54 protein-coding genes, 4 pseudogenes and 2 riboswitches are annotated in these 56,897 nt (G+C 36.9%); of the genes and pseudogenes, 48 read left to right on the forward strand and 10 right to left on the reverse strand.

What is annotated here, in order from left to right; all coding sequences use genetic code 11:
- From BLT_RS0118550 to tnpA (BLT_RS22370), 10 genes and pseudogenes are all read left to right on the forward strand, one after another.
- On the forward strand, positions 1 to 206 hold a 206-nt coding region (locus BLT_RS0118550; RefSeq protein WP_017729226.1), incomplete at its 5' end, for a sigma-70 family RNA polymerase sigma factor.
- A 15-nt stretch (positions 207 to 221) separates the two neighbouring features.
- Positions 222 to 854: an anti-sigma-W factor RsiW gene (rsiW, locus tag BLT_RS0118555; protein WP_017729225.1), complete on the forward strand. Its 633-nt coding sequence runs from the start codon at positions 222 to 224 to the stop codon at positions 852 to 854.
- 406 nt (positions 855 to 1,260) lie between these two features.
- Positions 1,261 to 2,085: a diadenylate cyclase CdaA gene (gene cdaA, locus BLT_RS0118560; protein ID WP_017729227.1), complete on the forward strand. Its 825-nt coding sequence runs from the start codon at positions 1,261 to 1,263 to the stop codon at positions 2,083 to 2,085.
- Entirely contained in the window at positions 2,078 to 3,319 is a 1,242-nt protein-coding gene (locus BLT_RS0118565) for a CdaR family protein (protein ID WP_017729228.1), read from the forward strand. Before cdaA ends, BLT_RS0118565 begins: the two co-directional genes overlap by 8 nt.
- A gap of 28 nt (positions 3,320 to 3,347) precedes the next feature.
- Positions 3,348 to 4,697 carry a phosphoglucosamine mutase gene (gene glmM / locus BLT_RS0118570; protein ID WP_017729229.1) on the forward strand — a complete coding sequence of 450 codons (1,350 nt, stop codon included), beginning with the start codon at positions 3,348 to 3,350 and terminating at the stop codon, positions 4,695 to 4,697.
- A gap of 461 nt (positions 4,698 to 5,158) precedes the next feature.
- On the forward strand, positions 5,159 to 6,961 hold the full coding sequence (gene glmS / locus BLT_RS0118580) for a glutamine--fructose-6-phosphate transaminase (isomerizing) (protein ID WP_017729231.1): 1,803 nt from the start codon (positions 5,159 to 5,161) through the stop codon (positions 6,959 to 6,961).
- 421 nt (positions 6,962 to 7,382) lie between these two features.
- Positions 7,383 to 7,688: a hypothetical protein gene (locus BLT_RS0118585; protein ID WP_152414409.1), complete on the forward strand. Its 306-nt coding sequence runs from the start codon at positions 7,383 to 7,385 to the stop codon at positions 7,686 to 7,688.
- Positions 7,689 to 7,954: 266 nt separating this feature from the next.
- Positions 7,955 to 8,275: a hypothetical protein gene (locus BLT_RS0118590; RefSeq protein ID WP_017729233.1), complete on the forward strand. Its 321-nt coding sequence runs from the start codon at positions 7,955 to 7,957 to the stop codon at positions 8,273 to 8,275.
- Positions 8,276 to 9,496 (forward strand): ATP-grasp domain-containing protein, encoded by a 1,221-nt coding sequence (locus BLT_RS0118595; RefSeq protein WP_017729234.1) that lies wholly within the window; start codon positions 8,276 to 8,278, stop codon positions 9,494 to 9,496.
- A 216-nt stretch (positions 9,497 to 9,712) separates the two neighbouring features.
- Positions 9,713 to 10,123: pseudogene (gene tnpA / locus BLT_RS22370) on the forward strand (IS200/IS605 family transposase); the annotation flags it as partial.
- 322 nt (positions 10,124 to 10,445) lie between these two features.
- Here tnpA (BLT_RS22370) and BLT_RS22375 read toward each other — a convergent pair.
- Positions 10,446 to 11,417 (reverse strand): annotated as a pseudogene (locus BLT_RS22375) (IS110 family transposase).
- 312 nt (positions 11,418 to 11,729) lie between these two features.
- Between BLT_RS22375 and BLT_RS0118615 the strand changes: the two are divergent.
- The 8 genes and pseudogenes from BLT_RS0118615 to BLT_RS0118640 all read left to right on the forward strand — a co-directional run bounded on the left by BLT_RS0118615 (position 11,730) and on the right by BLT_RS0118640 (position 17,400).
- Positions 11,730 to 12,116, forward strand: coding sequence for an ACT domain-containing protein (locus tag BLT_RS0118615; RefSeq protein ID WP_017729236.1), 387 nt, complete (start codon positions 11,730 to 11,732; stop codon positions 12,114 to 12,116).
- 468 nt (positions 12,117 to 12,584) lie between these two features.
- A complete protein-coding gene (locus BLT_RS0118620; protein WP_017729237.1) occupies positions 12,585 to 13,049 on the forward strand; it encodes a hypothetical protein in 465 nt (154 codons plus the stop codon).
- A gap of 59 nt (positions 13,050 to 13,108) precedes the next feature.
- The gene (locus BLT_RS0118625) at positions 13,109 to 14,044 is read left to right on the forward strand and encodes a hypothetical protein (RefSeq protein ID WP_017729238.1); all 936 of its coding nucleotides are present in this window, start codon (positions 13,109 to 13,111) and stop codon (positions 14,042 to 14,044) included.
- 22 nt (positions 14,045 to 14,066) lie between these two features.
- Positions 14,067 to 14,417 (forward strand): annotated as a pseudogene (gene tnpA / locus BLT_RS23420) (IS200/IS605 family transposase); the annotation flags it as partial.
- Positions 14,418 to 14,933: 516 nt separating this feature from the next.
- Positions 14,934 to 15,206: an MBL fold metallo-hydrolase gene (locus tag BLT_RS25040; RefSeq protein WP_394295523.1), complete on the forward strand. Its 273-nt coding sequence runs from the start codon at positions 14,934 to 14,936 to the stop codon at positions 15,204 to 15,206.
- Positions 15,145 to 15,477, forward strand: coding sequence for a hypothetical protein (locus BLT_RS0118630; RefSeq protein ID WP_017729239.1), 333 nt, complete (start codon positions 15,145 to 15,147; stop codon positions 15,475 to 15,477). Before BLT_RS25040 ends, BLT_RS0118630 begins: the two co-directional genes overlap by 62 nt.
- Before the next feature lie 584 nt (positions 15,478 to 16,061).
- Positions 16,062 to 16,571 (forward strand): YfiT family bacillithiol transferase, encoded by a 510-nt coding sequence (locus tag BLT_RS0118635; RefSeq protein ID WP_017729240.1) that lies wholly within the window; start codon positions 16,062 to 16,064, stop codon positions 16,569 to 16,571.
- 205 nt (positions 16,572 to 16,776) lie between these two features.
- Positions 16,777 to 17,400: a class I SAM-dependent methyltransferase gene (locus BLT_RS0118640; RefSeq protein WP_017729241.1), complete on the forward strand. Its 624-nt coding sequence runs from the start codon at positions 16,777 to 16,779 to the stop codon at positions 17,398 to 17,400.
- Positions 17,401 to 17,493: 93 nt separating this feature from the next.
- Here the strand turns inward: BLT_RS0118640 and istB are convergent, their stop codons facing one another.
- Positions 17,494 to 18,261, reverse strand: coding sequence for an IS21-like element helper ATPase IstB (istB, locus tag BLT_RS0118645; protein WP_017728973.1), 768 nt, complete (start codon positions 18,259 to 18,261; stop codon positions 17,494 to 17,496).
- A gap of 1 nt (position 18,262) precedes the next feature.
- Positions 18,263 to 19,837: an IS21 family transposase gene (gene istA / locus BLT_RS0118650; RefSeq protein WP_152414397.1), complete on the reverse strand. Its 1,575-nt coding sequence runs from the start codon at positions 19,835 to 19,837 to the stop codon at positions 18,263 to 18,265.
- A gap of 605 nt (positions 19,838 to 20,442) precedes the next feature.
- Between istA and BLT_RS22795 the strand changes: the two genes are divergently transcribed.
- From BLT_RS22795 to BLT_RS0118740, 19 genes are all read left to right on the forward strand, one after another.
- Positions 20,443 to 20,775 (forward strand): hypothetical protein, encoded by a 333-nt coding sequence (locus BLT_RS22795; RefSeq protein ID WP_017729242.1) that lies wholly within the window; start codon positions 20,443 to 20,445, stop codon positions 20,773 to 20,775.
- Between the two features lie 164 nt (positions 20,776 to 20,939).
- Positions 20,940 to 21,125, forward strand: a complete 186-nt coding sequence (locus tag BLT_RS24600) for a hypothetical protein (protein ID WP_236611120.1) — start codon at positions 20,940 to 20,942, stop codon at positions 21,123 to 21,125.
- A 406-nt stretch (positions 21,126 to 21,531) separates the two neighbouring features.
- Positions 21,532 to 21,897 carry a hypothetical protein gene (locus tag BLT_RS22800; RefSeq protein WP_017729244.1) on the forward strand — a complete coding sequence of 122 codons (366 nt, stop codon included), beginning with the start codon at positions 21,532 to 21,534 and terminating at the stop codon, positions 21,895 to 21,897.
- Positions 21,898 to 22,204: 307 nt separating this feature from the next.
- Entirely contained in the window at positions 22,205 to 22,366 is a 162-nt protein-coding gene (locus BLT_RS23435; protein ID WP_017729245.1) for a YezD family protein, read from the forward strand.
- A 72-nt stretch (positions 22,367 to 22,438) separates the two neighbouring features.
- Positions 22,439 to 23,239, forward strand: coding sequence for a sulfate ABC transporter permease subunit CysT (gene cysT, locus BLT_RS0118675; protein ID WP_017729246.1), 801 nt, complete (start codon positions 22,439 to 22,441; stop codon positions 23,237 to 23,239).
- Positions 23,240 to 24,055 (forward strand): sulfate ABC transporter permease subunit, encoded by an 816-nt coding sequence (locus tag BLT_RS0118680; protein WP_017729247.1) that lies wholly within the window; start codon positions 23,240 to 23,242, stop codon positions 24,053 to 24,055.
- A complete protein-coding gene (locus BLT_RS0118685) occupies positions 24,039 to 25,124 on the forward strand; it encodes a sulfate/molybdate ABC transporter ATP-binding protein (RefSeq protein ID WP_017729248.1) in 1,086 nt (361 codons plus the stop codon). Before BLT_RS0118680 ends, BLT_RS0118685 begins: the two co-directional genes overlap by 17 nt.
- Positions 25,125 to 25,148: 24 nt before the next feature.
- Positions 25,149 to 26,234, forward strand: coding sequence for a sulfate ABC transporter substrate-binding protein (locus tag BLT_RS0118690; RefSeq protein ID WP_017729249.1), 1,086 nt, complete (start codon positions 25,149 to 25,151; stop codon positions 26,232 to 26,234).
- An 85-nt stretch (positions 26,235 to 26,319) separates the two neighbouring features.
- Positions 26,320 to 26,643, forward strand: a complete 324-nt coding sequence (locus BLT_RS0118695; protein WP_017729250.1) for a hypothetical protein — start codon at positions 26,320 to 26,322, stop codon at positions 26,641 to 26,643.
- A gap of 7 nt (positions 26,644 to 26,650) precedes the next feature.
- Positions 26,651 to 26,995, forward strand: coding sequence for an SLC13 family permease (locus BLT_RS23440; RefSeq protein WP_081599699.1), 345 nt, complete (start codon positions 26,651 to 26,653; stop codon positions 26,993 to 26,995).
- Between the two features lie 241 nt (positions 26,996 to 27,236).
- Positions 27,237 to 27,431 (forward strand): hypothetical protein, encoded by a 195-nt coding sequence (locus BLT_RS0118700; protein ID WP_017729251.1) that lies wholly within the window; start codon positions 27,237 to 27,239, stop codon positions 27,429 to 27,431.
- Positions 27,432 to 27,529: 98 nt separating this feature from the next.
- Positions 27,530 to 28,087, forward strand: a complete 558-nt coding sequence (gene ssuE / locus BLT_RS0118705) for an NADPH-dependent FMN reductase (RefSeq protein WP_017729252.1) — start codon at positions 27,530 to 27,532, stop codon at positions 28,085 to 28,087.
- A 44-nt stretch (positions 28,088 to 28,131) separates the two neighbouring features.
- Positions 28,132 to 29,139: a sulfonate ABC transporter substrate-binding protein gene (locus BLT_RS0118710; RefSeq protein ID WP_017729253.1), complete on the forward strand. Its 1,008-nt coding sequence runs from the start codon at positions 28,132 to 28,134 to the stop codon at positions 29,137 to 29,139.
- A complete protein-coding gene (gene ssuD, locus BLT_RS0118715; RefSeq protein ID WP_017729254.1) occupies positions 29,136 to 30,245 on the forward strand; it encodes an FMNH2-dependent alkanesulfonate monooxygenase in 1,110 nt (369 codons plus the stop codon). Before BLT_RS0118710 ends, ssuD begins: the two co-directional genes overlap by 4 nt.
- A 21-nt stretch (positions 30,246 to 30,266) precedes the next feature.
- Positions 30,267 to 31,034: an ABC transporter permease subunit gene (locus BLT_RS0118720; RefSeq protein WP_017729255.1), complete on the forward strand. Its 768-nt coding sequence runs from the start codon at positions 30,267 to 30,269 to the stop codon at positions 31,032 to 31,034.
- Between the two features lie 12 nt (positions 31,035 to 31,046).
- The gene (locus tag BLT_RS0118725) at positions 31,047 to 31,805 is read left to right on the forward strand and encodes an ATP-binding cassette domain-containing protein (protein WP_017729256.1); all 759 of its coding nucleotides are present in this window, start codon (positions 31,047 to 31,049) and stop codon (positions 31,803 to 31,805) included.
- The gene (locus BLT_RS0118730; RefSeq protein ID WP_017729257.1) at positions 31,792 to 32,013 is read left to right on the forward strand and encodes a hypothetical protein; all 222 of its coding nucleotides are present in this window, start codon (positions 31,792 to 31,794) and stop codon (positions 32,011 to 32,013) included. The genes BLT_RS0118725 and BLT_RS0118730 overlap by 14 nt, the downstream gene beginning before the upstream one ends.
- A 209-nt stretch (positions 32,014 to 32,222) precedes the next feature.
- Positions 32,223 to 32,975 carry a MerR family transcriptional regulator gene (locus BLT_RS0118735; protein WP_017729258.1) on the forward strand — a complete coding sequence of 251 codons (753 nt, stop codon included), beginning with the start codon at positions 32,223 to 32,225 and terminating at the stop codon, positions 32,973 to 32,975.
- Between the two features lie 30 nt (positions 32,976 to 33,005).
- Positions 33,006 to 34,088, forward strand: a complete 1,083-nt coding sequence (locus BLT_RS0118740) for a serine hydrolase domain-containing protein (RefSeq protein ID WP_017729259.1) — start codon at positions 33,006 to 33,008, stop codon at positions 34,086 to 34,088.
- Positions 34,089 to 34,137: 49 nt separating this feature from the next.
- Here BLT_RS0118740 and BLT_RS25045 read toward each other — a convergent pair whose 3' ends face one another.
- Positions 34,138 to 34,380 carry a GTPase gene (locus BLT_RS25045; protein WP_201764279.1) on the reverse strand — a complete coding sequence of 81 codons (243 nt, stop codon included), beginning with the start codon at positions 34,378 to 34,380 and terminating at the stop codon, positions 34,138 to 34,140.
- Between the two features lie 501 nt (positions 34,381 to 34,881).
- Between BLT_RS25045 and BLT_RS0118750 the strand changes: the two genes are divergently transcribed.
- Together BLT_RS0118750 and BLT_RS0118760 are read left to right on the forward strand one after the other, a co-directional pair.
- Entirely contained in the window at positions 34,882 to 35,379 is a 498-nt protein-coding gene (locus tag BLT_RS0118750) for a hypothetical protein (RefSeq protein WP_017729261.1), read from the forward strand.
- A gap of 256 nt (positions 35,380 to 35,635) precedes the next feature.
- Positions 35,636 to 36,820 (forward strand): PD-(D/E)XK nuclease family protein, encoded by a 1,185-nt coding sequence (locus BLT_RS0118760; RefSeq protein ID WP_017729263.1) that lies wholly within the window; start codon positions 35,636 to 35,638, stop codon positions 36,818 to 36,820.
- Between the two features lie 444 nt (positions 36,821 to 37,264).
- Here the strand turns inward: BLT_RS0118760 and BLT_RS0118765 are convergent, their stop codons facing one another.
- Positions 37,265 to 37,474 (reverse strand): 2-hydroxymuconate tautomerase family protein, encoded by a 210-nt coding sequence (locus BLT_RS0118765; protein WP_017729264.1) that lies wholly within the window; start codon positions 37,472 to 37,474, stop codon positions 37,265 to 37,267.
- Entirely contained in the window at positions 37,446 to 38,648 is a 1,203-nt protein-coding gene (locus tag BLT_RS0118770; RefSeq protein WP_017729265.1) for a YbfB/YjiJ family MFS transporter, read from the reverse strand. Before BLT_RS0118770 ends, BLT_RS0118765 begins: the two co-directional genes overlap by 29 nt.
- A gap of 476 nt (positions 38,649 to 39,124) precedes the next feature.
- Between BLT_RS0118770 and BLT_RS24780 the strand changes: the two are divergent.
- Positions 39,125 to 39,664: pseudogene (locus tag BLT_RS24780) on the forward strand (family 1 glycosylhydrolase); the annotation flags it as partial.
- A gap of 394 nt (positions 39,665 to 40,058) precedes the next feature.
- Here the strand turns inward: BLT_RS24780 and BLT_RS0118785 are convergent.
- Positions 40,059 to 41,381 (reverse strand): hemolysin family protein, encoded by a 1,323-nt coding sequence (locus BLT_RS0118785; RefSeq protein ID WP_017729268.1) that lies wholly within the window; start codon positions 41,379 to 41,381, stop codon positions 40,059 to 40,061.
- 627 nt (positions 41,382 to 42,008) lie between these two features.
- Positions 42,009 to 42,094, forward strand: a riboswitch (cyclic di-GMP riboswitch).
- 95 nt (positions 42,095 to 42,189) lie between these two features.
- Here BLT_RS0118785 and BLT_RS22805 point away from each other — a divergent pair.
- Both BLT_RS22805 and BLT_RS22810 read left to right on the forward strand, forming a co-directional pair.
- Positions 42,190 to 44,793 carry an EAL domain-containing protein gene (locus BLT_RS22805; RefSeq protein WP_017729269.1) on the forward strand — a complete coding sequence of 868 codons (2,604 nt, stop codon included), beginning with the start codon at positions 42,190 to 42,192 and terminating at the stop codon, positions 44,791 to 44,793.
- A gap of 272 nt (positions 44,794 to 45,065) precedes the next feature.
- Positions 45,066 to 45,147, forward strand: a riboswitch (cyclic di-GMP riboswitch).
- A gap of 13 nt (positions 45,148 to 45,160) precedes the next feature.
- A complete protein-coding gene (locus tag BLT_RS22810) occupies positions 45,161 to 47,539 on the forward strand; it encodes a PAS domain S-box protein (RefSeq protein WP_017729270.1) in 2,379 nt (792 codons plus the stop codon).
- Positions 47,540 to 47,844: 305 nt separating this feature from the next.
- Here the strand turns inward: BLT_RS22810 and BLT_RS0118800 are convergent, their stop codons facing one another.
- Both BLT_RS0118800 and BLT_RS24285 read right to left on the reverse strand, forming a co-directional pair.
- Positions 47,845 to 48,357, reverse strand: coding sequence for an undecaprenyl-diphosphatase (locus BLT_RS0118800; RefSeq protein WP_017729271.1), 513 nt, complete (start codon positions 48,355 to 48,357; stop codon positions 47,845 to 47,847).
- 31 nt (positions 48,358 to 48,388) lie between these two features.
- Positions 48,389 to 48,559 carry a hypothetical protein gene (locus tag BLT_RS24285; protein WP_017729272.1) on the reverse strand — a complete coding sequence of 57 codons (171 nt, stop codon included), beginning with the start codon at positions 48,557 to 48,559 and terminating at the stop codon, positions 48,389 to 48,391.
- A gap of 505 nt (positions 48,560 to 49,064) precedes the next feature.
- Between BLT_RS24285 and BLT_RS0118815 the strand changes: the two genes are divergently transcribed.
- The 6 genes from BLT_RS0118815 (at position 49,065) to BLT_RS24135 (ending at position 56,218) form a co-directional block, all read left to right on the forward strand.
- Positions 49,065 to 49,481 (forward strand): universal stress protein, encoded by a 417-nt coding sequence (locus BLT_RS0118815; protein WP_017729273.1) that lies wholly within the window; start codon positions 49,065 to 49,067, stop codon positions 49,479 to 49,481.
- Between the two features lie 469 nt (positions 49,482 to 49,950).
- Positions 49,951 to 51,144 (forward strand): sensor domain-containing protein, encoded by a 1,194-nt coding sequence (locus BLT_RS0118820; RefSeq protein ID WP_017729274.1) that lies wholly within the window; start codon positions 49,951 to 49,953, stop codon positions 51,142 to 51,144.
- Positions 51,145 to 51,437: 293 nt separating this feature from the next.
- Entirely contained in the window at positions 51,438 to 52,007 is a 570-nt protein-coding gene (locus tag BLT_RS0118825) for a TetR/AcrR family transcriptional regulator (protein WP_017729275.1), read from the forward strand.
- 121 nt (positions 52,008 to 52,128) lie between these two features.
- A complete protein-coding gene (locus BLT_RS0118830; protein ID WP_017729276.1) occupies positions 52,129 to 55,230 on the forward strand; it encodes an MMPL family transporter in 3,102 nt (1,033 codons plus the stop codon).
- Between the two features lie 562 nt (positions 55,231 to 55,792).
- Positions 55,793 to 56,050, forward strand: a complete 258-nt coding sequence (locus BLT_RS22815; protein WP_017729277.1) for a hypothetical protein — start codon at positions 55,793 to 55,795, stop codon at positions 56,048 to 56,050.
- Positions 56,051 to 56,077: 27 nt separating this feature from the next.
- Positions 56,078 to 56,218, forward strand: a complete 141-nt coding sequence (locus BLT_RS24135; protein ID WP_017729278.1) for a hypothetical protein — start codon at positions 56,078 to 56,080, stop codon at positions 56,216 to 56,218.
- A 308-nt stretch (positions 56,219 to 56,526) separates the two neighbouring features.
- Here the strand turns inward: BLT_RS24135 and BLT_RS0118840 are convergent.
- On the reverse strand, positions 56,527 to 56,897 hold a 371-nt coding region (locus BLT_RS0118840), incomplete at its 5' end, for a chromate transporter (RefSeq protein WP_017729279.1).

Raw genomic sequence — 56,897 nt, forward strand, 5'->3', positions numbered from 1 at the left:
AAGTGGTTACGATGGAAACCCAAGATTGGATACAGGCTGAAATTGCTGAGCTTCCACCGAAATACCGGACAGCGATTATTTTGAAATATATGGAAGATTTGTCGTTGAAAGAAATTAGTGATGTATTAGATTTACCGGTTTCAACGGTCAAAACGAGGATTCATCGAGGACGAGAAGCGCTGCGAAAGCGCATGCGTCATGTGTAGAAAGGGTGAGACAGGATGAGTTGTGAACATCACTATGATGAGATCATCAATAAATATATCGATGGAGAAGCGACCGATCAAGAAAAGCAGATGCTTGAAAGTCATATGACTTCCTGCCCCCATTGTCAAAGGTATGTGCTAGAGCTTCAAAAGACGATCGCATTTATTCAAAGTGCTTCACATATCCAAGCTCCCTCTGATTTTACAATGGGTGTGATGGCAAAATTACCGAAGCGGAAAAAGACAGCGACCTGGAAAAAATGGGTCCGAAAACATCCGCTTGCTGTTGCAGCAGCCGTTTTTATTATTTTGATGTCCTCGAGCGTCTTTTCGCTATGGATGACAGAAGGGGAGCAGGTAACGGTTGCTGGTTCTGGTAACTTGCAGATTGATCGAGAGAGTGGAAGAGTAGTGGTCCCAGAGGGTGAAGTCATTGAGGGCAATCTAGTGGTCCGTAACGGAGAACTTCATGTAGAAGGCGAAGTAAAAGGCAATGTATTACTCGTTAACAGTGAGCCGTATATGGCCTCTGCAGGGCACGTTTCTGGAGAAATAGATGAAGTCAACCAAATACTCGACTGGATTTGGTACCACATGAAGCAGTTCTTTTCCGATGTTGTCGCGGTCTTTGATACAGACGAACAGTAAAGGTCCTCTTTTGAGGGCTTTTTCTTTGCAGAATGTAGAGAAAATGTATCGATCGTTTATCCGTACACAGAATAGAAACTGTATGTTATGAAAGGATAATACTAGAACAAGAACCAAGCAAACGTTGAATTGCCTATTTTATGATATAATAAAAGCCGTTGATAACATGTAGATTTAGTTGATATACTGTCAGAATGGTTGCAGTGTAGGTATACATAGAAACATGTATAAGCAGTTGCTCTTTCTACATGGAAGGGAAACACGTTCGCAAGGAAAGTCTGTACGATGAAGAAAGATGGTGTGAGCGGGACATCTTCTTATCTGCTTCATCCAGTTATCGAGCTTCACCTCTTTTTCCAAGTATGTTTAATTTTTTGTTTAATGTGAATGATTTGGAGGAACGACCATGTTTTTTGGAGAAGACGTTCTATGGCTCAATTACCTTGGGCAAATTGTGGATATTTTGCTCGTAACCTATGTCATTTACAAGCTTATTATGGTTATTCGTGGCACACGAGCAGTACAGCTATTAAAAGGAATTACAGTTATTTTGGCTATATGGTTTATTAGCACCATCTTTGGGCTTCGAACGCTTAACTGGATTGTTATGCAAGCACTCACCTACGGGTTACTTGCGATTATTATTATTTTCCAGCCTGAATTGCGACGTGCTTTGGAACAGCTTGGACGTGGACGCTTTTTCTCAAGCCGAAACGCTCCTCAGGATGAAGCCATGCAAAAATCCATCGATGCCATTGTTAAAGCATCTCTCTATATGGGAAAACGTCGAATTGGAGCCCTTATGTCTATAGAACGGGAAACGGGGATGAGTGACTACGTAGAAACGGGGATTCAAATGAATGCCAATTTAACGTCAGAGTTGCTGATTAACACGTTTATCCCGAATACGCCCCTCCATGATGGAGCGGTCATAATGAAAGGGGATACGATTCTTGCAGCTGCTTGTTATCTTCCTCTTTCTGAGAACCCATTCATTTCTAAGGAACTTGGAACCCGTCACCGGGCCGCACTAGGTGTTAGTGAAGTAACTGACTCACTAACGGTCGTTGTATCAGAGGAGACCGGGAGCATTTCCTTAACGAAAAACGGGGAGCTTCACCGAGATCTTGATGAAGAGCAGCTACGGACGCTCTTAGAAGGGGAGCTTTTAGCCGAAACAAAACAAATCACAACTTCTCGCTGGCAGTGGGGAGGGAAGAAGAATGGATAAATTGTTTAACAGCCATTGGTTTGTTAAAATTATTTCGTTTTTTCTCGCTTTGATGCTTTTTACAATGGTCAATTTGGATAATATTAGCAATCAGGCAGGGATTTTACCGCAGGTGAGTACCACGACCTATACCCTTGAAGATGTAGAATTAACGGTCCTATATGATCAAGAACGATTTGAAATTGTCGACCAAACGGAAGCCGTGCAAGTGAGCTTACGGGGACCACGAAGTGATTTAACCGTTTTTCAAGTAACAAGGCCTTCCTATGAAGTGTACGTCGATTTAACGGAGAGAGAAGAAGGAACCCATACGGTTCAAGTGCAGCATCGCGGGTTTCCGAGCGATTTAGCTGTCACAATTGTCCCAGAAGTTGCAAGAGTGGAATTGCAAGAAAAGCAGACGGTTTCCCTACCTGTAACAGTGGACATTATAAATGAAGATAAGGTTCAAGCTGGCTATTCAGTTGGTACACCGATTGTAACACCTGTGAACATCGAGGTCACAGCCGCACGTGACTTTGTGAATCAAGTGTCTATGGCGAAGGTTTATATTGATGTGACAGACGCTAGTGGTCCCCTAGAAGAAGCGGCACCTGTGAAGTTATATGACCACCAAGGAAATGAGCTCCACCTAGATGATATTGAGCCTTCTGTTGTTGATGTACGAGTGCCGATTACAAGCCCAAATAAGGAGGTACCTGTTCGGATAACAAGACAAAGAGAACTCCCTGAGGGACTAAGTATTGATTCTTTGACGGTTGAGCCGAGAGAGGTCAAAGTGTACGGACCTCAAAATGTTCTCGATGACCTTAGCGTCATTGAAGGAATTCAGTTAGATTTAAGCAAGCTGACAGAAAGCCAGACGATTGAGCTTGCTGTTCCGCTGCCAAGAGGCGCTGAGCGGGTGGAACCAGAGCGTGTGAGTGTGACCGTGGAGCTTGCAGAACAAGAAGAGCTTGAAATGAATAATGTACCGATCGATGTCATAGGAGCAGCCGAGGATCTTAAGGTATCGTTTTCTGAGGGAAGTACCGATTCAGTTGATCTGGTCCTCTTAGGCACAGAAGAAATTCTTAATCGCCTTACGCGGGAGGACATTCAAGTTTACATTGATGTAAATGACCTTTCTGAAGGAACGCATACCGTACCGTTGCAGTTTAACGGTCCACAGAATGTAGAATTTCAATCTAATGTGAAAGAAATAGACGTAACCATTGCTGCGAGAGATGACTAATTGACGATCGTTGAAGGAGAGATAATAAATGGGTAAGTATTTTGGAACAGATGGCGTGAGAGGTGTGGCGAACACGGAGCTAACACCTGAGCTCGCTTTTAAGCTTGGTCGAACGGGCGGGTACGTCCTAACAAAAAACGTTGATAATCCAAAGGTTGTTATTGGAAGAGATACGCGAATTTCTGGAGAGATGCTGGAAGGCGCTCTTGTTGCAGGTTTACTTTCAATGGGGATTGAAGTGATGCGCTTAGGCGTCATCTCAACTCCAGGTGTTGCTTTTTTAACAAAAGCACTCAGTGCAAGCGCAGGGGTCATGATCTCTGCTTCCCATAATCCAGTTGCAGATAACGGAATTAAATTTTTCGGCCCAGATGGTTTTAAACTGTTAGATGAGCAAGAAAATGAAATTGAAGAATTGCTTGACGGAGAGGATAACCTTCCTCGTCCGACTGGTGCAGAACTTGGCCAGGTGAATGATTACTTTGAAGGTGGTCAAAAATATTTGCAGTTTTTAAAGCAGACGGTGCAGGAAGATTTCTCAGGGATTCATATTGCCCTTGACTGTGCTCATGGTGCAGCTTCTTCCCTAGCTGCCCATCTTTTCGCAGATTTGGAAGCAGACATCTCTACAATGGGAACGTCACCGAATGGCATCAATATTAACGAGGGCTGTGGCTCAACTCATCCAGAGAAGCTTGCAGAATTTGTGAAGACAAAGGGTGCTCATGTAGGATTAGCATTTGACGGAGATGCGGATCGACTAATTGCAATTGACGAAAAAGGGAACATCGTTGATGGAGACCAAATTATGTTTATCTGTGCGAAGTATATGAAGGAGCAGGGCTGGCTTAAGCATCAGACCGTGGTGTCAACGGTCATGAGCAACCTTGGCTTTTACAAAGCATTAGAAGAGCTTGGGATCGAGGCGAAACAGACAGCAGTTGGTGACAGGTATGTGATGGAAGAGATGCGAAAAGGCGGGTACAACCTAGGTGGTGAGCAGTCTGGACATATTATTTTCCTTGATTACATTTCTACCGGCGATGGGATGCTGTCAGCACTTCAGCTTGTGAACATTATGAAGCAAACAGGGAAGCCGTTATCGGAGCTAGCAGGTGAAATGGAAAAATTCCCTCAATTGCTAGTAAATGTACAAGTGACAGACAAAAATGCAGTAATGATTAACGCTAAGGTGCTTGAAGCGATTGAAAAAGTAGAAGCGGATATGCAAGGGGATGGACGTGTGCTTGTTCGTCCTTCTGGAACAGAGCCCCTTGTTCGTGTCATGGTGGAAGCAAAGACAGAAGAGCTTTGCACAAGATATGTCGAGGAAATTGCAAATGTTGTTCGTGCTGAATTAGGTTTAAAAGAAGAATAGGCGGGTACAAGTTTATGCATAAGCAGCACATTGATGACTGCTTATGCATATTTTTATTAAGGAAAAGGAATTTTGCTGTGGTCAGTTTGTCCCCTGTCACATCGGGGATCTAATTCTTTAGGGCTTGGGAAAGATTGACGTGCAGACATCTTTTCGTGTATGATTACTCTGACTTGAGTAAAAAGGAGGCTGTAGACAAGGATTAGCGAATCATAAAAAGCGCCTGGACTATTCTTGCGATCGGAAACACGAGGAATAGTTGACGAGGAGAGGGTTTATCGAGATTTCGGCGGATGCCCTCCGGCTGCAACATGACAGCCGCAAGCTTTTGTAAAAAACAAAGGGGTGACTCTTTGGACAAAATCAAAAGCGTTCATGTAGAAAAGATAAAAGATAAGATAAAGAGTGGGGGCAAGTATGCCCTCGGTTGCTTGCCCCCTAATTTCGGGAGGTAACCAAATATGTGTGGAATTGTAGGATATATCGGAACAGAAGATGCAAAAGAGATTTTACTGCGGGGATTAGAAAAGCTTGAATACCGTGGCTATGATTCAGCGGGAATCGCAGTCGTCAACGATCAGGGTGTTCATGTTTTTAAAGAAAAGGGTCGGATTGCTGAGCTTCGTAAAGTGGTTGACATCGAGGTCGAAGGAACGGTAGGAATTGGACATACTCGTTGGGCAACACACGGAGCGCCAAGCAGAATCAATGCCCACCCTCACCAAAGTGAATCTGCACGCTTTACCCTTGTTCATAATGGAGTAATCGAGAATTATGAACAATTAAAGCGTGAGTATTTATCACAAGTTGATTTAGTAAGTGATACCGATACAGAGGTTGTCGTTCAACTAATGCAGCGTTTTGTGGATGATGGAAAAAGGGTCGAGGAAGCCTTCCGTTACACGCTTTCCCTTTTAAAAGGCTCGTATGCCATTGCCCTTGTAGACAAGGAAGATGTGGACACCATTTATGTTGGGAAAAATAAAAGTCCTCTTCTTATTGGTGTAAAGGACGGGGTCAATGTAGTCGCATCCGATGCGATGGCCATGCTCCAAATCACAAATCAATTTCTTGAAATTATGGATGAGGAAATCGTCATCGTTACACGTGATTCGGTCACGATTAAAACGTTAGACGGAACGATTGTCACACGCAATCCATACACAGCGGAGCTTGATGCAAGCGATATTGAAAAGGGCACGTATCCTCATTTCATGCTGAAGGAAATCGACGAACAGCCATTTGTGATCCGGAACATCATTCAAAAATATCAAAACGAAGACGGTACGGTTCGTCTTGATGATAACATCCGTCAAGCGATGAAGGAATCTGATCGGATTTACGTCATTGCAGCAGGAACAAGCTACCATGCTGGACTTGTTGGAAAACAGCTGATTGAAAAGCTCGCGCAAAAGCCAGTTGAAGTGCATATTGCCAGTGAATTCTTGTACAATATGCCACTTCTTTCAGAAAACCCACTCTTTATATTTATTTCACAAAGCGGAGAAACTGCCGACCTACGCGGGGTTCTTGTGGAAGTGAAGAAGCTTGGCTACAGAGCATTAACGATTACGAATGTTCCTGGCTCAACTTTATCCCGGGAAGCAGATTTCACGCTACACACGTATGCAGGACCTGAAATCGCCGTCGCATCGACAAAAGCGTACACGGCACAAATGGCAGTGTTTACACTTTTAGCTGTCGATACGGCAAAAGCTCGCGGCATTGAACTGGACTTTGATCCGATCCAAGAGCTTGGCATCGTCGCCGCAGCGATGGAAACTCTTTGTGACCAAAAAGATGCACTGGAAAAAATCGCTCGTGAATATTTAGCCGTAACACGAAACTGCTTCTTCATCGGTCGTGCGGTTGACTATTATGTTGTCCTTGAAGGAGCCTTAAAGCTAAAAGAAATTTCTTACATCCAAGCAGAGGGCTTTGCTGGAGGAGAATTAAAGCACGGAACGATCGCCTTAATTGAAGAAGGCACTCCTGTCATCGCTCTTGCAACTCAAGAGCATGTTAACCTCAGCATTCGCGGGAACGTGAAAGAGGTAGCCGCTCGCGGCGCCTACCCATGCATTATCAGCATGGAAGGCCACCATGGAGAAGACGATACGTTTGTAATCCCAGCGGTTCATGAACACCTAACACCGCTCGTAGCTGTCATCCCAATGCAGCTTATTGCTTACTACGCTGCGCTTCACCGCGGTTGTGACGTCGATAAGCCACGGAACCTGGCAAAAAGCGTGACGGTTGAATAAGGAGAGCAGTTGAGGTTTAAGGTGTTGTTGATTTAAAATAAAGTCGCGATGTTTATAAAAAAGATGTACCGTTTTACCCCTTTAGATATGATTGTCTAAAGGGGTGTTTTTATGGCGAAGTAAGTTTTTTCAAAGCTTTTTTTCGCAAAAAAGAGAAGGAATAAACTTCATTTCGAACACAGTTTATTCTCCCCTAAATTTAACAAAAGAATAATCTATGTGTAGATTTGAAAAAAGTTTGATAATTTAGTAAAAAAGTTCTATAATGTAAATCAAAGTTTGATAAAACCCTGTTAATATAGAGTTTTTCTTTTGATCCTTAAACTAAATCTGGATTATTCAATTAAAGGGGATTGTTGGGTAGCCATGTTAGAATTGATTGGGAGCGGGGATGATTTCAGGGGGGATTAAACAATTGAAAATGAGAAAACCATTAATTTATACTATATTGTCACTGATATGTGCTGCAGGTGTATTTTATCTCAGCTATTTATTTCAGGAAATGGCATATTGGGGCAATGGATTGACATGGTACTGGGCAGGAGCTGTTTTTACTTATTTAATCGGATTATTAGGTGTCATGTTCATTATCCTATCTTCGGAAGGAAGAAAAGGTGATAAGGAAATATCGTTACCTATTTTGCTTAGTCTACTCTCAGGTGTGACGCTTGTGATCGGTTTCCTTTGGACTACTTTTGTAATCATAGCTGGAATGTCAGGTATGTAATTTAATCAATCGGCTATAGACAATGTTCATAACATATTATTGGATATAGAAAAAAGTCTAGTAGTATTAAAAGGTGAAAACAAGTCTGTTAACGAAAAAGTTGATCCAGTGTTTTCATTCAGAAGTTATTTTTTTCTATTGAAATAGATAAAACATACTATAATGCACCCAGTGGTGTTCATATATCCCGTATAATCTTATTAGATATCTGTTTTGGAGTTACTGATGAAAAGTATAATGAAGAAGTTGAAGAGTTATTGCCTTACTTGTTGGAAGCTGATAGATTAATGATTAAGCAAGCTATGCATATCCCTTCTATAAAGAGGAGAATTGAAAAAGGGGATAGTCAATATAAAAAGACAGAAATATTACACTCTGTCAAAAGAATTTACAAAAAATTAAGATTATACAGAATGGTTCATCAAGGGTTGGTAACACGATATATCAGGAACCAAGATAAAGAAATTACAGAAGGAACAGTCGGCTTTCCATTTGATGAATTTTTGCAACGTCGAATTGATAATGTTGAGAAATCAGAATCTGAGATGAAAACAATTATAGAAAAAGAACAGGGGGAGAGTAGTTAAATGAGTATATTAATTTTGAATGGGTACCCACATGAACATATGCCATATGAGCAATGGTTAGAGGATTCGGAAGAGGAACTAATCTTAATTACATCAAAAATATACGAAAATGAATTCCCAAAAGAAAAATACAAAGAAATAATAGGTTTTGAAAATTATGAAAATAATTCAAATGTAGAAATTCATGCAATTGAATTACATAAGAAATATAATTTCTCCAAATTAATAGCTACTTATGAATTTGATTTATTACGTGCTGCAAATTTACGTGAGTTTCTTAAAATACCTGGTCAAGATTATAATAGTGCTCTTGCTTTTAGGGATAAGTTATTAATGAAACAAATATCAAAAGAGAATAACTTAAACGTGCCTATTTTTGAAAAATTAACAAATGCAGTGGCATTATCAGAATTCATTGATCAAAATGGTTACCCGATCGTGGTAAAGCCAAGAGATGGTGCTGGAGCTGAAGGGGTAAGGATTATTAATGATAGTTCAGATTTAAAATTATTTCTTAACGATGGAATTCCTTTAAATTTCATGGTTGAAGAATTTATAGATGCTGAAATGTTTCATATAGACATCCTTACATTTGATGGTGAGATCATTTTTAATTGGCCAAGTGCTTATTTAGTAAGCAACCTTAAATTTAATGAGGGTGGATTTGCGGGCAGTTACTTAATTAATGAAGAGCACATATATTACGAAAAAATAATGAAGTATTCAAGAGAGTTAGTTAGTAAATTCCCTTCTCCAAAATTTGGTGTTTTTCATATAGAAGTTTTTGTAAAAGAAGGCGAGGTTATTCTTTGTGAGGCAGCTTGCAGACCTGGAGGAGGAAAGATTGTCGAACAACTCTCTCATGCATTCAATGTTAATATCTGTGAAGTTTTCGTTAAATCCCAATGTGATTTATATACTAAACAAGAAGGTGCTTCTATTAACAAAAAACCGAATAAAATAACTGGTTCGATATTAGTTCCTCCATTACCCAAAAAAATTCATCGCCTTCCTATAGAATCACCACCTGTAAATATCTTAGAATATCGAACATATCTAAATATGGATGAACAAAAAAATGAGGCAACTAGTCTGATTGATCGAATTGCAACTTTTGTTATAGAGCCTGGTGAAGACATGTCCATACAAGAAAGCATGAATAATGTTTTTACTTGGTTTACAGATAATTTAGAGTTAGAAGATACTAGAAACAAAAATTAATCTAGTACTTATATTCTTAACAGACAAAAGCGATAAACCCTTTATATTGAAAAGGGTTTATCGCTTCTTTATTGATGGTTTAGAAAACCCCTGGCTGTGCCGGGGGTTCAAAAGAGCTTCTAGCGTGGTATTAAAAAACCTCACTTCATGGTAGGATAAAGTTGGTTTCCCGACCGCTTTATCTCACCAAAGAAGGAGGTATGCCCTGTGAAGGACATGAATAGTTTAGCACACACAACATGGAATTGTAAGTATCATATCGTTTTTGCGCCAAAATACAGAAGGCAAATCATAAGGGATTTATGTGAACGAAAAGGGGTCGTGATTCATGAAGCAAATGCTTGTCCCGACCACATTCATATGTTAGTGAGCATCCCGCCAAAGCTAAGTGTATCTCAATTTATGGGATACTTAAAAGGGAAGAGTAGTCTCATGATATTTGATCGACATGCCAATTTAAAATATCGATATGGAAATCGGAAGTTCTGGTGTCGAGGCTTCTATGTCGATACGGTGGGTAGAAATAAAAAGAAAATCCAACAATACATTAGGGAGCAGCTAGTAGAAGACCATAGAGGAGACCAGTTATCGTTGTTCGAAGACTATGATCCATTTACCGGTGAGAAAAGAAATTCTTTAGAATGGGTGAGTGGATGTGGTGCAAAAGGGAAACCCATTCAGTGGGCCTTTAAGACCGAGACCGGCAAGGAAGGCTTCAAGCCGCAGAGCAAACCATTAGTTCACACTGGTGGTTTTGATTTATACAACAAAAAAGGGGATTAATGTTAAAATTAAAACTACGGTTATTCAAGTAAACCAGCTAATAGTTTGTCAACATTTTTCAATAAAAAAATCTAAACACACATGATATACTAAAAATAGACATACCAAATAACCTTCCTTCACTATAATTTTGGAAGGTTTTGTTCTATTTAGTTAGACACAGTTATTAAGCTATATCTTGGAAGTAGTTCTACTTTTTAATAAGGCATAAATCCAATGTAAGAGCTTATTAACACAAGCAATAACAGCTACTTTGAATGCTTTACCTTCTTCACGTTTTTTATCATAAAATTCCCGCATTCTTTTGTTACGAGGAATGATTTCATCACTCGTCTTCTTCTTGCGGCCAATCGCGAATAGCACAACAGACTGCCATATATAACGCATGGCGAAGCCTACTTGAACCACGCTTCGTAATTCGGTCTTGGGTAGCTGTAAACTTACCAGACTCGAATACACTAGGATCAACACCAGCGAAAGCCACAAGTTTCTTAGGATTATCAAATCGATCTATCTCACCGATTTCAGAGATAATTGTTGCAGCGATTTTTTCTCCAATACCAGGGATAGATTTGATAATGGTATATTCCTAATAAAGTTAAGAGAGAAACCACCGAATACAAATCACCAAAAAAGCCTCTATGTTCAGGGAACACTTGGTCAAGAATGGCTTGAAATGGTAATTTAGTTTGAATAAGTGTTCCAGTAATATTTTCATGTTGTCTTGTTAGATTACGAAGGTTTAAGAGTTGAACTCCACGCTTTTTTTATAGGGTTCTAACTCTTTCTTGTAAAACAGCTCGCAGAGGTAATAAGCATCAACTGCATCGGTTTTAACCTTCCTTAAACTCGAACTTTTCGCTTTATAAGAAATCAGTGGATTAATGATAATTAATAAGTACCCACGCTCCTCTAAGTAATGAACAACTGGTGTTTGATAATGCCCCGTTGCCTCTAGAATAATTGGTGGTTTTACACCTGACTGTTCTTTCACTTCCTCAAGGAACTCTCCAAGAGAAGCAAGCCCATCCAAGGTATGACTAACTTTAAAACTCTTACGGTATGGTTTTCCCTTATCTAAAAAAGCTTGAACCTGACTTTCCCCTTTTGACACATCCAGACCTATGACTGGATTCATTCTAAATCTCCTCCTAAACTTGTAATTTACCAGTACCCCTAATTCATCTTGCAGTATCACAGCTTCGCTTGTTATACGAGATCTAGGTCCCAACCAGCCTCAATCATGTTTCTACAAGTAGGAGGTACGGGTTCAAAGCCCCACGGGCAGTTACGTTTTACCCCTGGCTACTGTTATAATAAGTCCATATAAAAAAGGTCAACCAGAAATATTTTCTTATCTGGATGACCTTATAATACGAACGGACAGGTTAGTTAACAAGGGTTTGAAAGAAAAAATGGTATAATAACTTCTAAAAGGAGTACTGAAAATATGAAATTAAAAATTTTAGATTCAACTTTTTCCGTTGTGAAATTCCCACCAACTGAAACAATACCATTGTGGGCATTAAACTCCGATGTATTTTCTATTACCCGAACAGTTGAGGAACTGTCTATCGTGTGCCCTTCCGAATGTTTATCGATGAACGAAGTATATAAAGATGTTGAAAATGATTGGAAGTGTATAAAAGTAGAGGGAGTTTTAGACTTTAGCTTAACTGGAATATTATCTTCATTAGCGAATCCATTAGCCGAAAATAAGATCAGTATCTTTGCTATTTCAACCTTTAATACGGATTACCTGCTTATTAAAAGCAATTCAATTGAAAAGGCAAAAGTCGTATTAGAGAATGAAGGTCACACTTTTAGCAATATTTAAAAAAATTTCTTCAACAAACGGGCTCGTATCTACAATAAGCAGATACGCTTTTTCTTATTCATCTCCTAAATAAAAGAAATCAATGTTAAGATTAAAAATGAAGCAATAAGGTTTATTCAACTATTTGGCAGGTTAAAAGGGAGATTATATATTTAAAAACAAAAAATATTGGATTCTTATGCCACCTTTTCTAATTCTAACAATCGCATTAATTATGATTTTAACATGTAATTCCCCCTTGCACATTATAGAATATTAGACAAAAAATCCTATATTCCGTTTTATTTACATTAATATAAACCAAAAAACCTACAGAAACCATTTTATAGGATTTTCTATTCTATATTAGATTACGAGTTTAATAATAATTGTCTTTGATTGATACATTATTATTTTATTTCCGGTAACTATTGCTCCCTTAAACCAATTACTACTTACTTAGGCTTAGAAATAATAAAGTATATTAAAATGAAGAAAAAATTAGGCGCATTAGCATTTAGTCTCATGGTATTATCTACACCTTTATATGAAGCATCTGCAGCTGAGGGTGGTATCAATGGAGAACCTGAAATAATTGATGAAGATATCGTAACATCTACAATGGAACCAGAAGAAGGTAGTATGGGAATTATGTCATCAGGTACACGCACATCTACAACCAGAACTTATAGTGGTGCATTTTCAAGTTATTATGCAGTTGCGCGAAACGAAGCTACTCAAATTCAAGATCTTATGACTGTTCGCGGACGTATTTTTAATGGAAATGGTGGTATGGTTTATGATTTGTCTGACCGACAACAGTCAACAAGAGAAGTAAGTGTGACATTATCACATGGAGGAAATAGTTATTATGGACATTACGCAGTAGGTAATCATTTCTATCAACGATCTGGATATGTGGATACCAGACACGAGACGAGATCAAATTGGTAGAATATATAAAAAGGGCGTATACTTAATTATGCGCCCTTTTTATTAGGCAGGAGGTAGTTATGAAAAAAAAGAAATTATTAGTACCTTTCATTCTAATTTTAATGTTTTTAATAACAGTTTTTTTATGGAATAACTTGGAATTGGATTCAGAAAGTAATGTCTCAGATAAACTAGAATCTCAGTACAGTGTAGACTTTTTTCTCACCAAGCCAAATGAAAAACCACTAAAGTTTGCAAGCCCATTAGAGTTAGACGAAAACAGGGATACTACCATCAAAATTAATCTAAATCACAACATTCCAGAAGCAAGAGAGTATGCTATTTTAATACTAGAAGATTATATCCAAAGTGATTTTTCTGTTGAAGAATCTGAAGAATTAATAAATAATTATATTTTCGAAGCCGATGAAAATTCATCAAATGAGATTTCAATAAAAAAAAATATTTCTCCTGAAACAAGGGAATTATCGATTATAGTAATTAAAAAACCTAATTATGTGCTGAAAGAATTCGACCTTTCAAAAGCTGTTGTACTTGAAGATATATTTAGTTCAAGACATCCTATTGTACAAGGTAAAGCACTAGATACATCTAACTTGTATACCCAAAAACCAAATATTATAAAAGAAGATGAAAACCCATTAGGGTTACTTTTCCTAAGTAGTGAATTAAATGAATTGAAAGCTACCTTAGTTTCTTCAAAAAATGAAAAGCTTTATTTATCAGTTGCTAATAACAGTCACTTAGAAAAAATTGATTATGTATTAATCGGTTTGAAAGATTGGCAACAATATGAATTTATTAATGGAGAAAAAGTACTTTATACAGGTTTTCTTTCAGAAAGAGAAAGATACCTTTATGAAATAATTACTCCCAATGTAGTAAGTGATACAAATATACAAATTATAGCACTCCCTTTACCTTCCTATCCAAATGATCAAGAACCACTCTCGTTTCAAGCGATAGGGACATTTAGATTAGCTGTGGAACCTTAAATTATAACTACTCACATTTTTCCAACTGAGAAAAGATATAGGTGCTATTCTCAGAAGGTTATGTGAACTGAAAGATGTCGAAATCATTGAAGCACATGCGATGAAGGATCATATTCATATGTTAGTGAAATTCCCACCTAAATTATCTGTGTCACATTTTATGAGCTTTAAAAGTTCGTTAATGCTCCACGCCGGCATGCCAATTTAAAGTATAACCATGGGAATCGTACGTTTTGGGCAAAAGGATATTATGTGAGTACTGTAGGATTGAAAAACAATAGAGAATTAAATACGTAATCAGGAAGCGGAGGATCGATTACGCGACCAAATGACGAAGAGAGAGTACGTCGATCCATTTAAATTCCGTTTGTAATCCGAAGAATAAAACACCTGAATATGAATTAACTGCTTCTACATTAGACAGATGGATTACTCAGTTTCAACAGTCTGGTTCATATTAACGATAGCCATTTTACATCCAAATTGTCTGTCGTTTCTATTTTTTCCCAAAGTGGAAAAATCATTTAATGTTGATGAATTAGTTTCAACTTTACATAAACCAAATTTAAATGTACATATATGTAGAGGTGAGCATGGATTTAGTGATCCATACTCTTCTAAATACAATGAAGAATTACCTCAAAATGTGTTTGGAAAAACATTGCATTTCTTCAAAAATAACTGAATTTTTATTCCGCAAACGGGCGCTTTAATGGAGGAAAGATCATAGAAATGATCAAACTTTTTTATAAAAGGCGGATTCAATTGAATATATTAAGAGCGTATTTTGACAAATCTTTTTTTCAAAACACGCTCTTTCTTTTTGTTCGCTTATAAAGGTTCAAGGTTATTAGTATCAATTTGCTCAAACATTATTACAAAGCTACACATGGCGATTCGAATTGTTCACGGGGATAAATCTTTCATTTTTACAGGCGATGCAGAACACGAATCAGAAGCAGAAATGCTTAGGAGCGGGCATGAGCTTCAATCGGACCTATATTTGGTTGGACACCACGGCTCTTCTGGAAGTTCGTCTGAAGCATTCTTAGACGCTGTGAACCCCACATATGCCGTTATACAAGTCGGAGAAAATTCATATGGACATCCACCATCGCGAAACCATCCCCAAGCTCGGAGAACGCAATTTAAAGGTATATAGCAATGATTTAAGCAGGGATATTGTCATTGAATCTGATGGGATAGAAATTTCGGTAGTAAAAGGGAAAGAGGAACTTGGTGTATCCGGTTCTGAAATGTATAACGATGGTTCGTCTTTCAGCCAGAATGACAACGATTCGAACCAAAGTTCAAATGATACTGCGGGGGACATTGATAATGATTTGGCGTGTTATCACTTTAAGGAGACGGTCAAAATTATGGAAATTACTAACAATAAAATAGTGCTTAAAGAAAAGAATATACTATTTTAATGCACTACATGCTATTGAATTAAGTCTTTAATAATAGCTTAAAGATGAATAATAGTAATAAAGAAAAGAAGTAATATATAATTAATCAGAACCAATGTACCTTTGATTTAAACGTGAGTTCTCTTATAGAAACTTTGAAAGTTGTTTGGGGACATTGGTTTATTTAATTTTACTAGATGCGAAATTATAAAATTGTGCATTGACCTTTAGGTGGTTCCGACCATTAACTGGATTGGGACTATTTATTCATAGACCTCTAATATTGATGTGAGGCACTCCATTCAATTAGAAAGACGGGACTGCACATTAAATTAATATTTAACAACTGATTTCCTGTGGATTTGAAATAAAGTCACGATGTTTGTAAAAAAGATGAGAGGTTTTTATTAAGTCACGACGTTTATAAAAATGTTGCGAAGATTCACGCCTTTTGACACTCCTTTTTATAAATAAAGGGGTGTCTTTATCATAAAAAGATTATTCCATTAAAGGGCCATATAATGAAGTAACACATTGTCAATATGATGGTAATTTGAAATAATTGTTATTAAGCTAATAGGGCAGAAAAGTGAGGGGAATTTATAATGGATAGTAGATACCCAATTGGACAATTCGATTGTCCAAATGAAGTACAAGAAAAAGATATTCAAATGTGGATGAAAGAAATTGCCACACTACCTAGTCGTTTAAATGCGTTAACTGAATCGCTTCATGAATTGAAATTAACAAAAACGTATAGAGAAAATAGCTGGAATGTACGTCAACTTATTCACCATATTATCGATAGCCATTTAAATGGTTATATGCGAATGAAGTTAGCTTTGACAGAAGAAAATCCAGTGGTTAAAACGTATGAAGAAAGTGAATGGGCAACGCTAATAGATTATGAGATGCCTATTAAAGTTTCTTTACAGCTATTAGAAAGTCTACATGAACGCTGGACATATTTACTTAAAAATCTAACAGCTACTCAATTACAGCGTACATATCAGTATCCTGATGGTATTAAAATGCGAATTGAACAAAGCATCGCACTATATGCATGGCATGGTAATCACCATTTGGCACATATTCAACAAGCTTTAAATAATTAAAATTTGGGTTCGTTTCTAGAATATCATTGTAACATGGTTATTCAATAATGGTATTCCATCAAAGGGCGCAATTCTGCAGAATGAATTGTGTTCTTTCTAAGATAATTTGGATATTTATGTTAAAATAGATGGAGATTGTGAAGGAGTCTACTTAAACTATAGAAGCATTTAGTTGAAGAAGATGTTTTAGACAAAGAGGTGAAAAATGAATAATCGATGGAACGAAATGATATATAAACTTTGGTCTCCAATTTACGATAAGGTTTTTAATTCGGGGAATTTCCTTGAAGCTCGAAAGAAGATATTTCAAGGGGAAAAGTTTGTGAAAAATCAAAATATACTATTCGTTGGTGTAGGAACTGGAGCAGATTTGGAACTAATCAAACATAAAGAATTAAATATTACAGCAATAGATTACTCTAACGAAATGCTTGAAAAAGCAAAAGTAAAATTCAAAGATTCTTCAATAAAGTTCTTTAAAATGGATGCTCAAGATATGAGTTTTAAGGATAATCAATTTGATGTTGTGATAGGAAGTCTTGTTTTATCAGTTGTTCCTGATGCAGACAAATGTGCCCAGGAGATGATTAGAGTCTTAAAACCAAAGGGAAAGATTATAATTTTTGATAAATTTTCACCTAAAGGAAAGAACCTTTCTCCTTTGAAAAAAGCAATTAGACCGTTAATCAGGTTATTAGGTACTGATATCGGTGTAAACTTTGAAACATTGTATGAGAAAAACAAAGAAGTTTTATCTGTGAAAGAGGATACCCCGATAATGTTTAATGGTATGTACAGAAGGATAATCATCAACAAAATGAATGCTTAATTCTTCAACAATCGGGCGCTTTCATTGAATAAGGAAAGTGTTCTTTTCATTAAAGGGTGTAACCGTCAAGTAGTTCTGAACATATTTTGCTCATTAATTTTGAACACTTTTCGCTTGAAATAAAGACTCTCGATACTTAATTCTATGACTGGCTCCATCAAAGTGAACAACTTCAGAGCGATGGAGAAGGCGATCTAAAATCGCCGTTGTTATTCCTTTGTCTCCTATTAATTCACCCCATTCCTCTGGTCCTTTATTTGATGTAAGAATAATAGAACTTCGTTCATAAAGATGATTAATTAGATGGAAAAAGAGATTAGCTTCATTTTGATCCATGGCCATATACATAAGATCATCAATTATTATCAGATCAGCTTCTCTAATTCTCTTCATTTTTAGTTGAGATTTACGGAGGTACTCCTCACTTTTTAATAGAGGGATTAATTCTCCCATGGACACAAATGACACACGGTGTCCTTTATGAATAGCTTCTAACCCAATCCCAATAGCTATATGCGTTTTGCCAACACCTGGTGGCCCTAAAAATATTAGATTAAAAGATTCATCAAGCCAAGAGAGCTCTTGGAGCTGTCTTAATTGTCTCTTACTAAGTGATGGCAATTCCTTAAGATCAAACTCATCAAGACTTTTTTGATAAGGGAACTTTGCCCACTTCAAGTGTTTTTCGATCATCTTTTCTTCTCGACGATTTTCCTCATAAGAAAGTATTTCCCGAAGAAACTCTTGATAGGTCCATGAGTGTGACTCTGCTTTCCGCAAAAAAGAAGGCAGCTCCTTAGATGTTTCGGACATTCTTAAATGATGCAGTTGTCTTTGTAAACTCTCTACTGAGTATTCCAACTTACACACCTCCTAAAATCTTAAGATAACCATCTAGTTCTCTAACCAATGCTTTTTCTTTGTAGTAAGTGGAGGACATTTCTACAATTGGAATATCAGTTGAGGGTATAATACTCTCTTGATCTTGAATCCTCGCTAAATGTCTAACAACATCATGAAAATCATTAGCACTCCATAAGGTCTGTTTAATACAAATTTCTAAGGCAGATTCAGTAAATGGTTCAAAGTTCTTTACTGCTCTGCTTAAAATCTGTAACTGATCTCGCAAGTATCTCGGATATCGCTTTTCAACTTCTTCAAGAAATAGTTGAATCTTTTTCTGATCATCAAAAGAAGCTTTTATCGTTTCCATATATGCTTGTATACCTTTTGACTTATCTCTTGAATGATCCGAGTTCTTTATCAGCTGCCCTTTTCTTCTTGAAAGAGGATGGGTAGCTAATAGTTTACCTCCAGGATTCTTTTCGATAATCAGTTCTTCCTTATCAATTCGAATATAAACGGTATTATCTCCCTGTGGTTTATAAGTTCCAAGTGGTAGCGAGTAACGATTCGATTGAAATTTGATAATATTGTCCTTATGGACAGTTCTTGTTATACTTGTTCCATGGTTACTCTCGAAAGAGAGTAGGGAGGAGACTTCTCGTAAGTGTGGCTTTTCCAGGGCAAACACTTCGATAGGTCTCTGTTTTATTGTGTTATGTACTTGATAGTTTCCTTTTCTATCAAGCCAAGCTAAACATTGCTCATTCCAAGTCTCTAGCTGATGATACACTCGATTTTTCGCAAAGTTTCTTTTAATGAATTTCACCACATTTTCAATCTTACCTTTAGTTTCTGGATCTGCTGCTTTACACAAATAAACCGAAAACCCTCTTTGCTGTTTATAAGCTTGAAACTCTTCTGTATATATAATGTCGCCTCCATTTTCACTTACTGTCATAAGCTTATCTTGGTCATATACAATTTCGTCTGTTCTGCCTCCGTAATATTCAAATGCATTCTCATGAGAACGTAACACATCACGAGTAGTAAAAGGCCGATCTTGCCACTCCGCATATTTATAACGTGAGTGAGAAAGTACAAAGGCAATTACATATATTTTTATCCATTTCCCTTCAAATGTCCTAATCTTTAATTCTCCAAAATCTACTTGCATTTGTTTTCCTTTTGGTAATTCTTCTATTGCTTCATAACTTCTAAATGTGACGGTTTTAGGTATATGATACTTCTCCCGAAGTTCCCTAACATATGTACGAACCGTACTATCACCTATGTCAGTGAACGAACAACGTTCCTCTAACCAATCAGAGATTTGTGAGGCAGATAAATCTGGATGATCTTTTAGCCAGCCTAAAATTTGATCCTCGAAAGGATCAAGTTTTCTTTTTCTTGTCTTTAAGTCATCCACCCACCTATAAGCTTCCTCAAAATCTTTTTCTAGATATTCATAAACAGTTGTTCTGGATAAATTGCATTTTCTTGCAATAGCTGCAACTTTAAATCCCTGTTGTTTCAATTGATGAACTTCTACAATCACTTCTAATTTCAACACCTTCCCGATCCTCCAGTACATCAGTCATATTCATACTTCTTGATTTTAACTGATTGGAGGTTAATTAGCAGAAAGTGTTCATTTTTATCAAGCAAAAACTGTTCAATTTAGTCTAGCAGTTACAAAGGGCTATATTATTGAATATCGTTTTTTAATTTTCCATAAAATGCATATTCCTTGAATGTTTCTAATCAGACTTTACTTTCAAAGCTCCAAACACTTGGTCCTATCCTAGATGACCTAATCTACTTTGCTCAGGAGGAACCAAATGTATAATTTTCACAACGGAATGGTGAAATCAACAATCATGTAGCTCTCTCTGGAAAGGAAACCAGAGAACTTTTAGGATATAAAAAAATAAATATTAAACGACTTACCGATGGATTTGCTGAAATTAATACTGAAAAGAATAAAAGCTATTCCATTGCTGAGAACGTAGTTCAAGGCAGTGTGGCCATGTTCGCAGTTACTCAAAATGATGAATGTGACTACGATATTGACGTTGCGGTTCTTTTCGATAAAGATAATATCTCTTCTAAAGCGTTAGACTGTAGAAAGCTAGTAGAAGATGCATAGGACGCAAAGCTAAGAATTTTGTAAACCCACCAAAGGCTGGGACTAATGCGGTGCGTATTCAATACCAAGAGGGATATCATATTGATGTTGCGGTATATCGTCGTTTTATAAATGAAAACGATGAGTATGAATATGAGCATGCAGGTTCTGATTGGGCAAAACGTCATCCAAGAAGTATTCGTAAGTGGTTTAATGAAAGGGTGAAAACGCTTAGTCCTGATAAAGCGAATGAAGACGTAAGTGTTGAAAATAATCAGTTACGTCGAATTGTCAAACTGCTAAAAATGTTCTGTCGCTCCCGAAGTAATTGGAGTCTTCCGGGAGGAGTGAAGAAGAACGGTCAAACGGTTGCTAAAAAGTCTATAAACATTGAAATTTTATAGAATTAAAAAATATAAAGTCGTTTAAAAAGTACACAGTTAACAACCGTTCGCTTATTATTTAAATTAAGTGAGCGGTTGTTTTATTTGACGCTTACTTTTAAACGTTGTAAGGAATCAATTTTACTATGTTCTGTAAAGAGAAACAAACTAGAGTTTCACCAGTAATGGGGCCAGTAAAACCTATTATTGATAAGTGGATTAAAGAGGATTTAAAAAAGAAGAAGAAATACCATCGAACGGCAAAGAAAATGTTTCAACAATTGAAGAAGTTTCATAGTTTTAAAGGGGCGTATCGAACTGTACGAGATTATGTCTCTAAACGTAAAAAGGAATTACGGGAAGATTATTAAGAAGCTGCATTACCTTTGGAGTCTTTTTCTGGAATAGCTCAAGTAGACTTTGGGACAGCCCCTTTTGAATATAATTCGGAAGTAATTGAACTGCCCTATTTAGTCATGTCTTTTCCTTTTATGCAGTCAAAAAGGTCATGTCTAAAGGGAACAGAGAGTTAAAGGAAACGTTTGAACGCTTTACACTTTTTTTGATTTTTATTCCATTTGAATATTGACTATTTGAGTTCGTGCTTGTTTTGGGTGTACTTCAAACCTTGAATCTGCTCCAAATTCTATAAACGATCTCTCAGGAACCCTATCGATCACTTGAGTATCATCACTCTTAGCAGCGTGCTAGTTTAATGAAATAACAGCTCGTGTAAAGGAGAAGAATGACACGTGTACAGTATTACAAATTGTTAATGTGAAAGACAAAGATATCCCGTACCAACATATATCCATTTCACATCCAGAAATACAAGATCAAGAGAAATCCAAAGAGGCAAAGAAATACACTTATCGTTCTCTAAATAGACAGGGTGATGAAGCGGGCTTTACATTAGATGAACAGTTAGATGGTTCTACAGAAGACTTTGATCTTGTACAAATGAATCAGTTAAAACATGAATACACATTAGTTCCCAGAATTGATCGTATTAAAGGTAGTCATTCCAAGCAACGAATGAAGGAAGACGAAAACACGAAGAAATACTACATTAATCAAGATTCCATTCGTTCTAAGGGAAATCCAAGCTTTCTAATAAAATTTAAATTTTTTAAAATTGACTAGACACATGACAGTTAATCAGTTATGATGATATCAAATTAAACCGATTGATTAAATCGAATTTAGCTCGTAGCCGATCAGACAAATGAAGGCTTCTTAATCTTACATTCAGGTGTTGTAATGGTTAGGGAGCCTTTTTGTGTACTTATTTATCCTCGTTTTTTTAACTTTAATTCATAGTAAATTCATTGGATTAATCAACTTGGAGTAGGGGTTATTAAACACAATAAAAAGGGATACTTTTACTAATTAATACGACTATTTTTATTTGAATTATATGTTTTAAAGGGTTTGTGAGGAGGTGTGATTAATGGCATATATACCTGAAGAGAAATTAGAATCTATTATTCGTGCAATTGAAAAGCTGGAATTTGGTTCTTTACTTATCACCGTTCATCAGGGTGAAATTACTCAACTTGATGTAACAGAAAAAACTCGTTTTCAAATTCCTAAAAAAAGTAAAAGTGAGTGAAGGCCAATAGGATGACCACAGGCACTTTCTTGCAGAGGAATCTTTTGTTTTAGTAAAGGCAGGAGGAACAGAATGACGAACAAACTAGGGTCATACACATTGAGGTCAATACTGATTGGTTATTTACTTCTCTTAATTGTTTTACCTATTAGTGCAGTTTATGTTAAAGGTTTTTCTTTAGGTTTAAATGAGTTCTGGAACAGTATCTCAAATGGAATTGCCGTTAGTGCTATTGTGTTGACCATTAAGTTAAGTGTAATTGCTACAATCATACAGGCGATTATCGGAACATTTTTGGCTTATGTACTTACAAACTATGATTTTATTGGGAAGCGCTATTTAAATAGTATTGTTGATTTGCCCTTTGCTTTACCAACAGCTGTATCGGGTGTGATGCTGATGACGTTATTGGGACCGCAAAGCTTTGTTGGGAGCACATTGCAGCAAGCTGGGTTTGAACTTTTATATAGTGAGCCTGCTATCATCATCGGAATGGTTTTTGTTACCTTTCCTTTTGTCATTCGCGCAGTTCAACCTCTTCTTGAAAATCTAGATGAGTTTCAAATTCAAGCGAGCTTTACTTTAGGAGCAGGGAAATATCGGACGTTATGGCGTGTTGTTCTCCCTACCATTTTACCCGGTATCATTACAGGTTGTATGTTAGCTTTTTCAAGAGCGCTGGCGGAATTTGGTGTTCTTGCTCTCATTTCGGGTAATCTACCTGAGAAAACGTTGGTTGCATCTGTCTATATTTTTGGACAAATTGAGAGCTTTGATGCGGCTGGGGCAACCGCTGTCTCAGTCGTTCTATTAACCATTTCGTTTATCATTCTTTGGTTTACAAATTTTATTCAAAGGAGGATGCATCACTAGATGAAAAAAGGATCGATTGCACTTACCTGGTTCATATTTGGCATCATCATCATACTTCCAGTAAGTTATATGGTTATTGCAGCATTTGAAGATGGTATCTCAGGCTTCATTGAAGCGGTTACTCGACCTGAAGCTATCTTTGCATTAAAGAACTCATTTTATATTGTTGGAATTGTAACGGTTATAAATGTTTCATTAGGCATTCTTTTCGCAATCGAACTTATTCGGGGCCGATGGATTGCAAAATGGTTAAAGCCAATAATGAATGCCATTATTGACTTGCCCTTTGCCGTATCTCCGGTCATAGGAGGGCTGATGATTATTCTACTATTCGGTCCAGAGACGGTACTAGGAGCATTTCTCGGCTCGCATGGGATCAAAATTGTCTTTGCTTTTCCAGGGATGGTATTAGCGACGCTATTTGTCACTTTTCCTTTTGTCATACGTGAAGTCGCACCTGTGTTAGCTGAAATTGGAGAAGACTCAGAGGAAGCATCAAGAATGTTAGGGGCATCAGCTTGGCGAACTTTTTGGAAAGTGACGTGGCCTGCTATTCAATGGCCAGTTGTATACGGAGCTGTGCTAACCATTGCTCGTGCATTAGGAGAATTCGGAGCTGTCCTAGTTGTTTCCGGAAATATTATAAATCTCACTCAGACAGCAACAACACTCGTTTATCAAGATGCAGACAATTTTAATTTAATAGGAGCAAACAGTATAGCATTTATTCTCTGCTTAACATCCGTTGTTATTTTACTCGTTCTGGATTGGTTAAAGCGTAGACAGGAGGCCGTGTTACATGGACATACAAGTTAAAGGGTTGCATAAATACTTTGGAGATTTTCATGCCATAAAGGGGGTGGATTTTCAGATAAAAGAAGGGAATTTGGTAGGGCTTTTAGGACCGAGCGGAGGCGGGAAAACCTCGATTTTAAGAATGTTAGCCGGATTAGAGCATCCAACTGAAGGTGACATTTACCTAGACCATAAGTTAGCTAATGATTTACCTACTCAAAAAAGAGAAATTGGTTTTGTGTTTCAAAATTATGCTTTATTTAAACATATGACTGTATTTGAAAATGTCGCATATGGCTTAAGGGTCAAGAAGGCCAAGAAGGAGGAGATTGATCAATCCGTACACGAGTTGCTTCGTTTAATGGGATTAGCAGGAACAGAAAAAAAGTACCCACACCAATTATCTGGTGGTCAGAAACAACGAGTTGCTTTTGCTAGAGCGTTAGCCCCTAGACCACGGTTGCTGTTGTTAGATGAACCCTTTGCTGCAATTGATGCAAAAGTAAGGAAAGAGCTAAGAGTTTGGCTTCGTAATGTAATAACGGAGTTCGGAATTACGACGATATTTGTGACGCATGACCAAGATGAAGCCGTGGAAGTGGCTGATGAAATCCTTATTATTAACCAAGGGAAAGTAGAGCAACAAGGTGCTCCTTGGGATATCTACCATCACCCATCATCCGTCTTTGTCGCAGGATTTATTGGGGAATCCACTATTGTAGAGAAACCTACTACACTCGTTGGATTTGATCGACTTGCTCTTCTTCAGCAGCAAGAAGATTCGCTGCACCAACATACCATCTTTATTCGACCGGAGTGGATTGAAGTAAGACCAAGCGAGGTAACTGTGAATAAATTTGCAGGGCAATCAGGTGTGGTCAAACATCTTCATTTTCGAGGCGATTCATGGTACGTAGAAGTGACTGTTGGTGACTTAGATTTGGTCACGTATTCTAGTATTCAAGAAAAGCAATTTCAAATTGGAGAGGAAGTCAATGTTCTTATTCATCAACTATCCATATTTACAAATACAGGTAATGAGATACTGGAAAATGAATTGAAGGATACCCCATTACCTTATCATATATAAAATTAAAAAAGGGGAGTTGGAAAAATGGTTAGAAAAAAAGGTGTTTTAGTTCTTATTATTTCAATTCTAGTTTCTTTATTAGTTGCATGCGGTGTAACAAATTCATCAGCAGGTGACTCTGAAGGAGATCAAAACAGTGAACCGGTGAATAGTGAAAAAACAAGCGAACCCCAAGACCCAATTACGTTAACAATTGGTGCATACACGGTACCAAAAGAAGCCGTTCAAGAAATTATCCCTTTGTTCCAGGAATACTGGAAAGAGGAAAAGGGTCAAACAGTAACATTTACAGAATCATACGATGCTTCTGGATCTCAAACACGTGCTATCTTAGAAGGATTTGAAGCAGATATTGCCTTATTATCACTAGAGGGTGACATTGAAAAATTAGTTGAGGCGAATCTAATAACGCACGATTGGAAAAGTAAGCCATTTGAAGGTATGATTACCGGCTCGGTGGTCGCGTTAGGAGTCAGAGAAGGGAACCCGAAAAATATTCAAGACTGGTCAGATCTTACGAAAGAAGGTGTAGAGGTCCTCATTCCGAATCCGAAAACGTCTGGAGGGGCTCAGTGGGATGTGAACGCCATCTATGGTGCGGGATTGAAGATATCTGAGGAAGAAGGAGGGCAAAATCCAAACCAAGCAAAAGAGTTCCTAAGCCAAGTCTATAAAAATGTAAAAACGCTTGATAAAAGTGGAAGAGCGTCTATGACGACATTCGAAAAGGGCATTGGTGATGTCATTGTTACGTATGAAAATGAGTTACTAGCAAGAAATTTAGCTGGTGAGAATTATGAAATCATTGTTCCTAAGTATACAATTGACATTCGAAATCCTGCAGCCGTTATTGATAAGAACGTAGATGCTCATGGAGTACGAGAAGCGGCAGAAGCATTTGTTGATTTCCTGTGGACGCCTGAAGCTCAAACGATTTTTGCTCAAAAGGGATTCCGTGCTGTCGAACCTAATATTGCTTCAGAATTTGCTGATCAATATAAAACACCAGAAGGTTTATTCGGGATTGACTATTTAGGTGGATGGAGTCAAGTAAGTGAAACGATTTATGCGGATGGAGCGATCTGGGATCAAGTCTTATCGGGGGAATAAGTGTTTTATTTTTACCTTAATTCATAGTTAGCAAATGGGTTTTATGCGGTATTGTAATAGTATCATATATTTTGTAGGTGTTTCTATGAATCTGGAAATTGTCGTTGTTCTCACAGTGGTTTTAATTATATTGGTATGTCTTATAACAGAGATTGCTAAACTGGCTTTTATTGTGTTTTGTGCTTTGGCAGTGTTAATTTTAACGGGGATTCTAACGCCTTCAGATGCGTTAAAAGGGTTTTCTAATGAAGGTATGCTCACAGTGGCTCTGCTTTTTATCGTGGCAGGAGCTGTTCAGCAAAGTGGTGTACTAATTATTTCGCGAGCCCTTGGTTCTGGTAACAATCTTAAACGTTCTCTATTTCAGATGATGTTGCCTATTTCAGCCATGTCAGCTTTTTTTAAATAACACGCCTATGGTTGTGATGTTTACACCTGTTGTTCGGAAATGGTGTCAAGATCGAAATCTTTCACCGTCTAAATTTCTCATTCCTCTGTCTTTAGCTACCATTTTTGGTGGTAGCTTAACGCTCATTGAAACATCAACTAATATGGTCATTCACGGTTTCATGATTGAACAAGGAATGAGTGGTTTTTCGATGTTCCAATTGGCGATTGTCTGTTTACCTACCTGTTTGATAGGGATAATCTACATGGGTACAATTGGTTATCGCCATTTACCATCAAGGAAGAGTTCTCGTGAAACATTTAACGAAAACACACGAGAGTATCTAGCTGAGGTAGTGGTAGAGAATTGGTAAAACCAATGAAGAAGCGGGTTTAAGAAATTTACAAGGGCTGTATCTTATTGCTGTCCTAAGTAACGATGAACGTGTTGGACCAGTCCCATCTTATTACAAATTGAAAGAAGGAGATCAACTTCTCTTTACGGGAGTGCTCTCAACGATTGTTGAGGTAAGATGCAATTTGATGTGTTGTTATTGATTGCTTGCTCGATTGGAATTGGTATTGCCTTAGAACAAACTGGGGCCGCAGCGTTAATTGCCAATCATTGTAACAATAACTCAATTTGCTGGTGTCTTTGGAGCAATCTTAGCAGTCTATTTGTTAACCACGGTGTTTACAGAAATTATTACAAATAATGCTGCAGCTGTGCTGATGTTTCCAATATCACTAGCCATTGCTGAACAGTTAAATGTCGATCCTATGATCATTTCTTATTTTGTTTGGATTTAATATGATTTGAGTTCATCGGTCAACCGAAAACTCTTATTCTACAGTCTTAATCTGTAGGGTAAGAGTTTTTTTATTGAAAAAAATAAGGGGGGGTTTTCATGAGTCGAATTCTGATTGTATCAGGAAGTCCTAACAAGACCTCGCGACTAAGAGGCCTAAATGAGTATGCATTTCAATACTTACTAGAAAAAGGATTTAGCATTTCTATTTTGGACGTCATTGATATTCCAGCAGAAAATCTTGTTCTAGCTCAATTTGATAGTGAAGCAGTGAAAAGCGCAACACAAAAAGTAGAGGAAGCTGATGCAATTATTTTTACTATTTTTACTAGCCAAGTCTATAAAGCTTCTTACACAGGGGTACTAAAGACTTTTCTAGATTTATTACCTCAACGTGGTTTAGAAGACAAAGTTGTACTTCCGTTCGTTCTTGGAGGGACATTAGCACATTTCCTTACTATTCAATATTCGTTCCATCCTGTTTTTTCAACGCTTGCTGCTGAACATATCCTTCAAGGTATCTACGTCTTAGATTCCGATATTGTCTGGAATGATAACGGGACTTTAGATATTGAGGACACCTCTCAATTACGTATTCACAAGGCACTTGATCAACTGAGTGGTGTCTTAGCTTCATTACCAATTGATCAGAAATAGGTTGTAATATGTGTTTTTAGATTCTAGTCAATGGAGGGATTTTAATGAAAAAATGGTCACGTAAATTGGGTGTAGGTATATGTCTCATCTTTTTAATGGTAGCAATCTTAGCTGGGTGTGTAACTGAACAGTCTACAACTCAGTCACAAGACACAGCAGATGCTACTTCCGCTCATTCGGACATGAAAGAAGTGAATATAGGCTATCAAAAGTTTGGTACATTAAACATCTTGAAAGCAGAAGAGACGTTAGACCAACGATTAGAAGAATTAGGGATAAAGATTAATTGGGTTGAGTTTCCTGCTGGTCCACAGTTATTAGAAGCTCTAAATGTTGGCAGTATTGATTTTGGTCACACTGGGGAAGCGCCACCTATTTTTGCTCAAGCCGCTGGAGCACCTATTGTCTATATAGCAAATGGTCCAGCATCACCAAAAGGGGAAGCGATTCTAGTTCATAAGGATTCCCCTATTCAAACGATTGAAGATTTAAAAGGAAAGAAGGTTGTATTAAATAGAGGGTCAAATGTCCATTATCTACTGGTTAAAGCTTTAGAAGAGGCTGGATTGGCGCTGAATGATATTGAAGTTATCTATCTTCCACCTGCGGATGCTCGAATTGCCTTTAATAGAGGTGACGTCGATGCTTGGGTCATTTGGGATCCTTTCTTCGCTTCGGCTGAAGTGGAGCTTGAAGCAAAGATTTTGAAAGATGGTGAAGGCTTGGTGGCAAATCGTGAATTTTTCTTATCAGAAAGAAGTTTTGCCGAAGCGAACGACGACATTCTCTCCATTATTTTAGAAGAATTAGATACCGTCGATCTATGGGTGTCGAATAACATTGAAGAAGCTGCAGAGTTTCTATCACCAGAAGTTAATATTGACGCGCCTGTGTTACAACGTGTATTGAACAGAAGGAATTTTGGTGTTGAGCGTGTCACAGAATCTGTTCTTAGCGATCAGCAATCTATTGGCGACACGTTTTATCAACTTGAGTTAATTCCAACTGAAATTAATATTGATGATGTCACTTTAAAGGAGGAGAACGAATGAATATTTTATGGTTTATTCCGACACATGGGGATGGACGGTACCTAGGTTCCACAAAAGGGGGGAGACCTGTCACTTTCTCATACCTTAAACAAATAGCTCAGGCTGTTGATAACTTAGGATATTATGGAGCACTATTACCTACTGGCGTGAGTTGTGAAGATGCATGGGTGACTGCTTCTTCCTTGCTATCAGTCACGGATAGAATGAAATTTTTAGTTGCTGTTCGTCCAGGATTAATGTCACCCTCTGTTGCGGCGAGAATGGCATCTACAATGGATCGATTATCTAATGGAAGATTATTAATCAATGTGGTTACAGGTGGAGATCCTGTGGAGTTAGCTGGGGATGGGTTACACCTAAGTCATAGCGAACGCTACGAGTTAACGGATGAATTTCTTGAAGTGTGGCGTGCTGTGATGGGAGGAGAACCTGTTAATTTTGAAGGGAAACATTTTTCTATTAAGGAAAGCCGAATTGGCTATCCACCTATTCAAAAACCGTACCCACCATTATATATAGGAGGATCATCAGATGCTGCGATAGAAGTGACAGCAAAGCATATTGATGTATTCTTAACATGGGGAGAGCCTCCTTCTCAAGTGGCTGAGAAAATTGCTAAAGTTAAAGAAGTAGCCCAAAAGACAGGTAGAACAGTGCGCTTTGGCATTAGGCTTCATGTCATAGTTAGGGAAACAGAAGAAGAGGCTTGGACAGAAGCAGAGAACCTTATTAGCCAACTAACTGATAGTGATATTGCAGCGGCGCAAAAAGTTTTTCAGCGTTTTGATTCAGTCGGACAGCGAAGAATGACTGAGCTAAACAATGGTTCGCGAGAAAGTCTAGAGATTAGTCCTAATCTATGGGCAGGAGTGGGACTTGTTCGTGGGGGGGCAGGAACAGCCTTGGTCGGAAGCGCTCATTCGGTAGCCGAGAGAATACGTGAATACGAGAGTCTTGGTATTGATACATTTATTTTATCTGGTTATCCGCATTTGGAAGAGGCGTACCGCGTAGCAGAGCTGTTATTCCCTTTATTAAATATTGGTCCAAAGGAAGAGTCAGGCAAGCAATGGCTTAGTCCATTTGGTGGGGTTTCAGCCAGGTAAAAGATGTTAAGGAGGGAGAGAATGTTACGAAAACTAGTGAATAGAATCGTGCCATGGGCATTGCCTATTTTATTAATTATTACATGGCAATTGTTTTCAATGTTAGGGCTACTATCAAATCGTTTTTTACCAGCACCAAGCGATATTAGTATAGCTTTCGTTAATTTATTATCTAATGGTGAGTTGTTTGAACATATATTGATTAGCACTCAAAGAGCCTTTTTAGGTCTTCTCATTGGAGGTGTGATCGGATTACTGTTCGGTATACTGAACGGGGTATCGAAATTATCTGAAATACTTTTTGATTCATCTTTACAAATGATTCGAAATATCCCTCATCTCTCTCTTATTCCACTAGTCATTTTATGGTTTGGAATAGGAGAAGAAGGGAAGATTTTTTTAATTGCATTAGGTGTGTTGTTTCCAATTTACCTTAATACGTACCATGGGATTCGCTCTGTAGACCCCGAACTAATTGAAATGGGGAAAAGTTATCAGCTGAATCGAATCCAACTCTTCTTCCATGTTATTCTTCCTGGTGCATTGTCTTCAATATTAGTGGGACTCCGATTTGGTCTAGGCATCATGTGGGTAACACTCATTGTTGCCGAAACGATTTCTGCTAGTTCGGGCATTGGTTTTTTAGCAATGGATGCAAGGGAGTTTATGCGTTTAGATGTTGTTGTTCTAAGCATTATTTTATATGCTCTATTGGGTAAATTGTCAGATTGGATGGCGAAAGTCTTAGAATACCGTTTTTTAAGATGGAACCGGAATTATCAAAAGTAGGAGGAAGAAGATGTGAAATCTCAACAACATGTTCATATGAAAGACGTTCATAAATCATTTGGTAATAAGTCTGTCTTAAAGGGAATGAATCTTACCATTAATAAAGGAGAGTTCATTTCAATCGTAGGGAAAAGCGGTTGCGGGAAAAGTACTCTTTTACGCTTGTTGGCAGGACTTGACAAGCCGACACTTGGAGAAGTATCTATTGGTGGTGAATCCGTCTCAAAAGGGTTTGAAGATGTTCGTATCATGTTTCAAAATGGACGTCTGCTGCCATGGAAAACTGTGGCCCAAAATGTAGCTTTGGGGTTACAAGAAAAGGCCGAAGAGAAAGCGGCGAATGCTCTTCAACAGGTATATTTATTAGATCGAAAAGATGAATGGCCATCGGTGTTATCAGGTGGTCAGCAACAACGGGTATCACTTGCTAGGGCTTTGGTTCATTCTCCGTCATTACTATTACTTGATGAACCTTTGGGGGCATTAGATGCTTTGACAAGATTAGAAATGCAACAGTTAATTGAGGCGTTATGGCAAGAAAAGCAATTTACTGCTGTTCTTGTCACACATGATATTGAAGAGGCCATTGCCCTTTCTGACAAAGTCATTTTAATTGAAGAAGGTGAAATGATTCGCAGTTATCCTATAGAATTACAGAGGCCTCGAAAAAGAACCGACAAATATTTTGTAGGCATATTAGAAGAGATATTACAACGTGTGTTAGGTTATGAGAATAAGGAACTGCAGCTTCAAGTGAATGAAAGCAGATAATGAAGCGAAGCTAGACCAACCAGCTGTAGTGCAGGAACTCGGAATTAAATTTCACTCTTTCCTTATCGACCATGCAAATGGAGATACAATTATTGTACTAATAATTGTATCTCCATTTTTTATTTATGTCCTTGAAAACCCTGCTATGCTGGGGGTTCCAGAGAGCTTCAAGCGTGGTAATAAAAAACCTCACTTCATGGTAGGATAAAGTTGGTTTCCCGACAACTTCATTAATCTGCAGAGCAAACCACCAGTTCACACTGGTGGTTTTGGTTTACTACTGGAAATATCTAGGGTAATTGACTGGGACGGAACTAGCTATTGGAAATATGGCACACTCATTTTTGGGGTGTTGACTATGACGTAACGTCATGATGTAATCTTTAAATAATAAATGGAAAAAAGGGGGAAATATAAATGGTCCAAAAAGTGTATACAGTAAAAGAGTTTGCGAGAATGACAGGTGTTACAGAACGTACTCTTCGATATTACGACCGTCAAGGAGTTCTAACTCCATCTAGTTATACCGACAATGGATATCGTTTATATAACCTTGATGACCTATATAAAATGCAAAAAATCCTAACTATGAAGTTTCTGGGGTTTTCACTAAAAGAGATCATTCAACATCTATCTGAAGATACGTCAAGCTGTGTACGTCAAACACTAAATAACCAGAAACAACTACTTAAGGAAAAAAGAGATGAGATTGATTTTGTTATTCGAACTATTACAAAAGTTGAGGAGGTCATTCAAGATGAAAAAGTTGATAGTAACTTAATATTAACGATCATTCACTCTATTCAACATGAAAAAATGCAAAAACAATGGTTGGCAAAGCATGTATCACAACCTACTCTTGATCAAATGTTTTGGCAACACGTACCTGATAACGCTAAAGTGGCAATTGAACGAGAAGGCTTACTAATTATCAAAAAACTACAAACGTTTTTTGAACAAGGTCTTTCTCCGCACGAGGAACAGGTACAACAATCAATTAACATATTAATTGGTCTCCTAAATGATTTAATTGAACCGCAGTATATGAAAGAAATTGAAAAAATTGAGCTAGAAGATGAAATGTTGTTTCAGTTTTCATTTGTGTCAAAGGAATTTCAAAAATTTCTTGAAGTAGCAATAGAAAGATTTAATGAAGTGAAGGAAGGGTAAACAACTATCGATTAGACGAGGAGTGTGTCTATGTTTAGTGATAAGATAAATACTCTGATTAAGAAAGAACTAGAACTGGCTAAAAAAGCTAGTATTGTCATTGGAGTAGTTACAAAAAATGGGAGGGTGTTTAAAGGAGAAATATATGATGAAATAAGGGATTTACATATTGGTGATTATGTCTTTGAAATGGGCTCAACAACGAAGACTATTACGAGTTTACTTTTAGCCCAACTTGTTCAAGAAAACATAATTTCTTTAGATGAACCAATTAAGACGTTTAAACCAGAGTATAGCAAAGCATTATCATGCAAAGGAAAAGAAGTAACATTTCGCCATCTATCTACTCATTACTCTGGACTTCCTAGAGAAGATATGAAACAGCTACATAAGAGAATAAAAGAAAATAAACATGATAAAGATAACCCTTATAAATATTATAGGGTAGAAGATTTGAATCAATTTTTTTTAGATTTTGACTTAAAAAGAGAGATTGATAAAAAGTGGCGATACTCAAATATTGCAATAGGTCTGTTAGGAAATACCCTAGCTGAAATAATAGGAGTCACATATGAAGAAGCGGTCAAATCCAAAATTTTAAATCCATTAGGAATGAAAGATACTTTCATCACAGGAAATGAAAAACAGATAAACAGATACGTAAACTCCTATAATAAAAAGGGTGAATTAATACATCCGATTGAAATACCAGCCATGAACGGGGCGGGCGGATTAAAAAGTACAATGAATGATATGCTACTATACTTAGAATATCAATTGGGATTTAAAGATAGTCCTCTAAGAGAATCAATTGAATATACCCACAAAATTCAGAGAAATACCAAATGGAACAATTATCAAATGGGGCTAGGGTGGATCATCGAACAAAAAAAATGGAGCCCTTATCCAATCATACATCATGGTGGTAGAACGGCAGGATTTCACACCTATTGCGGATTTATTAAAGAAGCACAAATCGGTGTTGTTATTTTCTCTACTATTCAATTGAAAATGATTAGGTTAATAAAAATTTTATTAAATTTAAAAGGGATTGTTAACGAAGATATTGCAGAATCTATTTTTAAAGGTTATGGAATAGGTAGGACTCCATAAGTCTCGTTTATGTTTAATGGAGTGATGTAGCGTGTGATATATTGATCCTTTATCGACATATAAATAAAATTCTAACATCTTCTTCACCTTCATATGCTGATATACCTAGAGTATCTATAATTATTAGATTTTTCAAATAATATTCTTTAATATTCCTTGTTGTTCTTTGTGCTCCCCTTCCAATAGACTCACTATCTCCATTGGTTAGTGTTTCTCTGATTGTACTTTTCCCTGCTTTAGTTCTTCCAAATAATGTTACAGTAAGTGTACTTAGGTTCTCCTTTTCTATCAATTGAATTTTCTATATTCGTGATGCCCATACTAAGATTTTCCGATATAAGTTTGGTTTAAATTATCTAATAAGGAAGTAAGAGAATCATCTTTTAATTCCCCCAGGATCTTTGTCTGTTAGTGAAAAGATTTAAATTTTCATTACTATCACTTAATATATTTTTTAAAATTGTTTAATTTTTTCAGACTGATAAAGCACCTGTTTCTCTGCTACCTTTTAAACACTCATTTAATGCTTCTACATATTCATCATAGTTTATTTTAAGACTTCTCTCACTTCTAACAATCCTAAACATTTCAGTCACTCCAAACGAAATATATCTATAATTCTGATGCTTAAGAGTAATGATGATTTAACTTCATCCAATAAGTCTTTTTTCCTAAATTTTGAAGCATATACATCAATCGTTCATTACTATTTTATCATTGCGTGTTATTATTTGGTATATAGATTACAATCAATAAGAACACCTGCATAGCAGAAGCATACGGAGGAAGAACCATGCCGAATACTGATTGGACTCAACTTAAATCATTACAATTAGGAAGATATGCAGAGTATTATGCAAAGATGGAGTTTGCCTCATATGGATGTGATGTTTACACTTCGGAAGTAGATGACCATGGCGTAGATTTTATTATAAAAGATAAAAATGGTAGGTTCTGTGAGATACAAGTTAAATCTCTTCGAGGAACAGGATATGTGTTTATGCAGAAAAGCAAATTCGACATTACTAATAAAAATCTATACCTGGCCCTATTAATTTTTAGTGTTGGGGAAATGCCAGATATTTTTCTTATACCAACTCAAGCATGGGAAGTACCGAATGAAATGTTTGTTGATAGAAATTATGATAAACCAGGGCAAAAAAGTGCTCCCGAATATGGAATCAATATCTCGAAAAAGAACTACTCCATACTGGAAATCTTTAAATTTGAGGATTCAATTCAGGATTTTTTGTTAAAAAGTGAAACTATAGATACTAATTCTTCATACTAATACACACTGAAATAAAAACAACAACCTCAAAACTTTGCAAAAGCAAAAAAGGTGGTTGTTTACTGTGAGGTGATCTTTTCTGTTGTATTCAGAAAAAGATTCTAAATGTCCAGAATGCAATGTTATATTGGTTGATGATTACTGGGATACAGTTCAGGAACTTGAAAACGGGAATTTGATTTTGGATGTGTTTGAAGCTTGGGTGTGTCCTAATAGATGCGGGTATTTTATAAAAATGAAGTAGGTAGGTGATGATATGGGCCAATTAATATTAAAAGAGATTAACAATCAACTATCAAGAATGAAAGATATTTACCCTTTTATTAAGGATGAAAACAACCAAATTGATGACAGTGTTATTACTATTCTTGGAAAAAAGTTTCATGATGAAAATGCCATCAGTGATTATCTTGCATATATTTTGAATTCAGATTTAAACGGTATTGGTTCCGAGCCATTAAGTAAGTTCTTAGAATTAATAGATAATCCAATTCATTTAACCGATTCGGATCATGTTAATATCCAACGAGAATACACATTACCAAACAATAGGCGAATTGATTTTCTGATTACAATAAATGAAGAAACCATTATTGCCATAGAGCATAAAGTATTTTCTGGAGAACACGGTGATCAAACTTGGGATTATGAAAAGCAAATAAATCAATTGTTTTCTGACAAAGCGGTTGATGTTACCTATGTTTTTTTGTCTCCAAATGGTATAGAGGCATCTAACCCTACTTTTATTGCTGTAAGTTATCAACAATTAATATCTGCTTTGAAAGAAGTGAAAGTAGATTTCATAGGGGATATTAGAAAGGCTGTTTTATTTAAGGAAATAATTTTTCACTTGGAGGGGTATTTCTTGAACAATAAAAGCATTGCTTTATCTGATAAAGCATCCTTGTATTTAGACCACTACGAAATGATTCAAGATTTAAGCAGTAACTTTGAAAAATACTACAATCGAGTTTTTCAATATATTGAGTCGGTCATCAACAATTATTTCATTCACAACATTGATGAAGGTGAATGGGTTTTTGATTTCAAAAAGGACCGCTCATACCATCAAATCTATAAACCTCATTGGAAAACTAAAGACATTAATATTCATTTTGAAGTTGTGTTAAGTCGTGACAGTTTTATCAAAGGTGAACTCTCATTTTTATTAGATATCGAGGGGAAGAGCAGAAAGGTATTCAAGGAAAAACATGACCTGCATTTAAAAGAGAAAGTATTAACTATATTAAACAACAATGAAATTTTGTATAGGAAAGGTAAAAGAGCGGATACGTTTGCAAGCAAAACGTACCATTTCCTAAATCGGGAAAATTTAAAAGATGAATCATTAATTGAAATTGGTTTGAAGCAAATGATTGGAGATTTTGAAGGATTTATAGGTCCTATAGAGCAAGAACTTAAATGTTTTTACGACAATTAACATTAATATATACGCTTGGAGTGTAATGTGTGCATCAATTCAAACCAATATATATCGATTATTCCGTACTAAAAACCTGAACGGATTGTACGACCGTTATAACATTGAGGAAATTTTACCTAAGAAAAAAATAGCAATAGATGTCGGTTTCTATTCAGAATTACTCTGGCTGTAATCAGTTACTAGTTTAACGGTAAAAAAAGGATTTAGAACCGTTGAAAAGAGGGAATTTCAAAACGTTCTTCACACCAGCATCACACCAGTACTAGTTTAGCGATGAAAAAGGGATTTAGAACTTTTTTAAAATAGAAATTTCAAATAGTTTTCGACATTGTCGATTGCTATAGGAGAAAAAATAAAAAAGAGATCGAGAAGTTATTATCCTTTTCGATCCCTTTGATTGCAGCTTTTGTAATTTTTAAGAAGCTCACTGTAAATAAATATTTATTTTCCTGCTTTTCTTCGATCTGAAATTTGCTCTGCTCCAAGACCGTAGTTATCCATATCAATTTCATCGATTATAACTACTGTTGATGATGGGTTCTTATTGAGAGTCTCAGCTAATAAATTCGTTGCCCCTTTAATTAATGTCAGTTTTTCCTCTTTTGTTAGACCACCATTTTCTTTAGTTACTTTGATGTTTACGTAAGGCATCGATCATTTCCCCTTCCTTGACATTTATTGTATTTATTGTAATTAAAGCAGTTATTAATGCAACTGCAGAAATTATAAATGGATAGATATAGCTATTTATGATTATAACTGATCCTGCAACTACCGGACCTAAAAGTTGACCTGCTGCATAAGAAGCTGTTAAACCACTTATTAGATTGCCACTTTGTCCATACAACGACTTTGCAATTGTCATAGTTAAAGTTGTAATTCCCATAAATGTAGCTCCAAATCCAAAAGCAGCTATTAATACTAGTATTAAATTATCCGTGAAAACCGGTATAAGAATACTAACGATTTGGGTTATATAAGCCCATTTCAGGGCACTAATATCTGATATTTTCTTGCCTAACCAGGCCCAAAAAATGCAAGAAGGTATTGCTCCTAGACCTACTACCGCCCAAACATAGGAAGATTCAAATGTGAAGTTAGGATTATTAACTAGCATTGCTGTTATAAATGTACCGAAGATTATATATCCAAACCCTTCTAGAGTATAGGATATATATAAAGCATATTTGGTTGTCTGTGTGTAACTTATAGGATCAATAGGTTTATTAGTAGGTGGTGGGCTCTTATAATTGGTGGGCTCTTGCAAATTCATTCCATAAATTATAAAAAACATAAAAATGACACTAACAATCCCTAAAAAAATCCAATTGACATGCCAACTAAAGTATGACTCAATGGTAGGTATTGTTAAACCGGAAATTAAAATCCCAAACCCTACACCACCAAATAAAAAACCTGAATAATACATTTTTCCTGTCCGATTCAAATGACTAAGTATTAAATTTGATACTAAAACGAATATAAGCCCACTAGTTACACCTGATAAAAACCTAAGTATTAACCAAAATAAATAACTCTCGGAAAACCCCATTAAAAATGTGGTACCTATATTAATAAGTAAACCCCTTAATAACCAACTAGATTGTTGAGGGATGAATCTTGCTCCTATAGCTCCGATGAAATAACCAATAAAGTTGATTGTTGCTAATAATCCGGCGGTAAATGGTGTTAATAAAAAGTTTAATTCCATATAAGGTAAAATAGGGGTGTAAGAAAATCTCCCTATACCCATTACTATGGCTAAACTTAAAAAACCAGATATTATTAAGAGGATGTTACGTTGCTTTAATATTATAGGTTTCATTATTTATCCTCCCTTCTTTCGCATTTTCTATTTTTAATTTGAATAGAACTATACAAGATAATGCTCCAAAAATAATAAGAAAAAACCAAGCGAAATGTAATGAAACTAAAACATAAAGAAAACCAAATAGAACTGGTCCAGTTGCAGATCCAAATGAACCTCATCTTTCTTCTTGAAGTTTTGAATCACATCTTCAGTTAGAAAAATAGGTTGATGGCGTTCTGAAGCACCTATTTGATTTTCACGGCGTGAATCTGTGGAATCCCCCTACGTGAACCTGCAACCATCTTTGGTTCATATCCCGAAGGTAAATAAATCAATTCCTTGTTTACTTTTTCTTGAAACTTTCCATCTCGTCCAATTGTCAATAATGCCATATAATCGAAAAAGTTTATGCCTAAACCTCTAAGTAACACTGTATCATCCGGCTTAATATCTAACAAATCAATATCAGCAGGGTTTGCTGACTCCCCGTAATTGTCCCTATTATTATTGCCAACCTTGCAGCAGGGGGAGCTCCTCTTTCTTCTATGCTTGCAGCTGCAGTATTTGCCCAAATTGGGGTAGCGACCGGTATAATGTTGAGAGCTAGAGATAAAAAGCTTAAAGGGTTAGCTGGTTCTACAATGCTGCCAGGAGCGTTAGCCGGTGTTACAGAACCCATCCTATACGGTTTCATTCTTCGATATAGAAAAACATTGGTCTACGTAATAGGTGCAGGAGCGATTGGTGGAGCAATTAATGGTACACTTGGCTCTCAATCTTTAGTTTTTAATTTTCCGAGTTTCCTTTCAATTCCTGCATATTCGCCAATGATAATGCACGCAACAGGTGTGTTGACAGCTTTTGCTTTAGCGTTTCTGGCGACTGTTTTATCAACTGGGAAATTTTCCAAGCGTTATGGCTTCATTTACGTGGACAAACATGATGACGGTAGCGGTACTCTAGAACGTAAGAAGAAAAAGTCTTTCTATTGGTATAAAGATGTTATGGAAAGCAATGGAGAGAAGTTATAAGAGTGTTTATAAAATGAACCACTGACGAAAGAGCAGCCGGGAAACCCAGGCTGCTCTTAAAGGTTTGGCAGGTATGTGTTACGCTCAAGGGGCATGTAATCACAAAAAGCAGTTCATTAATATGTCTTACTACTTCACGATAAAAAGGGGCTGGGACAGAAGAGTTTTTATTGATGAGACATCTGAACGTCATGATCGTTGATGTATAGCATTCGCTTCGGAAATATACTTCGCTAAGGTTGTGCATTGTTCGCATTTTCAATCATACACGTACGTTATGTCCCAGCCTCTACAATAAAGTGGCTTAGGCTTTTTTAAATGGTCCTTCACAGCGGGCACAACGATCCTCATCAAGCTTTTTTACTTTGCGGAAAAAGACCGAACATTTCTTTGTTTATGAAATGATCATTTCTGAAGGCTCAGTCCTAAGTTCAAGAGCAACCTTTAAAATCTGATAATTGTCCACTTCAAGAACAGTCCAGCGATGTCCACCGTACTCAAAGGTATCGTTAGGCATTATGTCTATGTTCCGTAAGTGAATCCAACCACCAATTGTGTCAACAGATTCACTGTCTTCAAACGAAATATTGAATTGTTTTTCAATATCAGAAAGTAAAACACGTCCGTTGATATGATACACGTCCTTACTTATCTGTTGGATTTCCGCAATTTCATCGGCATCGAACTCGTCACGAATGTCTCCAACGATTTCTTCCAGGATATCCTCCATTGTAATGATACCAGCTGTTCCGCCATACTCATCGATGACGAGTGCCATATGAACTCTATCGGATTGCATTTTTAGGAGCACATCTTGGAGTGGGGAGCCTTCATGGATGACTGGTAATTCGTGAATAAAGTCAGTTAACTGACTTTCGCGACCGGCCGCATAATTTTTAACAAGTTCTTTGACATTAACAAAACCAATGATATGATCCTTATCTCCATTATCCGTTATTGGGTAACGAGTGTACTTATATTCAACGAGAATTGCGATAATTTCCTCACGAGTCATGCTTTTTTCTAACGTTACCATTTGTGTTCTTGGCACCATGATGTCCCTCGCAACACGCTCATCGAAAGTAAATACGTTTTCCATGTAAGACAACTCAGTTTGATTGATCTCACCACTTTGATAGCTCTGAGTCATGATAATTTTCAACTCTTCTTCAGAGTGAGCCTGTTCATGACCTGCAGGCTGGACCCCAAACATACGAAGCAGTACTCGTGCTGAACCATTCAGCGTCCAAATAAACAGGGCCATCAGTTTGCCAAACCAATATAGCGGACGAGCCAATAACAATGTCATTTTTTCAGCGAACTGGATAGCAAGAGACTTAGGAGCAAGTTCACCGATCACGACGTGAAGGAACGTGACGATTGAAAAGGCAACTGTAAAGGAAATAAGTGTTGACGCTGCTGACGGAATCCCGAGACTTTCAAAAACAGGATGCAAGATTTTTTCAACTGTCGGTTCTCCCAGCCAACCAAGTCCAAGAGCTGTCACTGTAATTCCAAGCTGACAGGCCGAGAGATAGTAATCTAAGTTATGTGCTACTTTTTTAGCAATGATCGCTTTTTTATTACCTTCCGCAATCAATTGATCAATGCGAGACATACGTACTTTTACAACCGCAAATTCAGCACCAACGAAGAAAGCCGTCAGTCCAATGAGAAGAACGACTAAAAATAAATTTAATATTAATATACTGTCCAAGTATTTCCCTTAAATAAGGGATTCACCTCCGAAAATTTTAAAATACTATTAACAGCTGAGATCACTCTGAGTATATCCATTTTGGATATTACAGTCAATTCCAAACCTTCGTGCGGATCATCCAACTATTGCTCGATACGGAGTAAGACCTCCAAAGGTAAATCAACCCTTCACATCTTAGCAAGGTTTAATAATATCTGGCTAACCTTATGCTCGCAATTAACTCATTCGACTTTTGGGGAGGTGCTCCTTTTTTGCGCCTTGAAAGCCTTGCAAAAATTAGATTTCAAATTATGAAATTTATTCACATAAAAAATTGTTCTATCATGCTTTTTTCCTTCTTGCCTTCAATAGTATGTTGAACAGATTTTTTTTTCGAATTAATCGAATATATGCGAAATTTGTTGTATCATAGCATATAGTCATATTTATATCAAAATGGGAAATTAAACATGCAGAAGTTTAGTATAGAACAATTAGAAGGAGAAAGTGCGGTCTTGGCATTTATGTAGATGTAACTCTTTCTCCGTTAAGAATGAATGGTGATTATACTTCTGATGTGTTAGGGGAATGCACTTTTGTTTCGGTACATTAATATGAGAAAATGTAGCAATGTAATTGAATAGAAAATGTTAAAGGCAAATTTATCGAAAGGTAAAGACGCAAAACTATAGGGGCTAAGGTCTAAAAGATTATGCCAGCCAGTTACCGATATTTTTATCTGAGACTAATCGGTATTCGTTTAGTCTTTTTTTATACATTAAGTTATAACATGGAGTAATATTATTTTGGTTTTGAGGGATACACTATGGAATATATGGTAGGTCTGAGTATTATAATGTTAATCTTATCAATTTTTTACTTATTCAAATCTCGTATAGAACGGAAAATCCAAAGACTAGATAGGATTCTTAAAGATAACCTTAAACCTGAAAAGGCACTAAAGAAATTAATGGAGGATGAATCCATATATCGTTATCTAGAAGAAGATTCATTGGTTGGTATTTATATTATTCAAGACGAAAGATTTGTGTATGTAAATCGAAAAGCATGTGAAATATTGGATTATAGTAAGGAAGAGTTAATTGGATCAAATATTATCGATTTCATTTATCCAGAGGATCGATCATTGGTATGCGATAAGATGAAAAAATGTTTATTTGAAGACCTTTCAAGTGTTCATTATCAATATCGGGCTTTGAAAAAAAATCAAACAATTGTTCATATGGAAGTGCATAACTCTAAAACATTATACAACGGAAAGGCCGCCATTTTTGGAACAATCATTGATATTACAGCTCGGAAAAAAGCAGAAGAAACGATTCAATACATGTCTTATCATGATACCTTAACAGGATTGTCCAATCGTTATCATTTTTATAACCGGTTAAAATCAACTTTAGCTGAGGAAAGTACCAAAAGTTTAGCTGTTCTTTTCTTAGATTTAGACCGATTTAAAAAAATAGTTGATTCGATGGGGCATGAAATAGGAGACCGCTTATTACAAGCTGTTTCAGAAAGATTGAGAGGTTGCGTAATTCATCAAAATAATTTAGCGAAAAATGGTAGTGACGAATTTCTTATTTCTCTATTAAATATGAATCAACAAGAGGTTTCAGATGTTGCGAAATGTATTCTTGATTGCTTTACCGAGCCTTTTATTTTAGAACAATATGAAATTTATACAACAGCAAGTATTGGTATTAGCTTTTATCCACATGACGGAGAAGATGTTGAAACGTTAATAAAAAAGGCTGATTCAGCGTTGTATGAAGCGAAACGTAGAGGGAAAAATAATTTTCAATTTTATTGTTCAAATCAACAAGAGCTATTCAATAATAATAGGTTAGATATAGAAACAAACCTTCGAAAAGCATTAGAACAAAAGGAATTGCACTTACTTTACCAACCTAAACTCAATTTAACTTCAGGGAAAATCATTGGGATAGAGGCATTAATCCGTTGGCAACATCCCGAAAAAGGACTCATTTCTCCTTCAGACTTTATTCCTGTTGCAGAGGAAACAGGGCTTATTATACCGATTGGTGAATGGGTTTTACGCACAGCGTGTATGCAAAATAAGGCATGGCAGGAAAATGGTCTACCCCCTATGGTTATTGCGGTAAATCTTTCGGTTCGTCAGCTATATCAGCCTAATTTTGTTGAAATCGTAAGAATGGTTTTAGAGGAAACGGGACTTGCCCCTGAATATCTTGAGCTTGAGATTACAGAAAGTATGCTGATGGATGTTCAGCAAGGTCTTAAAGTTTTAAAGGAATTAAAAAGTATAGGTGTTCAAATTAGCTTGGATGATTTTGGAACAGGGTACAGCTCACTTCATTATTTAAAGGAATTCCCAATTGATAAATTGAAAATCGACCAATCATTTGTACGTAATTGTACGATAGACTCGAATGATGCCACCATTGTCAAAACAATTATAGCGATGGCCCATCAGCTCAAGCTTGAAGTCATAGCTGAGGGTGTCGAATCAAAAGATGATTTATTGTTTCTCCAGCGGAATCTTTGTGATCAAGCACAGGGATTTTTGTTTAGCAAGCCTGTACCTCCAGAGGATTTTGTACAAAGTTTTCAAGAAATCGAACAAATCATCATTCGAAATGGAATTCCTCAAGAATTATCCAATCAAAAGTGGATGGAGGAAGCATTACAAATTGCCCGTCAAGAATTATTGGATACTGTTAGACAGCAACAAGGAATGATTTTTAAATTTGTAAAGGAAGGAGATGCATTCATTCATACATTATGTGATGGGGAGTTGCTGCATAGATTGGGTTTAATTTCTGAACAAATTATTGGAAGGGAACTAAGTGATTTTCTGCCGAGCCATGAGGCAAAAGATAAACTTAAATATTATCAAAGAGCATGGGAAGGTGAGGAGCATATCACGTTCGAAGGGGGAGCAAATGGCGTTTATTACATTGCCTCTTTACGCCCTATTAGAAGAGGTGGCCAAGTTGTTGAGGTAATAGGTTCATGTATCGATATTTCAGAAAGAAAAAAGCTAGAAGAAGCACTAAAATTAAGTGAATTGAAGTATCGCCTTATTGCAGAGAATATGTTGGATTTAATCGGGATTGTGGATGTAAATGGCATCATTACATATGCTTCTCCGTCTCATAAAACTGTATTGGGCTTTTCACCGAAGGTGTATGAAGGAAATTTGGTTTTTAATTTGGTACATCCTGATGATGTTTCTCGTATTCAAAAACAATTTTTCCACATAGTCTCGACTAAAAGACCGAGTCAAGCCGAGTATCGTTATAAACATGCACAGGGTAAATGGGTTCATGTTGAGGTTCAAGGAATTCCCGTACTTAGTGAGAATGACGAAGTAGAACAAATTGTTGTTGTAGGCCGTGATCTATCGGAACGAAAGAAGGTAGATTAATTTATACGAAAATGGGGCGGACTTTAAGCTTCCGCCTTATTTTTGTTTCATGCCTTCTCACGCCTATTTGCTGACCGAATGCTTTTCACTGATATTTCCAGTCCAGTGATAGTTCCAGCAAGTTAAGAATGAATTTTTGATCTTTGATGCTATCCAGTGTGGAGATTAGCTATATCTTCTAATTCTTCTTGACACCATAGTATTGAACAGGAAGCATTTTTTTGTTGTTGAAATATATCGGAAATGATAAATTAAAGTTTAAATTATGTCGTATCTTAAAAAAGCAAACTTGTCTAAAGGAAAGGGAGCAAAGCCATTGGTCTTTGGCAATGCTACGACGGCTCGATTGCTGAGGGAGAATAGAATAGTGAACAGGTTATGGCATTTGAAAGATTCAATGGTGAATAGCTCTAAACATTTTTTTAGCTTCAATGTCGTTGCTCTTAAAATCACACTTCTATACGCAATTATCGGTAGCGTTTGGATATTTTTTTCTGATCAATTATTAGAACATATGGTTACAAATCCAGAATTACTCATCACCTTTGGGGCTCTCAAAGAATGGTTTTTTGTCATTATCGCATCTGTGCTGCTATTTGTTCTTGTTTCCAGAGGAATGATTCGAGATAAAAAACACTTCATAAGGATATTAGAGAAAAGCGAGCAAGAAATAAAAGAATCTCTAAAGGAGCTTTCTGATGTAAATAGGGCCTTAGAAGAAGCCCTGCTGGAAAGCGAAGAGCGGCATAAATCATTGTTTGAATACAATTTCAACTCGATTTATTCTCTGGATTTGAATGGGTGTTTAATTGAAGCAAATCCAACTTTTGAACGGGTTACAGGATATGCTATTGATGAGCTTCGTGGAAAGCCTTTTGAGACACTTGTTGTCCCTCATTATTTAGAATCAACGAAAGAAAAATTCAAAAAAACCGTTCAGGGAGAGGCTCAGAGATACGAAAGTGTTATCCACCATAAAGAAGGATATAAGATTCCTTTAATGGTGAAAAATATCCCTATTATCGTGAATAACGAAATTGTGGGTGTATATGGAATCGCTTTGGATCTAACTGAAGCGAAAAATGCTGAAAAAGCATTAAAAGAAAGTGAAGAAAGGTATCGAAAGGTAGTGGAACTGTCTCCCCAGGGAATTGTTGTACATCAAGAAGGGAAAATTGTCTATGCTAACCAAGCCGCTCTAAAAAGTATGAAGGAAGACAATCCAATCGGTCAATCCATTTTTTCCTATATTCATGATGATTATCATAAAATGTCCAAACAAAGAATTTCGGAAACAGCGATAGGAACGTTACTGCCTTTTACCGAAATGAAATTAATTCGACGAGATGGTGTGGTCATAGATGCAGGTGTTGGGGAAATGTCAATGAGTTATGAAGGCAGTCCCGCCACGTTGACCATGTTTAGAGATGTAACGGAGAGAAAACAGGTAGAAAGTGAGTTAAAAGAAAGTGAAGAAAGATATCGACGGTTGGTGGAATTTTCTCCTGAGCCCATTGTTGTTCATGTGAATGGATTCATAAAATATGCCAATCCAGCTTGTATCAAACTTTTAGGTGCGACATCTCTAAAGGAACTAATGAGTAAGTCGATTATTGATTTTGCCCATCCTGATTATGTAAATTTGGTTCAAGAACGAATAAATAGATTAAAAAATGCTGGTATTTTACTCGCACCTACGCAAGAGAAACTGGTACGTTTAGATGGCGAGATCATTAATGTCGAAGTTACGGGAATTACCTTAAATCATGATGGTGACCCTGCTCTTCTAATGATGATTCATGATATTACCAGACGTAAAAAAGCAGAAGAAGCCCTTCGTCAGAGTGAAGAAAAGTATCGATTGATTGCAGAAAATATGACTGACCTTGTGGGGATTGTGGATGTAAATGGTGTTGTGAAGTATGCTTCACCATCCTATCAATTCGTATTAGGATTCCCTCCTGAAGATTATGAAGGTAAAGGTGCATTTGATTTGGTCCATCCTGATGACATTCTGCATGTACAAAGTCAATTTAAGAATATGGTGATGACCAAGGAAAATCATATTTTCGAGTTTCGCTACAAACATATACAAGGCAATTGGGTTTGGGTAGAAGCGAAAGGTACGCCTGTTATAGATGAATCGGGTAATCTGATCCATTTCCTGATGGTAGCAAGAGAAATTACAGAAAGAAAATTGTTTGAAGAAAAACTAAGCTATATGGCTTATCATGATACATTGACGGGTGTACCTAATCGAAGACTCTTTCAAGAAAGATTAGAACAGTGCTTAAAAGAGGCAGAACGATATAAACGAAGGTTTGCCGTCATGTATATGGATATGGATAAATTTAAGCATATTAATGACACATTAGGTCACGACATAGGGGACGAACTGCTCAAACAATTCTCTAAGAGAGTTCAGAGCTGTCTTCGTGAAAGTGATACAATCGCTCGACAAGGTGGGGATGAATTTACAATCCTTCTTCCAGAAATCAAAGAGGAACGAGATGCTTTAATCATTGCTGAACGAATTCTCACATCTCTTCAAGCTCCATGGATGATTGGTGAACATGTATTCCGTACGACCTCAAGTATAGGAATTTCTTATTATCCTACAGATGGAACATCGGTTGGAGAACTGTTGAAATATGCGGATGCGGCATTATACGAGGCAAAGGGGATTGGAAGAAATAATATTAAGACTTATTCAGCATTAAGTAATAATAGAAAAACATCTCCATAGATAAATTGAGAAAGGCTCACTTGTTGAAAAGGTGTTAATAGCAATTGAAAATTGAGCCACATGTTAAAATTGAACTGAGCGCCATCTATACTGGAAATTGTTGATCTGTTTTGGCATAGAAATGTTCATTGGGCTTTATCTAGAGAAGCGGGCATAAATACCCTCGCAAGGGTATTATACCCGCAGAGGCTCCATGTCAGTCCAAGAACAGCTATGTTTGGATATATAGCTAAGATATCCAAGGGGCTTACCGTTTACTTGCGAAATGGATTATTTTTTAGTTTCAAAATACACCAGCTCTTTTATTAGTGAACAGAAGGGGTTGTTTTCGTTCTGAAGGTCAATTTTTCAGCTATCATACTTATTAAGCTGCCGATGATGGCACTACCGATAATATCAGATGGGTAATGATGCCCAACCCACACACGGGACAATCCAGTTAGCAGGGAAAGCCCACCCATGATTGAGCCGAGAATACGTTCACGAAGAAAAATAGAAGTGGAAATGGCAAACATAAGCAACGTATGCTTACTCGGAAAGGAAGAGTCCATTTTCGAAGGCATAAGTATGCCAACACGGTGTTTTACAAACGGACGCGGCTTAAAATAAAGCATTTTAATTAAACATTGAATACACAGTGATATTAGAACTGAAAGAACCGCTTTTAATGTCATTTTTTTGTAATTACGAAACCACATCACAATCAAAACAAAAAAGAAAAGGTAACGTACCTTGTTTGAGACAAAGATCATAAATATATCCAATGGAGAATAGCGCCCCGCCAGCCAACGAATAGCTTTAAAAAGATTCTCGTCCATTAAAGTCCCTCCCTCTTAAATGTTCCCATTTTTATTGATCTCCTTGTTGTTTTACCTCTTTTTCTACCCTGCCCATTGTTTCTATCCCATTTTGCTCTTGAACATTGAATTGAATTTTTTTGTCGGCTAGTTCCTCTTTTTTAAAGCTTAAATCTGGTTGGATATTGTTATTTCTACTTGCTTGCTTGTTCCAATCTCCCAAGTCATTCACCTCCACTAGTGCTGTTATGTAGTATGTTAAAGACGAGCGATTATTATGAACTTTTTTTCCTTAATTTAAAATGAATCTTCAGAAGAGAAATCAAATGAACCTCTTTGTACAAATTAAATTAATGTTGAGCAATAACTCGAATTATTGTTAACGGAAATGATTGTTGACGATATGACAGATATTGAAAGCAAAAAAATTAGGAAAGCCGTGGTCAAGAGGATACCAAGGGGATCACAGGTTTCTTTGGAGGAATGGCAGGTTGGCAATGATTGGACAATTTGTGATTCATGTAAAATCTGGCGGTAATGGAGGTTTCTCTTCCTTAGTCGCTGGTGTTATCCTCATGAAATTGCTGTTGATGACATGTATTTCCAATGGCCGGATTAGCTGGTGTGAATGATGTTGCCATTGGTACGTTTGATGGGAGTTCATTGAAAAACCTTTATAATAGAATGTAATGGACGAAACTTAAAAACCTTTAAGAAGGGGTGATGGGATGTTTCAACGGATTCTACTAGCCTCGGATGGTTCAGAGCATGCTCTTCGTGCAGCTGATAAGGCAATTGAGCTTATTGAGGGTAATAAGGGAACCATCGATGTTATCTATGTTATTGATGGAGCTACATCGAAATCAGATGTTCTTTATTATGGAAATAAAGAAGAGATAGCAAAAAAGAGAAGAAAGAAAATGAAGGGGATTGAGGAGAAATTATTTAAGAATAAAATTGAATATAACGTTCATATTTTACAAGGCGAACCAGGCCCCACAATCGTCAAATTTGCAAATGAAAGAGATTATGATTGCGTGGTAATTGGAAGTCGAGGGTTGAATCAATTCCAAAGCCTCGTTCTTGGTAGTGTAAGTCATAAAGTAGCGAAACGCGTAAAATGCCCTGTTATGATTATAAAATAATGAAATTTAGTACGTTAAATAAGACATCCGTACCAAATAAAGGGTATAGATGTCTTATTTTTCATGATAAAATAACCAAACTAATTAACCCCTTATATCTCCTTATATCCTCATTATACTTCCTTTTATATGTAAATGATGGACAAAAGATTTTTGGATAAATAAAATACAAAAAACACGCTAATTATAGAATGCAAATAATAACTTATAAACAATAAGAAAAAATAAGAAAGGATGAAAGAAGCATTTTTAGTATTGTTATCTATTCTTCTAATCATTTACTTGTTTAATAAATATTTCATTATTGTATAACTTATTTATAGATTTACTCACTTGTTTAATGTAAAATGAGTATGGTTTATTTAGAGAGAAAAGGTTTTCATTAATCATATTCCTCATAAATAGGTCTGTTGGTTCGTTGATTAGTCTGAGCATTCCTGCAAAAATACTAATGGATAGGGTGCGGTATATGAAATGGACAGGTAGTTTCAGTGCATTATCAATTATCATTGTTTTGGCACTTTTTATTGTTGTTGATCATCGATTCGCTGGTCAAGGATCCTTGATACAATTGTTAATAATTGTATTTATCGTACTCTTGGTTTGGTGGATAGGTAAGAAATATGATGAAGTTCAGTACAAGTATATACAACTCAAAAAGGAAAAAGAAAAAATTGAAGAGCGACAGAGCAAAAGTAATCAAAAAATTAAGCATTATGAATGTTTATTCAATTCTTTGGATGGAGCAATCTTTTCGTATGATGTCTTAAATGATCAAGTGTATTATTCGAAAGGGATTGAACAATTATTTGGATATACCAATGAAAACTTTAATCGCAATCCTAATGTTTGGAAAGAAATTATCCACCCAGAGGATGCTGAGAGGGTAAATCGTGATGACGAGCAATTGTTAGCGGGACATTCATCGAATGTTGAATTTCGAATCATTCATCCAGATTTTGATGAAAAATGGGTAATTAGAATGGCTGTACCTATAAAAAATCAAGATGGATCGCTCATGAAAATTAATGGACAAATCATCGATATTACAGAACGGAAACAGTTAGAGAATGAATTAAAGCAAATGGCGTATTTTGATGATTTAACCGATTTACCAAATCGAAAATTATTAGACCGTCATATTGAAAAGGCTTTAGCTCGCTCGAAACGTCACAACCACAATTTTATCCTCATGTTTATCGATTTGGATGATTTTAAGCTCGTGAATGATACAATGGGTCATGAAGCTGGTGATTTATTGCTTAAGGAAGTCGTAAAAAGACTCAATGAAAACATTAGGGAAGAGGACCTCATTTCACGCATTGGTGGCGATGAGTTTATCATTGTTTTTGAAGATACGAGTATGGAGGAAATTGAAGCCATTGCACAACGAATTATTGATTTTGTTTCTCTCCCTTATATGATAAATGAAAAAGAAGCAAAGGTTTCAGTAAGTATTGGGGTAAGCATGTATCCTAATGATGGAGAAGATAAGGAAACACTTATTGAACATGCGGATAAGGCGATGTATTTTGCTAAAAATAATGGGAAAAACAGTTATAAAATTTATGATCCAGAACTAGATGAATTGGTTTTTAAAAAAGCGGGGCTTCTTGAAAGCTGGATGAATACAATCCAAAAATCGAAATTATTTAATTCATAGGCGAATTGACAAAAAAGGTTTTACTTCTTGAATGTAGTAATGCTTTTTGTACAGTCCTAATTCCATTAAAAGTTCGGATAGGTCGCAGACAATTATGGTGTATCATGGAAATTGAACTTGGCAAAAAGCTAACATTATTTATGTTCAAAAATAATATCGGATGCCCGTTTACCATTCAGACTTCTCAGAACGGTGTACGGGCAATTAGAAGATCGTTGCAATTTCATTTGATGATTATATAATAAAAGAATAAGGAATGAACATTCATTCCGAGTGGTTCGAGAGGTGAAAAGATGACGAAAAATAAAAAAGACGATATTATGGGTGCTGCTTTAGTGTTATTTGCGGAGCGAGGCTATGATGGCACCACTGTTCCAATGATTGCCGAAGAGGCAAAGGTGGGGGCAGGAACGATCTATCGCTATTTTGAAAACAAAGAAACTTTGGTTAATGCTCTTTTCCAAAAGTATATCCAGGAGTTTTCTGAGACGCTAAAGGATGAATTTCCTTTCGAGTCGGCAAATATTCGTGAGCAATTCCATCATGTTTTTAATAAAATGATTCAATTTGCTAAAAAGAATATCCATGCTTTGAAATTTATTGATTCACATTCAAATACGCATCATTTAGATGAAATAAGCAATCAAATGTTCGAGGAATTTTTAGCGTTTCTTCGAGATGTTTTGGAGGATGGGAAAAAACAAGGGATTATTTCTCCGTTACCAACGGAAGCGTTGATTTCAATTGTGTACGGAGCTTTTAGTCATCTATTTAAATTAATTCGAATTGGAGTACTAGAAGAAACGCCAGAGCTTTTAGTAAGTGTAGAAGAGTGTTGTTGGAATGCGATAAGGGTGTCTTAGTGTAATAGATGCCTTTTTGACCAAGAGGAATGAACATTCATTCTGCTTTAAACTAAGTAAGGAATGAATATTCATTCCTGTTTATGCTGGTAGTTTATTAATTTAACAAAGGTGATGTTGAATGAGTATATTTAAAAACTGGCGAACGCTCTCTTTCATTATTTGGATAGTCGTTGCCGTCATGAGTGTCATAACGATGCCTGACTTGGCCCAATTAGTAAGAGATAAGGGTCAAATTGAAATACCAAACCATGCACAAAGTAAAGTCGCGCAATCGATGATTAATAATATGGAGGAGGACGGGGGTGAAAGCTATCAAATTATTGCTGTATACAATAGTGGTAGTGAGCATGCATTAACCGTTGAACAAAGAAAACAAATAAAGTCCTCTGTCGAAAAATTGAAAGATCAAGAAAAGCAGTTAGGCATTACGAACGTTGTCTCACATTTGGATAATGAAGAAACCGAAAAACAATTTGTGTCAGAAGACGGGACAACCATATTGACACAAATTGCCGTTGATAAAGAACATGGAACCATTACAGAAGTCGTTGATGAACTTGAGAAGGTCATACAGGTTGATGGCGTAAAAACCTATTTAACAGGAAATGCACTGGTTGTAGAGGATTTTGTTCAATCTACGGAAGCAGGTGTGAAGAAAACGGAAGCGATTGCCGTCATCTTTATTATTGTCGTGCTCATCGCCATTTTTCGCTCACCGATTGTACCATTTATTTCTCTTTTTACAGTGGGAGTATCCTATGTTGTGTCCTTGTCGATTATCGCTCATTTCGTTGAGCAATTTAACTATCCGTTTTCTAATTTTACGCAAGTGTTTTTAATCGTGATTTTATTTGGTATAGGAACAGATTATAATATTCTGCTTTATACACGTTTTAAAGAAGAGCTAACAACGCAATCACCTCTTCAAGCAGTCTCAGCAACAATAAAGTCTGCTGGAAGCACGGTGTTTTATAGTGGGATTGCCGTATTTATAGGCTTTATTGTTCTTCTAATGGCAGAATTCAAACTGTATCAAGCGATGTCAGCGGTTGCTATCGGGGTTGCTGTGTTAATCCTTGTATTGATTACCTTAAACCCATTTTTCATGGCGCTATTAGGGAAGAAGATGTTTTGGCCGGTGAAGCGTTTTGAAGGGCATGGAGACAGCCGCATATGGGCGTTTCTATCTCGATATTCTGTATTAAGACCAATTGCCGCAATTCTTTTTGTCGCTGTTTTATCTGTTCCGTTTTTGTTGCATTTTACAGGGACACTTAATTATAACGACCTAGTTGAAGTGGATGATACGTATGCATCGAAGCAAGGAATCAATGTGATAGAAGAGCATTTTTCACCAGGATTTTCATCACCAGCGACGCTAATGATCCATTCAAATCAACCATTGGATAATCAACGCTCTCTCCAAAGTTTAGATGAACTAGCGGAGAAAATTTCGAAGGTGGATGGTGTCGCAAGCGTCTATACCCCGACTCGACCAGCAGGAGAGAAGATCAAAGAGCTCTATATTAATGAACAAACATCTGTGCTTAACAACGGTTTAGGTGATGCCAATAGCGGGATTGGGGAAATTAATGAGGGATTGTCGTCTGCCGAAGGGCAAATTAGTCAGGGCGATTCAAATGGCATAGACAATGTCCAAACACTGATTAATGGGACTAATGAAGTGAAAAATGGTCTAACGGCATTAGAAGATGCACTGAATCAAGTAACAGACGGATTCAATCATGGAACCAGAGGTGCGAAAGATTTAGAAGAAGGTTTGAACTCAGTAAATGAAAATTTAGATACTGTATCGAATGCAACCTCTCAGTTGGTTACAGGTTACACGAAATTAGCAGATGGCTTAAGCTCATATAGCTCCTACTTCGTCAGGGTTAAGCAAGCGGTGGATGGAACAATACAGGGCTATGAGGCAATTGATGTGTCTATGTCCAATTTAATGGAGAAAAACCCTGAGTTAGTGAATGATCCTGATGTACAAAGAACGATTCAGATTGCTACATCAGCGATTGAACAATTGAGAGAGCTTTCTACTCAAATTGAACAATTATCCTCACAGCATGATTCCGTCATGTCTTCGTTTAGAGAGGCTAACGCTTCTCTTGAACAAGTAAATGCTGGTTTAGGGCAAATCAAAAAAGGTGTCGAACAGCTACAAACAGGAGCCTCTGATTTAAAAGAAGGACTCTCAAATGGTACGGAGAGCTCAACTCTAATGGCTAGTAAAACCTCAGAGCTTGGCTCAGGTGTAGAGCAAATTAATGAAGGTCAAAAACAGCTTTTGACAGGACTAAATGATTTAGAAGAAAAAATGGGATTATTACAATCTGGCCTATCAAAAAGTACAAAAGGTTTAAAGGAAGTTAATACAGGATTAAGCAATGCACAGGACTATTTAACAGGTCTAAGTGAGTCACAGGCAGCTGAGAAGTTTTACATTCCACAGGATGCTTTAGAAAGTGAGAAATTCCAAGAAGGCTTAGATCAGTATATGTCAGCGGATAGAAAAACGGCCCAAATGGTCATTATTCTAGATGTGAACCCGTACTCACTAGAAGCGATGTCAATTATACGAGAGATCGATGAACAAGTAGAAGGAGCTGTAAAAGGCAGTGATTTAAGTGATGCGCAAATCGCGATTGGTGGGCTATCATCAACAAATGCTGACCTTCAGGATATATCCAGCAATGATTTCATGCGTACTGCAACGATCATGTTAGTTGGAATTGGGCTTGTTCTTGTTGTCATTACTCGTTCTATTTTGCAACCACTTTTCATCATTGTTTCATTGGTATTAGCATACGGAGCCTCTCTCGGTCTAAGTGAAGCCATTAGCGCCAATGTTCTTGATGCGGAGTATCTAAGCTGGAATGTGCCATTCTTCGGTTTTATCATGATTGTTGCACTAGGGGTTGATTACAGTATCTTCTTGATGATGAGGTATCGTGAATATAAGGATGCAGACAATGCAAAGGGAATTGTTCAAGCGGCTCGTCATATTGGTGGGGTCGTAATCTCGGCAGCGATCATATTAGGAGGTACATTTGCAGCATTAATTCCTTCAGGTGTCATCACCCTCATACAGGTAGCAACGGTTGTGATCGTCGGTCTTATCTTACTCAGTCTCGTCATGCTGCCAATTTTTATTCCTGCTTTAATAGGGTTGGTACACAAACAAAAGAGAGAAAGTAAAGAGTAAAGAAATATAAAACCCCTACATCTAGAACAGTCTAGAATATAGGGGTTTTTAGCTTTAACGTGATTAAACCGAAAGATAATGCGAGTCGTGCACTATAAGCACCTATAAGGTTTTCTTAGAGGGGAGGAGACCATCTAAAGTAAAAGGTAGCGTTTTTGTCCATAATAGAGGCGCTACATCTTCTAATTTATCAACCTTCTTCATGCCTACCCATACATCGATTAAAATCGCTAGCCAAAAGGACTAATCAGTAGCATCAATATCGTTAACACAGCTTTTTCAACTGAATAAAAATGTTAAAGTATAATCCGCTACTTTGTTTTGACATGAAACCAAATGGCGGGAGAGAAAAACAGTATCAATTGGGGCCAGGAGCATTCACGGAATTGAAAAAATGGCTTTCTTACGATGAACAATTTTGGACGAACAAGCTATGAATGCTTAAACATGTTGTTGACAGCCATGAAGATATGAAACTAAAAGTTTTTAAAACAGAGAGTCTATATCGTATACTGAATGATAGGATATAAGTTTATTTCTATCACAAATAGGAGGTGCAATCATGAATAACGATTACCAATCACTACTTAATGGGATTTTCATTTGTGGAGTGCCAGCAGTTCGAACGGTGACCGCTCAGGAAAATGTTCAAATTGCCATTGATTTACGAGCGGAAGCCGATGAGAATGAAGATAAGGATATTCATCGAATTCATATTCCTCTAGTAGATGGCAAGCCGAATCAAGCAGATCTTCTTCAGAAGGCGATCGACTCAGTCGTTCAAGCTTATAAAGAAGGGAAACAAGTGGTTCTTCACTGAAAAGGTGGCAAAAGCCGCACAGGTAGTGTGGCAATCGGTGTATTATTAACTCTTCAAATGGCTGACTCAATTGAACAAGCCGAAAAAAAGGTGAAGGAAATACGTCCTGAAGTTGAGATTCATCCAGAATTTATTAAGGATTTAAAAAGGCTATTTCCTAACAAATAAAGCGTTCGCGAACGGGGCTGGGACAAAAGAGTTTTTATTGAAGAGAAATCCGAACGTCATGATCGTTGCTGCATAGCAATCGCTTCGGAACGATCCTTCGCTTTCCGCGGGCGGCGGGTGAGCCTCCTCGTGCTTTTCGCACTGTGGGGTCTCACCCTTGCCGCAGAAGTCTACGTCTATTTCCTCCGCTAAGGTTGTGCATTGTTCGCATTTTCAATCAACACGTTCGTTATGTCCCAGCCTCTTCACATTCCTTTACAGCAAAGCCTCGGCCTCCAAAATAACGTTTAAATTGGTACGATTTGTTTTTAAAGCAGAGCTAGTAGTGAACCACCAGCTACTCCTAATACAACAATGACCCAAGGAGGAAGTTTCCAGTAGACGAGCATACTGAATAAGAGTGCTGCAAAAGCAAAATCAATGGGTGCTAAAATTGCACTAGTCCAAATCGGGTGGTAAAAGGCTGAAATTAAAATCCCCACAACGGCTGCATTGACGCCCATTAATGCACCTTTTATTTTAGGATTTCTTCGTAACGCATCCCAAAAAGGTAACGCCCCTAGAATAAGCAGAAATGCTGGTAAGAATATTGCCACCGTTGCTAGCAATCCACCTTGCCAGCCACTGATCACGGTTCCAAGGTATGCAGCAAACGTAAATAACGGTCCTGGTACGGCTT

Source organism: Halalkalibacterium ligniniphilum, from assembly GCF_000334155.1.
GTDB classification, from domain to species: Bacteria; Bacillota; Bacilli; order Bacillales; family Bacillaceae_D; genus Halalkalibacterium; species Halalkalibacterium ligniniphilum.

Bases quoted from the DNA above. Each gene is read 5' to 3' on its own strand.
- rsiW (WP_017729225.1), top strand. From the start codon at position 222: ATGAGTTGTGAACATCACTATGATGAGATCATCAATAAATATATCGAT.
- cdaA (WP_017729227.1), top strand. From the start codon at position 1,261: ATGTTTTTTGGAGAAGACGTTCTATGGCTCAATTACCTTGGGCAAATT.
- BLT_RS0118565 (WP_017729228.1), top strand. From the start codon at position 2,078: ATGGATAAATTGTTTAACAGCCATTGGTTTGTTAAAATTATTTCGTTT.
- glmM (WP_017729229.1), top strand. From the start codon at position 3,348: ATGGGTAAGTATTTTGGAACAGATGGCGTGAGAGGTGTGGCGAACACG.
- glmS (WP_017729231.1), top strand. From the start codon at position 5,159: ATGTGTGGAATTGTAGGATATATCGGAACAGAAGATGCAAAAGAGATT.
- BLT_RS0118585 (WP_152414409.1), top strand. From the start codon at position 7,383: ATGAGAAAACCATTAATTTATACTATATTGTCACTGATATGTGCTGCA.
- BLT_RS0118595 (WP_017729234.1), top strand. From the start codon at position 8,276: ATGAGTATATTAATTTTGAATGGGTACCCACATGAACATATGCCATAT.
- BLT_RS0118615 (WP_017729236.1), top strand. From the start codon at position 11,730: ATGAAATTAAAAATTTTAGATTCAACTTTTTCCGTTGTGAAATTCCCA.
- BLT_RS0118620 (WP_017729237.1), top strand. From the start codon at position 12,585: ATGAAGAAAAAATTAGGCGCATTAGCATTTAGTCTCATGGTATTATCT.
- BLT_RS0118625 (WP_017729238.1), top strand. From the start codon at position 13,109: ATGAAAAAAAAGAAATTATTAGTACCTTTCATTCTAATTTTAATGTTT.
- BLT_RS25040 (WP_394295523.1), top strand. From the start codon at position 14,934: ATGGCGATTCGAATTGTTCACGGGGATAAATCTTTCATTTTTACAGGC.
- BLT_RS0118630 (WP_017729239.1), top strand. From the start codon at position 15,145: ATGGACATCCACCATCGCGAAACCATCCCCAAGCTCGGAGAACGCAAT.
- BLT_RS0118635 (WP_017729240.1), top strand. From the start codon at position 16,062: ATGGATAGTAGATACCCAATTGGACAATTCGATTGTCCAAATGAAGTA.
- BLT_RS0118640 (WP_017729241.1), top strand. From the start codon at position 16,777: ATGAATAATCGATGGAACGAAATGATATATAAACTTTGGTCTCCAATT.
- istA (WP_152414397.1), bottom strand. From the start codon at position 19,837: ATGTACTGGAGGATCGGGAAGGTGTTGAAATTAGAAGTGATTGTAGAA.
- BLT_RS24600 (WP_236611120.1), top strand. From the start codon at position 20,940: ATGGGGCCAGTAAAACCTATTATTGATAAGTGGATTAAAGAGGATTTA.
- BLT_RS23435 (WP_017729245.1), top strand. From the start codon at position 22,205: ATGGCATATATACCTGAAGAGAAATTAGAATCTATTATTCGTGCAATT.
- cysT (WP_017729246.1), top strand. From the start codon at position 22,439: ATGACGAACAAACTAGGGTCATACACATTGAGGTCAATACTGATTGGT.
- BLT_RS0118680 (WP_017729247.1), top strand. From the start codon at position 23,240: ATGAAAAAAGGATCGATTGCACTTACCTGGTTCATATTTGGCATCATC.
- BLT_RS0118685 (WP_017729248.1), top strand. From the start codon at position 24,039: ATGGACATACAAGTTAAAGGGTTGCATAAATACTTTGGAGATTTTCAT.
- BLT_RS0118690 (WP_017729249.1), top strand. From the start codon at position 25,149: ATGGTTAGAAAAAAAGGTGTTTTAGTTCTTATTATTTCAATTCTAGTT.
- BLT_RS0118695 (WP_017729250.1), top strand. From the start codon at position 26,320: ATGAATCTGGAAATTGTCGTTGTTCTCACAGTGGTTTTAATTATATTG.
- BLT_RS23440 (WP_081599699.1), top strand. From the start codon at position 26,651: ATGGTTGTGATGTTTACACCTGTTGTTCGGAAATGGTGTCAAGATCGA.
- ssuE (WP_017729252.1), top strand. From the start codon at position 27,530: ATGAGTCGAATTCTGATTGTATCAGGAAGTCCTAACAAGACCTCGCGA.
- BLT_RS0118710 (WP_017729253.1), top strand. From the start codon at position 28,132: ATGAAAAAATGGTCACGTAAATTGGGTGTAGGTATATGTCTCATCTTT.
- ssuD (WP_017729254.1), top strand. From the start codon at position 29,136: ATGAATATTTTATGGTTTATTCCGACACATGGGGATGGACGGTACCTA.
- BLT_RS0118720 (WP_017729255.1), top strand. From the start codon at position 30,267: ATGTTACGAAAACTAGTGAATAGAATCGTGCCATGGGCATTGCCTATT.
- BLT_RS0118730 (WP_017729257.1), top strand. From the start codon at position 31,792: ATGAAAGCAGATAATGAAGCGAAGCTAGACCAACCAGCTGTAGTGCAG.
- BLT_RS0118735 (WP_017729258.1), top strand. From the start codon at position 32,223: ATGGTCCAAAAAGTGTATACAGTAAAAGAGTTTGCGAGAATGACAGGT.
- BLT_RS0118740 (WP_017729259.1), top strand. From the start codon at position 33,006: ATGTTTAGTGATAAGATAAATACTCTGATTAAGAAAGAACTAGAACTG.
- BLT_RS0118750 (WP_017729261.1), top strand. From the start codon at position 34,882: ATGCCGAATACTGATTGGACTCAACTTAAATCATTACAATTAGGAAGA.
- BLT_RS0118760 (WP_017729263.1), top strand. From the start codon at position 35,636: ATGGGCCAATTAATATTAAAAGAGATTAACAATCAACTATCAAGAATG.
- BLT_RS0118765 (WP_017729264.1), bottom strand. From the start codon at position 37,474: ATGCCTTACGTAAACATCAAAGTAACTAAAGAAAATGGTGGTCTAACA.
- BLT_RS0118770 (WP_017729265.1), bottom strand. From the start codon at position 38,648: ATGAAACCTATAATATTAAAGCAACGTAACATCCTCTTAATAATATCT.
- BLT_RS22805 (WP_017729269.1), top strand. From the start codon at position 42,190: ATGGAATATATGGTAGGTCTGAGTATTATAATGTTAATCTTATCAATT.
- BLT_RS0118800 (WP_017729271.1), bottom strand. From the start codon at position 48,357: ATGGACGAGAATCTTTTTAAAGCTATTCGTTGGCTGGCGGGGCGCTAT.
- BLT_RS0118815 (WP_017729273.1), top strand. From the start codon at position 49,065: ATGTTTCAACGGATTCTACTAGCCTCGGATGGTTCAGAGCATGCTCTT.
- BLT_RS0118820 (WP_017729274.1), top strand. From the start codon at position 49,951: ATGAAATGGACAGGTAGTTTCAGTGCATTATCAATTATCATTGTTTTG.
- BLT_RS0118825 (WP_017729275.1), top strand. From the start codon at position 51,438: ATGACGAAAAATAAAAAAGACGATATTATGGGTGCTGCTTTAGTGTTA.
- BLT_RS0118830 (WP_017729276.1), top strand. From the start codon at position 52,129: ATGAGTATATTTAAAAACTGGCGAACGCTCTCTTTCATTATTTGGATA.
- BLT_RS22815 (WP_017729277.1), top strand. From the start codon at position 55,793: ATGAATAACGATTACCAATCACTACTTAATGGGATTTTCATTTGTGGA.